The sequence below is a fragment of the Streptomyces sp. HmicA12 genome (assembly GCF_000373565.1).
Taxonomy (GTDB): Bacteria; Actinomycetota; Actinomycetes; order Streptomycetales; family Streptomycetaceae; genus Streptomyces.
The window spans coordinates 113570-170680 of record NZ_KB891807.1 but is presented as its reverse complement, the minus strand read 5'-3'; the positions used below and the strand labels follow the sequence as shown (position 1 = coordinate 170680).

General features: G+C 71.5%; 50 protein-coding genes (1 of these 50 running past the window's edge). 19 read left to right on the top strand and 31 right to left on the bottom strand.

Annotation, left to right across the window (positions count from 1 at the left end):
- Positions 1-132: 132 nt before the first annotated feature.
- The 4 genes from infB to rimP all read right to left on the bottom strand — a co-directional run bounded on the left by infB (position 133) and on the right by rimP (position 5272).
- Complete coding sequence (gene infB / locus B072_RS46530; RefSeq protein WP_078506460.1) at positions 133-3225, bottom strand: translation initiation factor IF-2; 3093 nt, start codon at positions 3223-3225, stop codon at positions 133-135.
- A gap of 146 nt (positions 3226-3371) precedes the next feature.
- Positions 3372-3650, bottom strand: a complete 279-nt coding sequence (locus tag B072_RS46525) for a YlxR family protein (protein WP_078506459.1) — start codon at positions 3648-3650, stop codon at positions 3372-3374.
- Between the two features lie 102 nt (positions 3651-3752).
- On the bottom strand, positions 3753-4751 hold the full coding sequence (gene nusA, locus B072_RS0117060; RefSeq protein ID WP_018531170.1) for a transcription termination factor NusA: 999 nt from the start codon (positions 4749-4751) through the stop codon (positions 3753-3755).
- A gap of 2 nt (positions 4752-4753) precedes the next feature.
- The gene (rimP, locus tag B072_RS0117055; RefSeq protein ID WP_018531169.1) at positions 4754-5272 is read right to left on the bottom strand and encodes a ribosome maturation factor RimP; all 519 of its coding nucleotides are present in this window, start codon (positions 5270-5272) and stop codon (positions 4754-4756) included.
- Positions 5273-5498: 226 nt separating this feature from the next.
- Between rimP and B072_RS0117050 the strand changes: the two genes are divergently transcribed.
- Genes B072_RS0117050 through B072_RS0117040 form a run of 3 tightly spaced genes read left to right on the top strand, consistent with a single transcriptional unit; the run spans position 5499 to position 7397 of the window.
- Positions 5499-5981: a lipoprotein gene (locus B072_RS0117050; protein WP_043244136.1), complete on the top strand. Its 483-nt coding sequence runs from the start codon at positions 5499-5501 to the stop codon at positions 5979-5981.
- A gap of 8 nt (positions 5982-5989) precedes the next feature.
- On the top strand, positions 5990-6466 hold the full coding sequence (locus B072_RS0117045) for a ferritin-like domain-containing protein (RefSeq protein WP_018531167.1): 477 nt from the start codon (positions 5990-5992) through the stop codon (positions 6464-6466).
- Positions 6467-6494: 28 nt separating this feature from the next.
- A complete protein-coding gene (locus B072_RS0117040; protein WP_018531166.1) occupies positions 6495-7397 on the top strand; it encodes an aminoglycoside phosphotransferase family protein in 903 nt (300 codons plus the stop codon).
- Between the two features lie 10 nt (positions 7398-7407).
- Here the strand turns inward: B072_RS0117040 and B072_RS0117035 are convergent, their stop codons facing one another.
- The 9 genes from B072_RS0117035 to B072_RS0116995 form a co-directional block, all read right to left on the bottom strand.
- Positions 7408-7893: a GNAT family N-acetyltransferase gene (locus B072_RS0117035; protein WP_018531165.1), complete on the bottom strand. Its 486-nt coding sequence runs from the start codon at positions 7891-7893 to the stop codon at positions 7408-7410.
- A gap of 198 nt (positions 7894-8091) precedes the next feature.
- Complete coding sequence (locus tag B072_RS0117030; RefSeq protein WP_018531164.1) at positions 8092-9801, bottom strand: proline--tRNA ligase; 1710 nt, start codon at positions 9799-9801, stop codon at positions 8092-8094.
- A gap of 71 nt (positions 9802-9872) precedes the next feature.
- Complete coding sequence (locus B072_RS0117025; RefSeq protein WP_018531163.1) at positions 9873-10439, bottom strand: GNAT family N-acetyltransferase; 567 nt, start codon at positions 10437-10439, stop codon at positions 9873-9875.
- Between the two features lie 43 nt (positions 10440-10482).
- Positions 10483-11331, bottom strand: a complete 849-nt coding sequence (locus B072_RS0117020) for a GNAT family N-acetyltransferase (protein ID WP_018531162.1) — start codon at positions 11329-11331, stop codon at positions 10483-10485.
- A 460-nt stretch (positions 11332-11791) separates the two neighbouring features.
- Positions 11792-12949: a flavodoxin-dependent (E)-4-hydroxy-3-methylbut-2-enyl-diphosphate synthase gene (gene ispG, locus B072_RS0117015; RefSeq protein ID WP_026245938.1), complete on the bottom strand. Its 1158-nt coding sequence runs from the start codon at positions 12947-12949 to the stop codon at positions 11792-11794.
- A 198-nt stretch (positions 12950-13147) separates the two neighbouring features.
- Positions 13148-14449, bottom strand: coding sequence for a M50 family metallopeptidase (locus B072_RS0117010; RefSeq protein WP_018531160.1), 1302 nt, complete (start codon positions 14447-14449; stop codon positions 13148-13150).
- Positions 14446-15714, bottom strand: coding sequence for a 1-deoxy-D-xylulose-5-phosphate reductoisomerase (dxr, locus tag B072_RS0117005; RefSeq protein WP_018531159.1), 1269 nt, complete (start codon positions 15712-15714; stop codon positions 14446-14448). Before dxr ends, B072_RS0117010 begins: the two co-directional genes overlap by 4 nt.
- Positions 15715-15802: 88 nt before the next feature.
- Positions 15803-16198 (bottom strand): hypothetical protein, encoded by a 396-nt coding sequence (locus B072_RS0117000; protein ID WP_018531158.1) that lies wholly within the window; start codon positions 16196-16198, stop codon positions 15803-15805.
- A gap of 150 nt (positions 16199-16348) precedes the next feature.
- Positions 16349-18289, bottom strand: coding sequence for an acyl-CoA dehydrogenase family protein (locus tag B072_RS0116995; RefSeq protein WP_026245937.1), 1941 nt, complete (start codon positions 18287-18289; stop codon positions 16349-16351).
- 287 nt (positions 18290-18576) lie between these two features.
- Between B072_RS0116995 and B072_RS0116990 the strand changes: the two genes are divergently transcribed.
- From B072_RS0116990 to B072_RS0116980, 3 genes are all read left to right on the top strand, one after another.
- The gene (locus B072_RS0116990; RefSeq protein ID WP_018531156.1) at positions 18577-18981 is read left to right on the top strand and encodes a hypothetical protein; all 405 of its coding nucleotides are present in this window, start codon (positions 18577-18579) and stop codon (positions 18979-18981) included.
- Positions 18982-19263: 282 nt separating this feature from the next.
- Entirely contained in the window at positions 19264-19569 is a 306-nt protein-coding gene (locus B072_RS0116985) for a hypothetical protein (RefSeq protein ID WP_018531155.1), read from the top strand.
- Positions 19570-19791: 222 nt separating this feature from the next.
- Positions 19792-20211, top strand: a complete 420-nt coding sequence (locus B072_RS0116980) for an STAS domain-containing protein (protein ID WP_018531154.1) — start codon at positions 19792-19794, stop codon at positions 20209-20211.
- A 147-nt stretch (positions 20212-20358) separates the two neighbouring features.
- On the opposite strand, the gene B072_RS0116975 is transcribed toward B072_RS0116980, so the two are convergent.
- From B072_RS0116975 to B072_RS0116965, 3 genes are all read right to left on the bottom strand, one after another.
- On the bottom strand, positions 20359-21804 hold the full coding sequence (locus tag B072_RS0116975; protein ID WP_018531153.1) for an aldehyde dehydrogenase family protein: 1446 nt from the start codon (positions 21802-21804) through the stop codon (positions 20359-20361).
- A 386-nt stretch (positions 21805-22190) separates the two neighbouring features.
- Positions 22191-23879 carry a PucR family transcriptional regulator gene (locus tag B072_RS0116970; RefSeq protein WP_018531152.1) on the bottom strand — a complete coding sequence of 563 codons (1689 nt, stop codon included), beginning with the start codon at positions 23877-23879 and terminating at the stop codon, positions 22191-22193.
- 176 nt (positions 23880-24055) lie between these two features.
- Positions 24056-26209 (bottom strand): hypothetical protein, encoded by a 2154-nt coding sequence (locus B072_RS0116965; RefSeq protein ID WP_018531151.1) that lies wholly within the window; start codon positions 26207-26209, stop codon positions 24056-24058.
- A 275-nt stretch (positions 26210-26484) separates the two neighbouring features.
- Here B072_RS0116965 and gabT point away from each other — a divergent pair, with 275 nt between their 5' ends.
- A complete protein-coding gene (gene gabT, locus B072_RS0116960) occupies positions 26485-27819 on the top strand; it encodes a 4-aminobutyrate--2-oxoglutarate transaminase (protein WP_018531150.1) in 1335 nt (444 codons plus the stop codon).
- Positions 27820-28242: 423 nt separating this feature from the next.
- Complete coding sequence (locus tag B072_RS0116955; RefSeq protein WP_026245936.1) at positions 28243-28818, top strand: phosphatase PAP2 family protein; 576 nt, start codon at positions 28243-28245, stop codon at positions 28816-28818.
- Here the strand turns inward: B072_RS0116955 and B072_RS0116950 are convergent.
- Both B072_RS0116950 and B072_RS0116945 read right to left on the bottom strand, forming a co-directional pair.
- On the bottom strand, positions 28772-30589 hold the full coding sequence (locus B072_RS0116950; protein WP_026245935.1) for a chitinase: 1818 nt from the start codon (positions 30587-30589) through the stop codon (positions 28772-28774). The genes B072_RS0116955 and B072_RS0116950 overlap by 47 nt on opposite strands.
- A 97-nt stretch (positions 30590-30686) precedes the next feature.
- Positions 30687-31148: a hypothetical protein gene (locus B072_RS0116945; RefSeq protein WP_018531147.1), complete on the bottom strand. Its 462-nt coding sequence runs from the start codon at positions 31146-31148 to the stop codon at positions 30687-30689.
- A 168-nt stretch (positions 31149-31316) separates the two neighbouring features.
- Here B072_RS0116945 and B072_RS0116940 point away from each other — a divergent pair, with 168 nt between their 5' ends.
- Positions 31317-31688 carry a DUF4440 domain-containing protein gene (locus B072_RS0116940; protein WP_018531146.1) on the top strand — a complete coding sequence of 124 codons (372 nt, stop codon included), beginning with the start codon at positions 31317-31319 and terminating at the stop codon, positions 31686-31688.
- A gap of 108 nt (positions 31689-31796) precedes the next feature.
- Here the strand turns inward: B072_RS0116940 and B072_RS0116935 are convergent, their stop codons facing one another.
- The 6 genes from B072_RS0116935 to B072_RS0116910 all read right to left on the bottom strand — a co-directional run bounded on the left by B072_RS0116935 (position 31797) and on the right by B072_RS0116910 (position 39098).
- On the bottom strand, positions 31797-33215 hold the full coding sequence (locus B072_RS0116935) for an NAD(P)/FAD-dependent oxidoreductase (RefSeq protein ID WP_026245934.1): 1419 nt from the start codon (positions 33213-33215) through the stop codon (positions 31797-31799).
- A 40-nt stretch (positions 33216-33255) separates the two neighbouring features.
- The gene (locus B072_RS0116930) at positions 33256-34044 is read right to left on the bottom strand and encodes an ABC transporter permease (RefSeq protein ID WP_018531144.1); all 789 of its coding nucleotides are present in this window, start codon (positions 34042-34044) and stop codon (positions 33256-33258) included.
- The gene (locus tag B072_RS0116925; RefSeq protein ID WP_018531143.1) at positions 34044-34973 is read right to left on the bottom strand and encodes an ABC transporter permease; all 930 of its coding nucleotides are present in this window, start codon (positions 34971-34973) and stop codon (positions 34044-34046) included. The genes B072_RS0116930 and B072_RS0116925 overlap by 1 nt, the downstream gene beginning before the upstream one ends.
- Positions 34970-36142 (bottom strand): ABC transporter ATP-binding protein, encoded by a 1173-nt coding sequence (locus tag B072_RS0116920; RefSeq protein ID WP_018531142.1) that lies wholly within the window; start codon positions 36140-36142, stop codon positions 34970-34972. The genes B072_RS0116925 and B072_RS0116920 overlap by 4 nt, the downstream gene beginning before the upstream one ends.
- Before the next feature lie 53 nt (positions 36143-36195).
- Positions 36196-37449 (bottom strand): polyamine ABC transporter substrate-binding protein, encoded by a 1254-nt coding sequence (locus tag B072_RS0116915; RefSeq protein ID WP_018531141.1) that lies wholly within the window; start codon positions 37447-37449, stop codon positions 36196-36198.
- Positions 37450-37517: 68 nt separating this feature from the next.
- Positions 37518-39098 carry a gamma-aminobutyraldehyde dehydrogenase gene (locus B072_RS0116910; protein WP_018531140.1) on the bottom strand — a complete coding sequence of 527 codons (1581 nt, stop codon included), beginning with the start codon at positions 39096-39098 and terminating at the stop codon, positions 37518-37520.
- Positions 39099-39315: 217 nt separating this feature from the next.
- On the opposite strand from B072_RS0116910, the gene B072_RS0116905 reads away from it, so the two are divergent.
- Entirely contained in the window at positions 39316-39885 is a 570-nt protein-coding gene (locus B072_RS0116905; RefSeq protein WP_018531139.1) for an NADAR family protein, read from the top strand.
- A 426-nt stretch (positions 39886-40311) separates the two neighbouring features.
- Here B072_RS0116905 and B072_RS45975 read toward each other — a convergent pair whose 3' ends face one another.
- Entirely contained in the window at positions 40312-40821 is a 510-nt protein-coding gene (locus tag B072_RS45975) for a DUF4190 domain-containing protein (RefSeq protein ID WP_018531138.1), read from the bottom strand.
- A gap of 98 nt (positions 40822-40919) precedes the next feature.
- Here B072_RS45975 and B072_RS0116895 point away from each other — a divergent pair, with 98 nt between their 5' ends.
- Positions 40920-41960, top strand: coding sequence for an adenosine deaminase (locus B072_RS0116895; protein ID WP_018531137.1), 1041 nt, complete (start codon positions 40920-40922; stop codon positions 41958-41960).
- A gap of 27 nt (positions 41961-41987) precedes the next feature.
- A complete protein-coding gene (locus B072_RS0116890; RefSeq protein WP_086020362.1) occupies positions 41988-42671 on the top strand; it encodes a glycerophosphodiester phosphodiesterase in 684 nt (227 codons plus the stop codon).
- On the opposite strand, the gene B072_RS0116885 is transcribed toward B072_RS0116890, so the two are convergent.
- On the bottom strand, positions 42654-43316 hold the full coding sequence (locus B072_RS0116885) for an NADPH-dependent F420 reductase (protein ID WP_043244133.1): 663 nt from the start codon (positions 43314-43316) through the stop codon (positions 42654-42656). The genes B072_RS0116890 and B072_RS0116885 overlap by 18 nt on opposite strands.
- A gap of 40 nt (positions 43317-43356) precedes the next feature.
- Here B072_RS0116885 and B072_RS0116880 point away from each other — a divergent pair, with 40 nt between their 5' ends.
- Together B072_RS0116880 and B072_RS0116875 are read left to right on the top strand one after the other, a co-directional pair.
- Positions 43357-43713: a winged helix-turn-helix transcriptional regulator gene (locus B072_RS0116880; protein WP_018531134.1), complete on the top strand. Its 357-nt coding sequence runs from the start codon at positions 43357-43359 to the stop codon at positions 43711-43713.
- 135 nt (positions 43714-43848) lie between these two features.
- A complete protein-coding gene (locus tag B072_RS0116875) occupies positions 43849-44973 on the top strand; it encodes a serine hydrolase domain-containing protein (protein WP_018531133.1) in 1125 nt (374 codons plus the stop codon).
- Here the strand turns inward: B072_RS0116875 and B072_RS0116870 are convergent.
- Positions 44948-45523 (bottom strand): HXXEE domain-containing protein, encoded by a 576-nt coding sequence (locus B072_RS0116870; RefSeq protein WP_018531132.1) that lies wholly within the window; start codon positions 45521-45523, stop codon positions 44948-44950. The two genes, B072_RS0116875 and B072_RS0116870, sit on opposite strands and share 26 nt — an antisense overlap.
- Positions 45524-45864: 341 nt before the next feature.
- On the opposite strand from B072_RS0116870, the gene B072_RS0116865 reads away from it, so the two are divergent.
- On the top strand, positions 45865-47151 hold the full coding sequence (locus tag B072_RS0116865) for a phosphatase PAP2 family protein (protein ID WP_018531131.1): 1287 nt from the start codon (positions 45865-45867) through the stop codon (positions 47149-47151).
- A 16-nt stretch (positions 47152-47167) separates the two neighbouring features.
- Here the strand turns inward: B072_RS0116865 and B072_RS0116860 are convergent, their stop codons facing one another.
- The 4 genes from B072_RS0116860 to B072_RS0116845 form a co-directional block, all read right to left on the bottom strand.
- The gene (locus tag B072_RS0116860; protein WP_018531130.1) at positions 47168-48379 is read right to left on the bottom strand and encodes a polyamine ABC transporter substrate-binding protein; all 1212 of its coding nucleotides are present in this window, start codon (positions 48377-48379) and stop codon (positions 47168-47170) included.
- Between the two features lie 128 nt (positions 48380-48507).
- A complete protein-coding gene (locus tag B072_RS0116855) occupies positions 48508-51099 on the bottom strand; it encodes an MXAN_6230/SCO0854 family RING domain-containing protein (protein ID WP_018531129.1) in 2592 nt (863 codons plus the stop codon).
- A 251-nt stretch (positions 51100-51350) separates the two neighbouring features.
- On the bottom strand, positions 51351-51854 hold the full coding sequence (locus B072_RS0116850; protein WP_018531128.1) for a DUF1990 family protein: 504 nt from the start codon (positions 51852-51854) through the stop codon (positions 51351-51353).
- Positions 51851-53293, bottom strand: a complete 1443-nt coding sequence (locus B072_RS0116845) for a gamma-aminobutyraldehyde dehydrogenase (RefSeq protein ID WP_018531127.1) — start codon at positions 53291-53293, stop codon at positions 51851-51853. The genes B072_RS0116850 and B072_RS0116845 overlap by 4 nt, the downstream gene beginning before the upstream one ends.
- A gap of 192 nt (positions 53294-53485) precedes the next feature.
- Here B072_RS0116845 and B072_RS0116840 point away from each other — a divergent pair, with 192 nt between their 5' ends.
- The 4 genes from B072_RS0116840 to B072_RS0116825 form a co-directional block, all read left to right on the top strand.
- Positions 53486-53989 carry an Lrp/AsnC family transcriptional regulator gene (locus B072_RS0116840; RefSeq protein ID WP_018531126.1) on the top strand — a complete coding sequence of 168 codons (504 nt, stop codon included), beginning with the start codon at positions 53486-53488 and terminating at the stop codon, positions 53987-53989.
- Positions 53974-55356 carry an aspartate aminotransferase family protein gene (locus tag B072_RS0116835; protein ID WP_420707544.1) on the top strand — a complete coding sequence of 461 codons (1383 nt, stop codon included), beginning with the start codon at positions 53974-53976 and terminating at the stop codon, positions 55354-55356. Before B072_RS0116840 ends, B072_RS0116835 begins: the two co-directional genes overlap by 16 nt.
- Before the next feature lie 183 nt (positions 55357-55539).
- Positions 55540-56307, top strand: a complete 768-nt coding sequence (locus B072_RS0116830; RefSeq protein ID WP_026245931.1) for an ABC transporter ATP-binding protein — start codon at positions 55540-55542, stop codon at positions 56305-56307.
- Positions 56289-57111: the 5' portion of a hypothetical protein gene (locus tag B072_RS0116825; protein ID WP_018531123.1), read on the top strand. The gene runs 341 nt beyond the window's last position; 823 of the gene's 1164 nt are visible here — the first part of the coding sequence; the start codon lies at positions 56289-56291; the stop codon falls past the right edge of the window. The genes B072_RS0116830 and B072_RS0116825 overlap by 19 nt, the downstream gene beginning before the upstream one ends.

Sequence of the window (57111 nt, the reverse complement as noted above, 5' to 3'; positions counted from 1 at the left end):
GTGTCCGGATGTCCCGCCGGTTCGGGTTCGTAAAGGCGCCGGTCTGGACGCCGATACGGGAACCGTACACGCAACGGCCGGGGCCGATCGACGGAAATAACTCCCACCGATCGGCCCCGGTCGCGTGTCAGGTCAGACGCGCGGCTTCTCGCGCATCTCGTACGTCGCGATGACGTCGTCGACCTTGATGTCGTTGAAGTTGCCGAGGTTGATACCGCCCTCGAACCCTTCGCGGATCTCGGTGACATCGTCCTTGAAGCGACGCAGACCGGAGATGTTGAGGCTCTCCGCGATGACCTTGCCATCGCGCAGCAGGCGCGCCTTGGTGTTGCGCTTGACCTCTCCGGACCGCACGAGCACACCGGCGATGTTGCCCAGCTTGGACGACTTGAAGACCTCGCGGATCTCCGCCGTGCCGAGCTCGACCTCTTCGTACTCCGGCTTGAGCATGCCCTTGAGGGCCGCCTCGATCTCCTCGATGGCCTGGTAGATCACCGAGTAGTACCGGACGTCGACGCCCTCGCGCTCCGCCATCTGCTGCGCACGGCCGGCTGCCCGGACGTTGAAGCCGATGACGATGGCGTCGGAGCCGGTCGCCAGGTTGATGTCGGACTCGGTGACCGCACCCACACCGCGGTGCAGGACACGGATGTCGACCTCTTCACCGACGTCGAGCTGGAGCAGCGAGGACTCGAGAGCCTCCACCGAACCGGACGCGTCGCCCTTGATGATGAGGTTGAGCTCCTGCACCAGACCGGCCTTGAGGGCCTCGTCCAGGTTCTCCAGGGAGAACCGGACGCCGCGGCGCGCGAAGTTGGCGTTGCGCTCGCGAGCGGCACGCTTCTCGGCGATCTGACGGGCCGTACGGTCCTCGTCGACCACCAGGAAGTTGTCGCCGGCACCCGGGACGTTGGTGAGACCGAGCACGAGGACGGGGGTCGAGGGACCCGCTTCCTCGACGTTGTTCCCGTTGTCGTCGAGCATCGCGCGGACACGGCCGTACGCGTCGCCGACCACCATCGTGTCGCCGATGCGCAGCGTGCCGCGCTGGACGAGGACGGTGGAGACGGCACCGCGGCCACGGTCGAGGTGCGACTCGATCGCAATACCCTGCGCGTCCTGCTCCGGGTTGGCCCGCAGGTCGAGCGAGGCGTCCGCGGTCAGGACCACGGCCTCGAGGAGGGACTCGATGTTGAGGCCCTGCTTGGCGGAGATGTCGACGAACATGGTGTCGCCGCCGTACTCCTCGGCCACCAGGCCGTACTCGGTCAGCTGACCGCGCACCTTGGTCGGGTCGGCACCCTCGACGTCGATCTTGTTGACCGCGACGACGATCGGGACCTCGGCGGCCTTGGCGTGGTTCAACGCCTCGACCGTCTGGGGCATGACGCCGTCGTTGGCCGCGACCACGAGGATCGCGATGTCGGTCGACTTCGCACCACGGGCACGCATGGCGGTGAAGGCCTCGTGACCGGGGGTGTCGATGAAGGTGATCTTGCGCTCTTCGTCGTTCACCTCGGTCGTGACCTGGTACGCACCGATGTGCTGCGTGATGCCGCCGGCCTCACCCGCGATGACGTTCGTCTTGCGGATGGTGTCGAGCAGTCGGGTCTTACCGTGGTCGACGTGACCCATGACGGTCACGACCGGCGGACGCGCGACGAGGAGTTCCTCGCCACCCTCGTCCTCGCCGAACTCGATGTCGAAGGACTCGAGCAGCTCGCGGTCCTCCTCCTCGGGGCTGACGATCTCGAGGACGAAGTTCATCTCGTCCGCGAGGAGCTTCAGCGTCTCGTCGGAGACGGACTGCGTGGCAGTGACCATCTCGCCGAGGTTCATCATCACGCCGACGAGCGACGCCGGGTTGGCGTTGATCTTCTCGGCGAAGTCGGTGAGGGAAGCACCGCGCGACAGACGCACCGTGGCGCCGTTGCCGCGAGGCAGCATGACGCCGCCGACCGACGGGGCCTGCATGGCCTCGTACTCCTGGCGCCTCTGACGCTTCGACTTGCGACCACGACGGGCGGGCCCGCCGGGACGGCCGAACGCACCCTGTGTGCCACCACGGCCACCGGGACCACCGGGACGACCGCCACCGGGACGACCGGCGAAACCGCCGCCGCCACCGGGACGACCCGCGAAGCCGCCACCGCCGCCGCCACCGGGACGACCGGCGAAACCGCCGCCACCGCCACCGGGACCGCCCGGACGACCGGCGAAGCCGGGACGACCGCCGCCGCCACCGCCACCGGGACGACCGCCACCGCCGGGACCACGGCCACCGCCGGGGCCACCACCGGGACGCGGGCCCGCGGCGGGACGCTGCGGCATCATGCCCGGGTTCGGACGGTTACCACCGGGGCCGCCGCCGGGACGCGGACCGGCCGCGCCGCCCTGCGGGCGAGGCATGCCGCCCGGGGTCGGACGGGCGCCGCCCTGACCCTGGGGACGGGGACCACCCTGGCCGCCACCCTGCGGGCGCGGACCGCCCGGGGCACCCTGGCCACCGGGACGCGGGGCGCCGCCCGGACGGGGCGCCTGCGGGCGCGCCATGCCGGTGGAGCCACCAGAGGTGAAGGGGTTGTTGCCCGGACGCGGACCCGCGGGACGGGCACCACCGGGACGCGCACCCTGGCCGCCGGGGCGCGGAGCACCCTGACGGTCGCCGCCGCGCTCGCCACGACCCTGGCCGCGGTCACCGCGGTCCTGGCCGGGGGCCGGACGGCCACCGGGCTTCGGGGCGCCGGGACGGGCACCCGCCGGACGCGGCGCGGCCGGAGCCGGGGCCGGGGCCGACGAAGCGGCCGGGGCGGCGGGCGGCGCCGTGAACTCGGGCGCGGCCGGGGCCGGAGTGACCGGCTTGGGAGCCGGCTTCGGACCCGGGGTCGGCCGCGGACCCGGCGCGGCGGGCGCCGAGGCAGCGGGCTTCTCCGCGGCGGGCTTCGGCGCGGCCGGACCCGGTCGCGGGGCGGGCGCGGGCTTCGCGGCCTGCGCGGGGGAAGGGGTCGGACGCGGCGCCGCCGGCTTGGCGGGCGCGGCCTTCTTTGCGGCGGGCTTGCCGCCATTGCCCTGATTCAGGGCATCAGTCAACTTGCGTACAACCGGCGCCTCGATCGTCGAGGACGCCGAACGTACGAATTCACCGAGTTCTTGGAGCTTGGCCATGACGACCTTGCTCTCCACTCCGAACTCCTTGGCGAGTTCGTATACCCGGACCTTAGCCACTTCGCTCCTTTTAGGTCCGGGTTACGCCGGACCGTCGCTACTTCATGGGCGTACTCATCGCGTGCTCATCGAGTGCTCATCGCAATCTCGACCTACTTCCAACTCGCGGGGTACCAGGGCCGCACGGGGGTTCCGCACGGCGCTTCTTACGGTGTTGCCTGCTCGACGCGGTGACTCAGGGCCGCCGTGTCGAACGGTCCAGGGGCTTTGAATGCCCGCTGGAACGCCCGGCGGCGGACCGCCAGGTCGAGACAGGTCTCGGCGGGATGCACGTAAGCACCCCGGCCGGGCAGCGTACCGCGATCATCGGGGACGCAGGCGCCCTCGACTACCACGATCCGCAGCAGATCGCTCTTGGCCGCTCGCTCCCGGCAACCCACGCAGGTTCGCTCAGGGCAGGCGCGGGCTTGCGTCCGGCCAGACACGTTTAAGTCTACCTCCCCGTACCGACCTCACCCCTTTGGGGCAAGAATCGAACGGACGTCTACGTCACATTCTGTCGTGATCCAAGCGTGGAGTGCCCGGAATTATTCCTCGTCCGAGGGACCCGCCTGCTCGGTGTCCGGGCGGATGTCGATCCGCCAGCCGGTCAGCCGGGCGGCGAGGCGGGCGTTCTGGCCCTCCTTGCCGATGGCCAGCGACAGCTGGTAGTCCGGCACCGTCACCCGGGCCGAGCGGGCACCGAGGTCGACGATCTCGACCTTGGAGACCCGCGCCGGGGACAGGGCGTTGGCCACCATCTCCGCCGGGTCGTCGGACCAGTCGACGATGTCGATCTTCTCGCCGTTCAGCTCGCCCATGACGTTGCGCACACGCCCGCCCATGGGACCGATGCACGCGCCCTTGGCGTTGAGTCCGCTCCGGGTGGAGCGGACGGCGATCTTCGTGCGGTGGCCGGCCTCACGCGCGATGGCCGAGATCTCGACGGACCCGTCGGCGATCTCCGGGACCTCGAGCGCGAAGAGCTTCTTCACGAGGTTCGGGTGTGTGCGCGACAGCGTCACGGACGGACCACGCACACCCTTGGCGACGCGGACCACGTACGAGCGCAGGCGCAGGCCGTGCGGGTACTCCTCGCCCGGCACCTGCTCCTGCACCGGCAGGATGGCTTCCAGCTTGCCGATGTCGACCAGCACGTTCTTCGGGTCGCGACCCTGCTGGACCTGGCCCATGACGATGTCGCCCTCGCGGCCCGCGTACTCGCCGAGCGTCGCGTCGTCCTGGGCGTCGCGCAGGCGCTGCAGGATGACCTGCTTCGCCGTCGTCGCGGCGATGCGGCCGAAGTCGGACGGGGTGTCGTCGAACTCCTTGGCCTCCTGGCCCTCTTCGAGGTCCGCCGGATCCTCCGTCGCCCACACGGTCACATGGCCGCTCTCGCGGTCCAGCTTCACGCGCGCCCGGCGGAAGCTGCCTTCGGTGCGGTGGTAGGCGATGAGGAGGGCCGACTCGATCGCCTCGACCAGCAGATCGAAGGAGATCTCCTTCTCCCGGACCAGACCCCGCAGGGCACTCATGTCGATGTCCACGACTACGCCTCCTCTACTTCTTGAGCGTCGTTCTTGTTCTTGCGGTTGAACTCGACCTGGACGCGCGCCTTGGCGATGTCCTTGAAGTCGAGCCGGCGGGCGGTGGCCTTGCGGCCCTTCACGCCCGGTACTTCCAGGTCGAGACCCTCGTCGTCGACCCGCAGAATGCGTGCGACCAGCTCGGCTTCCCCCGCTTCCGGGGTGAGCTGGAACCTGACCAGTCGGTCGGTGGCGCGGACGTAGTGGCGGTGCTCGCTCAGCGGGCGCTCGGCCCCCGGCGTTCCGACCTCCAGCTCGTACTCGCCGTCGCCCATGGCGTCCGTCTCGTCGAGCTTCGCCGAGAGCGCGCGGCTCACATCGGCGATCGCGTCCAGGTCAGCGCCTTCGTCGGAATCGACGACGACACGCAGCACACGCTTGCGTCCTACCGAGGCCACCTCGATCTCCTCGAGGTCGAGCCCCTGTGAGCTCACGAGCGGTTCCAGTAGTTCCCGCAGCCTCTCGTTCTGGGTGGTGCTCATCCGGGTGACTCCTCGGCCGCGTGTGCTGTTGTGGTTGCTGACAATCCTTGCGCGTCAGGTCAAAGGGTATCCGGTCCAGGGGGGTGTTGCCGTCCACCGGACGAGGCCCGACTGTACGGTGATCTTCGGTCACGCACCGCCACGCGTCGCCCTTCGCTCTTCGCTCCACTGCTCCTGCTCGTCCCGCCGAATCCTTCCTGCCCCTAGGACGTCCGCTGTGCCGCTCATGTCTCAGGCCCGCCCCGGGCCACGCCGTAGGAGTCTGCTCGTCTCGCTGGCCGGGGCCGCGCTGCTGACCGGATGCTCGGACGGCGGCGACGACGCGGGGGCCGAGGGCGCCCCCTCGGTCTCGCAGGACAAGCGGCTGCGGACCAGGCAGGCGCGGGAGAGCGCGGACCTGCTCGGCCGGTACGACGAGGCGCTCGCCGCGCAGCCGTCCCTCGAAGCGCGACTCGCGCCGCTGCGGGACGAGGTCGAGCGGCATGTGAAGGCGTTCGGCGGGGCGACCAGGCCGAGGAAGTCCGGCACGACTCCCTCCACGCCTCCGGTCGCCGAGAAGGACGTACTGAAGGCGCTGGCGGCCGCCGAGCGGGAGCTGTCGGACCGCCGGATGAAGGCCCTGGTGGAAGCCCCCGCGGAGCTGGCGCGGCTGCTCGCGTCGGTGGCGGCGGCCGGGGCCGGGCACGCGTTTCTGCTGGGTGAGGGGTGAGGGGTTCGATGACGACCGATCAGGATCTGCTGTCCGCCGCGCAGGCGGCGCTGCGGGCCGAGCACGCGGCGGTGTACGGGTACGGGGTGGTCGGCGGCCGCGTCCGTGAGGGCCGCAGGGACGAGGCGAAGGACGCCTACGACGCGCATCGCGCCCGGCGTGACGAGCTCCGCCGCACCGTGCGCGACCTGGGCGGCACCCCCGAGGAGTCCGCGGGGGCGTACGCGCTGCCCTTCCCGGTGCCGGACTCGGCCGCGGCGGCACGGCTCGCGGCCGACATCGAGGACAAGGTCGCCGGGGTCTACTCGGACCTCGTACGGGCCGCGAGCGGTGAGCGGCGCCGGGCCGCGGCGGACGCGCTGCGGGAGGCGGCGGTCCGTGCCGTCAGGTGGCGCGGCGGCAGCGTAGCCTTCCCTGGGCTCACCGAACGGGCCGCGGCGCCCACGGCATCCGCCTCCGGTTCCACGGTGACACCCAGCACGTAAGCAGTCTTTGGAAGGGAATCACGCGCGCATGGCTTTCGAACCGCCGCAGCGGCTGGTGAACGCGCTCGGCGAGGTGCGCGACGACGGGGCGTCCGCGTGGCTCGGCCGGGTGGGCGCGCTGCTCGACGAGGCAGCGGCCCGGCGCGAGGTCTCGGTCGAGCGGGTGCACGTGCCCGGAGGGCGCAGCAGCGTGGTCGCGCACGTGCGCCGCGCGGACGGTGCGCCCGCGGTCCTGAAGCTGGCGCCGGAGCGGTTCCGCCCCGAGGCGGAGCGGGCGGCGCTGACGCACTGGGACGGGTTCGGCGCGGTGCGGCTCCTCGACCCCGGGGTCAACGACGGGGCGCTGCTCCTGGAGCGCCTGCACCCGGAGGTCTCCGTACGGACCCTGCCGGAGGCGAAGGCGCTGCTCGAGGCGGCGGGGACGCTGCGGCGGCTGTGGGTGGAGCCCCCCGCCGGGCGCAACTGCGAGACGGTGCCCGAGCGGACGGGCCGTCAGGCGACGGCGATGCGCTCGACGGTGGACGCCTTTCCCGAGGTGGCGCCGCTGATCGACGCGGCCCTGGAGGCGCGCGAGGAACTGGTGACCTCGCCGCCCGAAATCCGTTTGCTGCACGGCACGTTCCGGCAGTCCAAGGTGCTGTCCGGGGAGCGGACGCCGTGGCTGGCGGTCGGGCCCGACCCGGTGGTGGGCGAGTGCGCCTTCGATCTGGCGCGGCTCGTGCGCGACCGGGTGGAGGACCTGATCGGCTCGCCCTCGGGGCCCGCGATCACCCGGCGCCGGGTGAAGAAGCTCGCCGAGTCGCTGGACGTGGAGCAGGAGCGGCTGCGCGGCTGGACGCTGTTCCGGGCGGTCGAGTCCGGGGCGCGGGCGCTGCGCGTGGGGCGTGAGCGGGACGCCGAGAACCTGCTCGAATTCGCGGGCTGGCTCTGAGAGTCGGGGTTCAGCCCGTCAGGTCGCGTACGTACGTGATGCCGGGCTTGCCGGAGAGTGTCGTCTCCCCCGTGGGGCGGAAGCCGGTGCGGGTGAGGACCGCCTGGGAGGCGTGGTTCGCGCGGGCCGCCGACGCGGTGACGCGGGTCAGGCCGTAGTCGGTGGCGGCCACGGTCAGCAGCCTGCGCACCGCGGCCGTGGCGAGACCCCGGCCGATGGCCGCGCGGGCGAGCCGGAAGCCGAGGTCGGCGCTGCCGTCCTCGACGTCGACCAGGTTGAAGCGGCCGAGGACCGCCCCGTCCTCGTCGACCAGGACGTGCATGTGGACGCCGCCCTCGTCCTGTTCGGCGAGCAGGGCGGCGTGACGGTCCGCGAAGTGCTCGAAGTACGCGTCGCCGCGGTCGGGGATGCTCGCGGCGAAGAACTCCCGGTTCTCCCGCTCGAAGGCGAGGACCGCCGCCGCGTGCTCCGGGCTCAGGCGCTGCAGTTCGGGCATGGCGCCATGATAGTGGTGGGGCCGGTGCGGCGGCGGGTGCGGGCCCGGTGGGGGCTTCTCGCGCAGTTCCCCGCGCCGCTCAGGGGAAGGCTGCGCGCAGCGCATGCCTTCAGGGGCGCGGGGAACTGCGCGACCAGCCCCCACAGGGCCCGGCAGCCGCGAACGGCGCCCGGCCCGGCAGACGGAGGGGCGGACCCGCTAGACCGCGGACGCGGTGAGGCGGGCCACGGCCTCCTCGACCGTGAGCTCCTCGCGCTCGCCGGTGCGGCGGTCCTTCAGCTCGAGGACACGGTCACCGCTGCGGCGGCCGGCGACCAGGATCTTCGGGACGCCGATCAGCTCGGAGTCGGTGAACTTCACGCCGGGCGAGATGCCCGGGCGGTCGTCGACCAGGACGCGGACGCCGGCCTCGGCCAGCAGGTCGGAGACCTCCAGGGCCAGCTCGGTCTGGAGCGCCTTGCCCGCGGCCACGACGTGGACGTCGGCGGGGGCGATCTCCTCGGGCCAGATCAGGCCCTTGTCGTCGGCGTGCTGCTCGGCGAGGGCGGCGACGGCGCGGGAGACGCCGATGCCGTACGAGCCCATGGTCACGCGGACCGGCTTGCCGTTCTGGCCGAGCACGTCGAGCTGGAAGGCGTCGGCGTACTTGCGGCCGAGCTGGAAGATGTGGCCGATCTCGATGGCGCGGTCCAGCTTGAGGCCGGTGCCGCAGCTCGGGCACGGGTCGCCTTCCTGGACGACGACGACGTCGACGTACTCGGAGACCTCGAAGTCACGGCCCGCGACGACGTGCTTCGCGTGGACGCCGTCCTTGTTGGCGCCGGTGATCCACACGGTGCCGGGGGCGACGCGCGGGTCGGCGATGTACTGGACCTTCTCCAGGCCCTGCGGGCCGACGTAGCCACGGACGAGGTCGTCGCGGCCCTCGAAGTCCTCGGCGGTGACCAGCTCGACGGTGGCCGGGGCGAAGTGCGCCTCGACCTTGTCCAGGTCGACCTCGCGGTCGCCGGGAACGCCGACGGCGACGATCTCGCCGTCGACCTTGACGAGGAGGTTCTTCAGGGTGGCCGACGCCGGGACGTTCAGGTACGCGGCGAGCGTCTCGATCGTCGGGGTGTCGGGGGTGGGGATCTCCTCGACGGCCGGGGTGTCCTCGGCGGGGACCGGCTTCAGCGCGAAGGAGACGGCCTCGGTGTTCGCCGCGTAGTCGCAGTTCGGGCAGTCCGCGAAGGTGTCCTCGCCGGCCGCGGCCGGGGCCAGGAACTCCTCCGACTTCGAGCCGCCCATGGCGCCGGCGGTGGCGGCGCAGATGCGGTAGTCGAGGCCCAGACGCTCGAAGACCTTCTGGTACGCGGCGCGGTGCAGCGCGTAGGACCGGGCGAGGCCCTCGTCCTCCAGGTCGAAGGAGTACGAGTCCTTCATCAGGAACTCGCGGCCGCGCAGGATGCCGGCGCGGGGGCGGGCCTCGTCGCGGTACTTCGTCTGGATCTGGTAGAGGATCACGGGCAGGTCCTTGTAGGACGTGCACTGGTCCTTGACCAGGAGGGTGAAGATCTCCTCGTGGGTCGGGCCGAGGAGGTAGTCGCCGCCACGGCGGTCCTGGAGCCGGAACAGCTCGGCGCCGTACTCGGTCCAGCGGTTCGTCGCCTCGTAGGGCTCCTTGGGCAGCAGGGCGGGGAGGGTGACCTCCTGGCCGCCCATGGCGTCCATCTCCTCGCGGACGACACGCTCCACGTTGGCGAGGACCTTCTTGCCGAGCGGCAGCCAGGACCAGACACCGGCGGCGGTGCGGCGCACGAAACCGGCGCGGACGAGGAGCTTGTGGCTGAGCACCTCGGCGTCCGCCGGGTCGTCGCGCAGGGTTTTCACCATCAACCGGGACATGCGCTGGACCTGGGCCTTGGCCATGATTTCTGACTCCTGCTACGAAAGGGTGATGTCAGGAGGTTAGCCGTGCTGCCCGGGTCGCCGGAAATCCGTCAGGGGTTGTACCTGAGCAGCGGCAGCGGGGCGCCCATCACCGCGTACGGCAGCGGGGCGCTGGGGAACAGCACCTGACGGGCCAGGTCGTCGTAGCCGAGGGAGCGGTAGAGGCCGCGTGCGGGGCTGTCGTGGTCGATCGCGGAGAGGATCGAGCGGGGCTGCTGCGCGGTGTCGGTGATCGTCGTGATCAGGGTGCGGCCGATGCCGCGGTTCTGGTACCCGGGGTGGACGTGCAGCTCCGTGATGACGAACGAGTCGTCGAGCCAGTGGGCGGTGCCGCGGGCGCGCAGGTACGGCTCGACGACCGTGGACCACCAATGGGTGCGGTCGTTCGGCATGCCGTAGACGAAGCCGACGAGGCGGCCGGTGTCGGTGGTGGCGCCGAGCGAGCGGGCCCCCGGAAACGTGATGTGTCGCAGGACGATCTGGCGGCGGACGGCGATCTCGTCGTCGCTCAGGCCGAACGCGTGCGCCTGGACTGCGAGGGCCTCGTCCACGCGGGTGCGCAGGTCGAGGGGGCCGATGGTGACGGGGGTGTCGTCCGTGCGGCTGCGGTGCGGCATGCCCGGAGAGTACCCCGCGCCGAGGTGGCGCCCGGGGCTCGCTCTAGAACAGCACGCTCATGAACGCGCCGACCTCTTCGAAGCCGACTCTGCGGTAGGCCGCGCGCGCCGGGGTGTTGAAGTCGTTGACGTAGAGGCTGACGACCGGGGCGACGTCCGCCAGCGCATAGCGGACGACCGCCGCCATGCCGGGGGCCGCGAGGCCCCTGCCCCGGTACTCGGGGGCGACCCAGACGCCCTGGATCTGGCAGGCCTGGTCGGTGGCGGCGCCGATCTCCGCCTTGAAGACGACCTTGCCGTACTCGTCGAGGCGGGCGAACGAGCGCCCGGAGCCGACGAGTTCGGCCACCCGTGCCTGGTAGAGCAGGCCGCCGTCGCCCGCCATCGGGGAGACGCCGACCTCCTCGGTGAACATCGCCACGCACGCCGGCATGATCGTTTCCATCTCGTCCTTGCGGATGCGGCGGACGTACGGGTCGGGCGCGATGTCGGCGGACAGCCGGTCCGTGACCATCAGGGGCTGGTGGGCGCGGACTTCGCGGGCCGGACCCCAGGAGGGTTCGAGCAGGCGCCACAGCTGGGCCGTGGACTCGGCGGGGCCGACGATGGAGGAACAGCGGCGGCCGGCCCGGCGGGCGCGGTCGGCGAAGCCGCGTACGGCTCGCTCGGTGGCGCAGATCGGGACGAGGTTGGCGCCCGCGTAGCAGAGCGACTCCAGCAGGCCGTCCTCGTACCAGCCCCACATCTCGCCGCCGAGCCGCCACGGGTCCAGGCCCGCGACGCGGACGCGGGCCGTCACGAAGGCGTTCGCGACCGGCTCGCGGTCGAGTACGGCGAGCGCGGCGTCGAGGTCACTCGGTTCGAGGACCCGGGTGGTGGTCTGAGTCAACACGTGCGGGGCCTTTTGGCTGGGCTGCTGATCTCCGCACTGTACCTGGCGGTGCTGAGGGTCGCAGGGGGCCTGCCTGCGGCGGCCCTTCGCCTGCTCGTGTGCGGGGTTCTGTGGCTCTGGCGGCTGCGGCCCGGTGGGGGCTGGTCGCGCGGTTCCCCGCGCCCCTGTTCGCATTCCCGTCTGCACGATTGCCTCGTTGCGCGGCTGCCGGCCGGTGGGGCTTCTCGCGCAGGTGCCCGCGCCCCTGGAAGCGAGCTCCGCTCGCCCAGGGGAGGCGCGGCGGAGCCGCTGCCCCAGGGGCGCGGGGAACTGCGCGAGCAACCGCCCACGGCCTTCAGACGCGCGACGAGGGGGACACGGCAGACGCGATGGCGAACCGTCGCAACGAGACACGCGCCCGCCCACCGGGCGGGAACCCGGTGGACGAGCGCGCGAAAAGGGAAAGCGGCCCGAGCTGTGATCAGCCCGCGACGGCCACCGACGGCTCGCCGGAGGCCACGCCGTCCTTCTCCATCTGCTCGGCGATCTTGAGGGCTTCCTCGATGAGGGTCTCCACGATCTTCGACTCGGGGACGGTCTTGATGACCTCGCCCTTGACGAAGATCTGGCCCTTGCCGTTGCCGGAGGCGACACCGAGGTCGGCCTCACGGGCCTCGCCCGGGCCGTTCACGACGCAGCCCATGACGGCGACGCGCAGCGGGACCTCCATGCCGTCGAGGCCCGCCGTGACCTCCTCTGCCAGCTTGTAGACGTCGACCTGGGCGCGGCCGCAGGACGGGCAGGAGACGATCTCCAGGCGGCGGGGCTTGAGGTTCAGCGACTCCAGGATCGAGTTGCCGACCTTGATCTCCTCGACCGGCGGGGCCGACAGGGAGACGCGGATCGTGTCGCCGATGCCCTCGGAGAGCAGCGCGCCGAAGGCGACGGCCGACTTGATCGTGCCCTGGAAGGCGGGGCCGGCCTCGGTGACGCCGAGGTGCAGCGGGTAGTCGCACTTCTCGGCCAGGAGGCGGTACGCGTTGACCATCACGACCGGGTCGTTGTGCTTGACCGAGATCTTGATGTCGCGGAAGCCGTGCTCCTCGAAGAGGGACGCCTCCCACAGGGCCGATTCGACGAGGGCCTCGGGGGTCGCCTTGCCGTACTTCTGGAGCAGGCGGCGGTCCAGGGAGCCCGCGTTCACACCGATGCGGATCGGGGTGCCGTGGTCGTTCGCCGCCTGGGCGATCTCCTTGACCTTGTCGTCGAACTGCTTGATGTTGCCCGGGTTGACCCGGACCGCGGCGCAGCCGGCCTCGATGGCGGCGAAGACGTACTTCGGCTGGAAGTGGATGTCGGCGATCACCGGGATCTGCGACTTCTTCGCGATGACGGGCAGCGCGTCCGCGTCGTCCTGGGTGGGGCAGGCCACCCGCACGATCTGGCAGCCGGACGCGGTCAGCTCGGCGATCTGCTGCAGGGTGGCACCGATGTCGGACGTCCGCGTCGTCGTCATGGACTGCACCGATACCGGGGCGTCGCCGCCGACCGCGACGGTGCCGACCTGGATCTGACGGCTCTTGCGCCGCACCGCGAGCCTCGCCGGAACATCCGGCATTCCGAGAGAGATACCGGTCATCAGTGATGCAACCCCAAGGTCTGAGACAGGGCCCGCCGGCCAGGTGGCGGGCTCGGCCACCGAGGTTACGTCAATGGGTGGGACCGGAGCACACCGAGGATGCGGTATACGACGAAACCACTCCTTGGAGGTCATGGGGCGCGAAAGGGGCGCCCCGGCCGCGTAGGCCGTGGGCGCCCCTGTCGGACGTGCCGCCCGCTAGGTGATCTTCACGGGGTTGACCACGTCCGCCACCAGGACGAGCAGGGTGAAGCAGACGAAGATCCCGGCCACGACGTACGCGACCGGCATCAGCTTCGCCACGTCGAACGGGCCCGGGTCCGGGCGGCGCAGCACCCGCGCCACGTTCCGCCGCAGCGACTCCCACAGGGCGCCCGCGATGTGGCCGCCGTCGAGCGGCAGCAGCGGGAGCATGTTGAACAGGAAGAGGGAGAGGTTGAAGCCCGCGACCAGCATCAGGGCCATCGCCAGCTGCTGGGTCGCCGGGATGTCCATGGTGAAGATCTCGCCGCCGACGCGGGCCGCGCCGACCACGCCCATCGGGGAGTCCTGCTCCCGCGGTCCGTCGCCGAACGCGGCGTCCCACAGGGCCGGGATCTTCGACGGCAGCGCCACGATCGAGTCGACGGCGTCACCGACCCGGTCGGTCATCCAGGACACCGAGTCGCCGAAGTCCTGCCGGACGACGCCGGTGGCGGCGGTGAAGCCGAGGAAGCCGGCGTTGACGTACCCGTCGGTGATCTGGCCGTTGGAGTCCTTCTTCGCCACCTGGTTGGTGGCGATCTTGGCGGTAAGGGTCCGCTGCTCGCCGCCGCGCTCGACGACGATCGGGACGGTCTTGCCCGCGCTCTCGCGGATCTCGTCGGACAGGGTGTTCCACTTGTCCGTCGTGATCCCGTTGAACGAGACGATCTTGTCCTTGGCCTGCAGACCGGCCGCCTTGGCCGGGGACTCCGGGTCGGAGGACTTGCAGTCGTCGCGGTTCGCGCTGGCCTGGATGACGCAGGCGGAGACCGACGAGACGACGTTGGTCTGCTGGGTGACGCCGAACCCCATGAGGACCGTGAGGAACAGGCCGACGGCCAGGATCAGGTTCATGAACGGCCCGGCGAACATGACGATGACGCGCTTCCACGGCTTGCGCGTGTAGAAGAGGCGGGTCTCGTCGCCGGGCTTCAGCTCCTCGAAGGCCGCGGCGCGCGCGTCCTCCACCATCGAGCGGAACGGTGACGTCGAGCGGGCCTCGATCTTGCCGTCCGCGCCGGGCGGGAACATCCCGATCATGCGGATGTAGCCGCCGAGCGGGATCGCCTTGACGCCGTACTCGGTGTCGCCCTTCTTCCGCGACCAGAGGGTGGGGCCGAAGCCCACCATGTACTGCGGCACCCGGATGCCGAAGAGCTTCGCCGTCGACAGGTGGCCCAGCTCGTGCCAGGCGATGGAGACGAGCAGGCCCACCACGAAGATGACTATGCCGAGGATCATCATCAAGGTCGTCATGCACGAGCCTCCACGGCTGCCTGGTCGGTCTTCGTCAGTTCGCGGGCCCGGGCGCGCGCCCAGGTCTCCGCTTCGAGGACGTCCGCGACGGTGAGCGAAGTTCCCGTTTCCGGTGTGCCGTGTTCCTCGACGACCTTCGTCACCGTGTCCATGATCCCGTTGAACGGCAGGGCGCCCTTCAGGAACGCGTCCACGCACTCCTCATTGGCGGCATTGAACACCGCCGGGGCCGTCCCCGCGAGCTCCCCCACGTGCCGGGCGAGCCCCACCGACGGGAACGCGTCGTTGTCGAGCGGGAAGAACTCCCAGCTCGACGCCTTCGTCCAGTCGAAGGCGGGCGCCGCGTCGGGCACTCGCTCGGGCCAGCCGATGCCGATGGCGATCGGGCCCCGCATGTCCGGCGGGGTGGCCTGGGCGAGGGTGGAGCCGTCGGTGAACTCGACCATGGAGTGCACGTAGGACTGCGGGTGGACGACGACCTCGATGCGGTCGAAGGGGATGTCGTAGAGGAGGTGCGCCTCGATGACCTCCAGGCCCTTGTTGACCAGGGTCGCCGAGTTGATCGTGATGACCGGGCCCATCGCCCAGGTCGGGTGGGCGAGGGCGTCCTCGACGGTCACGTGCGCGAGGTCGGCCTTCGTCCGTCCCCGGAACGGGCCGCCGGACGCCGTCACCACCAGCTTGCGGACGTCGGCGCGGGTGCCGGAGGCCAGCGCCTGGAAGAGCGCCGCGTGCTCGGAGTCGACCGGAATGATCTGGCCCGGCTTGGCGATGCCCTTGACCAGCGGGCCGCCGACGATCAGCGACTCCTTGTTGGCGAGGGCGAGGGTGCGGCCCGCTTCGAGTGCGGCGAGCGTCGGGGCCAGGCCGATGGAGCCGGTGATGCCGTTGAGGACGGTGTGGCAGTCGCCGCGTCCGGCGATCTCGGTGGCCGCGTCCGGTCCCGCGAGGATCTCGGGAAGCGGTTCGCCCGGCCCGTACTGGGCGGCGAGCGCCTCGCGCAGCGCCGGTACGACGTCCTCGCGGGCGACGGCGACCGTGCGCACGCCCAGGCGGCGGGCCTGTTCGGCGAGGAGTGCGACCCTGCCGCCCGCGGCGCTGAGGGCCGTGACGCGGAACCGGTCCGGGTTGCGCAGGACCAGGTCGATGGCCTGCGTGCCGATCGAGCCCGTCGAGCCCAGGACGGCGATGTCCCGGGGGTGATCGGCGGGGGCCGGGTCGAAGACGAGGTGCGGATCCGCGAGGGGGGCTGGACTGTCGCTCATCCCCCCATTCTTGCGTGCGGCCGCTGTGAAACCGACAGGGTGTCCCGGCAGTTCGCTGTCAGCGCGTCCCAGCGGGGCTCAGTGGGGCTCAGCGGGTCATCGAGCGGACGTAGTGGGTGAGGTTGGCGGTCACCAGTCCGCGTACGTAGAGCGCCGCTCCGACGACCGAGAGCGGGAGGGAGAGCGCGAGGACGCCGAGGAGGGTGGGCCAGGGGTCGACCGCGCAGGGGTTGCGGAACTCGCCGGCGCCGTCGACGTAGATCTCCTCGAAGAGCGGCGCGTCGCAGTCCGGGTCGTTGCCGAGGATCTTCCACGGCAGGAGGAGGCGCAGGGCGACGTAGGCCCAGAGCAGGCCGGCGACCCAGAGCAGCGCGAGGCCGCGGCCGCGGTGGCGCTGCGTCTCCTCCAGGAAGCGGCGCTCCAGCTCGGCCCGGTACTTCGTCTCGTCGCGCTCCATGGTCGCCCCCGTGTATGTCGTGGCCATGACGGATCCGCCGGACTCTACCGGCGGATCCGCCGGCCCTCCCCGGCGGCCCTCGGCCGAGGTGGCCGGCTCGCCCGTACGTCCATGGCCGGGGAGCGTTCGGCCCCGGGCGCGTTCTGGCGGATCGTTCCGGGGCCCGGGGAGTGAGCGTCAGCGGACGGGCCGGTGCAGGTTCTCCAGCTTCGACGGGCCGGGCGTCGCGTCGGCGATCCACGGACCCTCGCCGCTCGGGTCCACGACGCCCTGCTCCAGCCAGGTGTACGTGCCGCCGAGCACGCCCTCGACGACCTTGCGGTCCAGCTCGTCGGTGTTGGTCCACAGGCGGTCGAAGAGCTCGTCGACGCGGATGCGGGCCTGGCGGCAGAAGACGTCGGCGAGTTGGTACGCCTCGCGGCCGTAGTCCTCGGTGGTGCGCAGGAGTTCGGCGCGCACGCAGGCCGCGCTCATCGCGAACAGCTCGGCGCCGATGTCGACGATCCGGCCGAGGAAGCCCTGCTTGGTCTCCATGCGGCCCTGCCAGCGGGACATGGCGTAGAAGGTGGAGCGGGCGAGTTTGCGGGCCGAGCGCTCCACGTAGCGCAGGTGGCCGGAGAGGTCGCGGTGGCCCTCCGGGTGGAACTCGGCGTAGGAGCGCGGGAGTTGGCCGGGTCCCGCGACCAGTTTCGGCAGCCAGCGTGCGTAGAAGCCGCCCGCCTTCGCGCCCGCTTTCGCCTTGTCGGACAGGGACTTCTCCGGGTCGATCAGATCCCCGGCGACCGACAGGTGGGCGTCGACGGCCTCGCGCGCGATCAGCAGGTGCATGATCTCGGTCGAGCCCTCGAAGATGCGGTTGATGCGCAGGTCGCGCAGGATCTGCTCGGCGGGGACGGCGCGTTCGCCGCGCGCGGCGAGCGAGTCGGCGGTCTCGAAGCCGCGGCCGCCGCGGATCTGGACGAGTTCGTCGGCCATCAGGCAGGCCATCTCGGAGCCGTACAGCTTGGCGAGGGCCGCCTCGATGCGGATGTCGTTGCGGTCCTCGTCCGCCATCTGCGAGGACAGGTCGAGGACGGCTTCGAGGGCGAACGTCGTCGCCGCGATGAAGCTGATCTTCGCGCCGACGGCCTCGTGGAACGCGACCGGCTTGCCCCACTGCTCGCGCGCCGCCGACCACTCGCGGGCGATCTTCAGGCACCACTTGCCCGCGCCGACGCACATGGCGGGCAGCGAGAGGCGGCCGGTGTTCAGGGTGGTCAGCGCGATCTTCAGGCCCGCGCCCTCCGGGCCGATCCGGTGCGCGGCCGGGACCCGCACCTGGTGGAAGCGGGTGACGCCGTTCTCCAGGCCGCGCAGGCCCATGAAGGCGTTGCGGTTCTCCACGGTGACGCCGGGCGAGTCGGCCTCCACGACGAACGCGGTGATGCCGCCCTTGTGGCCCTCGGACTTCGGGACGCGCGCCATGACGACGAGCAGGTCGGCGACGACCCCGTTCGTCGTCCACAGCTTCACGCCGTCGAGGACGTACGCGTCGCCGTCCGGGACCGCCGTCGTGGCGAGGCGCGCCGGGTCGGAGCCGACGTCGGGCTCGGTCAGCAGGAACGCGCTGATGTCGGTACGGGCACAGCGCGGCAGGAACGTGTCCTTCTGCTCCTGCGTCCCGAACAGCTTCAACGGCTGCGGTACGCCGATGGACTGGTGCGCGGAGAGCAGCGCGCCGATCGCCGGGGACGCCGAACCGACCAGCGCGAGCGACTTGTTGTAGTAGACCTGCGTGAGGCCGAGGCCCCCGTACTTCGTGTCGATCTTCATGCCGAACGCGCCGAGCTCCTTGAGCCCGTTGATCGTCTCGTCCGGGATCCGCGCCTCGCGCTCGATGCGGGCCGAGTCGATCTCCGTCTCGCAGAAGTCGCGCAGTTTGGCGAGAAACTCCTCCCCGCGCCGCGCGTCCTCGTCGGCGGGCAGCGGGTGCGGGTGGATCAGGTCGACCCGGAACCGGCCGAGGAAGAGTTCCTTCGCGAAGCTGGGCTTGCGCCAGTCCTGTTCGCGTGCGGCCTCGGCGACCTGCCGGGCCTCCCGTTCGGAGACCTTCGCCTGATGCTGGGGTGTTGCGGACATGAGGTTCACCTCGCCGCGCGTCGGGTCCACCGGCCCGGTCCGTTACCGGCCGGTGCTACTCGATCGTATGTACCCGATTCCGGGCATCCCGGCCAGCCCCCGCGCACGGGGTCGTGCGGTCGGCATATTCAGCGAATATTTATCGGCCCAGATTTATGTCCCGTTTTCCGTGGCGACTCAATGGACTGAATGCGTGAATACAGGTGACCTGTGCGCCGGGTGCCGTGTTTCAGCGGCAAGAGCACTGCAGAATGCAGAAGTCACCCCCTCTGAAATTTGGAGCAGAAATGATCCGGAAGGTTCTGGCCGGCGCCGCGCTCGCGACCGCCGCCACCGCTGCCACCGTGAGCGCCGCGGGCGTCGCCTCCGCCACGACGGGCTCGGGCCCCGAGGCCGAGAACATGACGACGAGCGCGCACGACATGAACCAGGCCGCGCGCGTCGCCTACGGCGAGACGGTCAGCGGCACGGGCACCGGCGCCACGGAGTTCTCCACCAACAACGGTGATGTCGCCATCGCCGGCGACCCGGGTGGCATCGCCAACACCTACGGCGCCCCGTTCGTCGACGTCGACCTGCGCTGCGCCGTCCCGGCAGCCCAGGGCGTCGGCGGCAACGTGCTCGGCGGTCCGGTCACCACCTGCAACAACGCGCCGGTCGACCAGTTCGACGCCCCCGAGCGCATTCTCTGACCTCTGGTCAGGGACCCTTCCGGGCCGCACGCCCGAGCCGAGCCCTTCCGGCCGCGTCTCCTCCTTGCACGGCCGGAAGGGCTCTCTCTTTTCCCTTTCTCCATTTACGCATTCGCGTGAATATGTGGATTTTCCTGAGAATGAATACGCCATATTGCGGTGCGTAATTGATCTGAATGAATGAAGCCCGGTGACCTTTGCCCGGATTTCCGGTTCTCTCCGGGTGACGGCCGCATATGCGACCGTCCTCCTCACGCTCATTCCCTCTCAATTGGAGCAGAGATGATCCGCAAAGTTCTGACCGGTGTCGCGCTCGCCGCGGCGGCCACCGCCGCGACCCTCGGCGCTTCCGGCGTGGCGGCCGCGGACGGCGGCGCCCAGGAGTTCGCCACCAACAACGGCGACGTGGCCATCGGCGGCGACCCGGGCGGCATCCTCAACAGTTACGGCGCCTCGTTCGTCAACGTCGACCTGCGCTGCGCCGTCCCCGCGCCCCAGGGCGTCGGCGGCAACGTGCTCGGCGGCCCCGTGGCGGCCTGCACCAACGAGCCGGTCGACCAGTTCGACGCGCAGGAGCGCATCGTCTGACGCTCGACCGACACGCCCTCTTCTTCGTACCGGGGTTCTGAACCGAGGCCCTCCCTGCCGATCGCGCCCGAGCGCGATCGCGGGGAGGGCCTTGTCGTGCCGGGCGGGGGTCCCCCGGGCGGGTGGCGGCGTTCGCCCGTGCCGGGCATCGGGCGGTGCCCGGCGGGTGAACCGCGAGCGCGCCCCACATCCTCGCCCCGCCCGATCGGCGTTGATGAGGACGTGACTACCGCGACGACCCACCCGATACTGCCCCTCGCCGCCACGACCGGCGCGCCCCCTCCCCCGCCCGCGGCGGCCCCGTCACCGGCGGCGGAGCCGGGCCCGGACCCCGCGCCCGGCGACATACTCATCCGTTCCGTCGCCACCCCTGACCCGCACACCCTGCGCATCACCCTGGCAGGCGAGGCGGACCACCATTCGTCGGCCCCGCTGCGGGTGATGCTGGCCGCGGCCGCGGACCACGGATTCACCCGCCTGCACCTCGTCACCGCGGCGGTCACCTTCGCCGACTCGGGCCTGCTGCACGCGCTGCGGCCGTGGCCCCGCCAGGGACGCCGACTGCTGATGCACGGCATGTCGCCCGCCGTCGCCCGGCTCCTGCAGACCTTCGCCCTCGCCCGTCTGGGAACGCGGCCGTGACCCGAGGCTCGTAGGACCTGAGAGCCCGAGGAACGCGTCCGCGACGAGCCGGCGGGAAACGAGACGGCCGGAGCCCCCGCACAGTGGGCTCCGGCCGTCGTGTGTCCGGCGCGCGGGACAGGCGCGCGCCGGGTTCTCGCGGGTCGGCTACAGGGCGAGGCCGGTCAGGACCAGGACCCGCTCGTAGGTGTAGTCGTCCATCGCGTAGCGCACGCCCTCACGGCCGACGCCGGACTGCTTGGCGCCGCCGTACGGCATCTGGTCGGCGCGGTAGGACGGCACGTCGCCGACGACGACGCCGCCGACCTCGAGCGCGCGGTGGGCGCGGAAGGCGGTCTGCAGGTCGTGCGTGAAGACGCCCGCCTGGAGGCCGTACTTGGAGTCGTTGACGGCCGCGAACGCCTCGGCCTCGCCGTCCACCTTCTTCACCGTCAGGACCGGGCCGAAGACCTCCTCGCAGGAGATCGTGACGTCGGCCGGTACGTCGGCGAGGACGGTCGGCGCGTACGTGGCACCGTCCCGCTTGCCACCGGCGAGGAGGGAGGCGCCGGCGTAGACGGCCTCGGTCACCCACGCCTCTACGCGCCGGGCGGCGTCCTCGCTGACCAGCGGGCCCACGTCGGTGGCGTCGTCGGCCGGGTCGCCGGTGACCTGCGCCTCGACGGCGGCGACGATCTTCGGGAGCAGCCGGTCGTAGACGGCGGCGTCGGCGATGACGCGCTGCACCGAGATGCAGGACTGGCCGCCCTGGTAGTTGGAGAAGGTCGCGATGCGGGACGCGGCCCAGTCCAGGTCCTTCTCGGAGGCGTAGTCGGCGAGGACGACGGCCGCGCCGTTGCCGCCGAGCTCCAGGGTGCAGTGCTTGCGCGGGACGCTGTCCATGATCGCGTAGCCGACCGGGCCCGAGCCGGTGAACGAGATGACCGGGAGCCGCTCGTCCTGGACCAGGGCGGGCATCTTGTCGTTCGGGACGGTGAGGACCGACCACGAACCCGCGGGGAGGTCCGTCTCGGCGAGCAGCTCGCCCAGGATCAGGGAGGAGATCGGGGTCGCGGGCGCCGGCTTGAGGATGATCGGGGCGCCGACCGCGATGGCCGGAGCGACCTTGTGGGCGCTCAGGTTCAGCGGGAAGTTGAACGGCGCGATGCCGAGGACGACGCCCTTGGGGATGCGGCGGGTCAGGGCGAGGCGGCCCTGGCCGCCGGCGTCGGTGTCGAGGCGCTGGGCGTCACCGCTGTTCCAGCGGCGGGCCTCCTCGGCGGCGAACCGGAACACGGAGACCGCGCGGCCGACCTCGCCTCGGGCCCACTTGATCGGCTTGCCGTTCTCGGCGGAGATCAGCTGGGCGATCTCCTCGGTGCGCTCGGTGAGGCGGTCGGCGACGTGGTTCAGGGCCTTGGCGCGGACGTGCGCCGGGGTCGCGGCGAACTCGTCGACCACGGCGTGGGCGGCGGCGACGGCCTCCTCGACCTGGGCCTCGGTCGGCACGGCGACGGTGCCGACGAGGCGGCCGTCGTAGGAGTTGTGGACGTCGAAGGTGTCGTCCCCGGTGGCCTGGCGGCCGGCGAGCCAGAAGGCGTGGGTGGCGGTCATGTGTCTTCTACCGGCCTCTCCGTGTTCGTGGGCTTGTGCGAGGTCCACGTTAGGTGGGTGCCGGGCGATTTCATTCGGCCGTGCTGGAGTGTTCGGGCCGCCTTGTTGTCCGGTTCGGAGTGGCGTTTGCGAGGTTCCCGATTCGTCGCCGGGTGCGGGTGCGTGGGTGGCTGGTCGCGCAGTTCCCCGCNCCCCTGAGAGCGAGCTCCACTCACTTCAGGGGAAGCTGCGCGCAGCGCACGCTTCAGGGGCGCGGGGAACTGCGCGAGAAGCCCCACCGGCCGTCACCCGGCAACGAGACGCCCCTGAGGCATGCGCTCCGCGCAGCCAGCCGCGACGCAAGCCGCGGACGCCCACCACCGCGCCCCGCAACGGCGCGGCAGCGCCTACGCCCCGGTCGCCTTCAACGCCAGCCACAGCTCCATCCGCACATCCGGATCGTCCAGCGACCGCCCCAGGATCTCCTCGACCCGACGCATCCGGTACCGCAACGTGTGCCGGTGAACCCCGAGATCCGCCGCGGCGGCGTCCCACTGACCGTGCCGCGACAACCACGCCCGCAGCGAGGCGACCAGGTCACCCCGGCCCGTCGCGTCATGGTCGCGCAGCGCCCGCAGCAGCCCGTCCGCGAACGCCCGCACCGCGTCGTCCCCGAGCAGCGGCAGCACCGAACCGGCGACGACGTCCTCGTGCTCGACCAGGATCCGCCCGCGCCGGCGCGCGACCGACAGTGCCTGCTCGGCCTGCTTGAACGCGGTGGCCGCCGCGATCGGCCCGGACGGCGCGGAGAGCCCGACGACCAGCTCCTCCCCGGAGCCGGAGCCGGAGCCGGAACCGGAGCCGGAGCCGGACCCCGACCCGGACCCGCCCGCCCGCGTCGCCTCCAGCGCCTCCGCGTACTGCGCGCACGCCTCCGCGGCCGCACCCCCGTCGACCACGAGCAGCACCACCCGCTCCCCGTCCGGCACGACGAGCACGGCCTCGCCCGAGCGTGCCGCGGCGGACTCGGCGACGTCGACCAGGACCGAGACGGGGTCGCCGGCCGAGCCGCCCGCCCCGGTCACCGCCTCGGCGAGCAGCAACGCGGTCCCGGTCACCGGGCCCCCGGTGGACGCGACCCCGCTCGGCGGCGCCGCCACGGCCTCCGCGAGCACCATCCGGAACGGCGCGTCGAGCAGCGCCCCGTACAGATCACCGGCGACGGCCCGGGCATGGTCCGGCTCCCCCGCGAGGAGCATCCGCAGCACCGCGGCGCCGATCCGCTGCTCGGCCGCGTACAGGGCCCGCGAGCGTTCGGTCGTCAGGGTCAGCAGCGCGATGGCGGAGTGCAGGGCGTAGCGCTCGGCGGTGCCGAGGGCCGCCGCGGTGCCGACCGCGAGCGCCGCCCGCGGTCTGCGTCCCGTACCGATCGAGTGCAGTTCCACCCGGTCGTCGGCGCCGCCCGCGACGACGGCGCTGGCGGGCGCGGGCCGGTCCCGCAGCCGCTCCACGTCGGCGGTGAGGCGGGCCGCCCGGCGCCCGGCCCAATCCGGCGCGGTGGCGACGACTGCGCCCGAGGCGTCGTACAGCGCGGCCCACCCGTCGACCTGCGCGGCGAGCACGGAGAGGAGTCCTTCGGGGCCCTCGCCGAGCGCCTGCTTGGTCAGTTCGCGCTGCGCGGCGAAGCCGGAGGTCACGGCGCGGTACTGGTCGGCGGCGATGGCGGCGGACACCGCCTTGCTGATGGCGATGAAGGGGGTGCGCGGCGGCACCTCCACCAGCGGCAGCCCCTCGTCCTGCGCCGCCTTCACGAGTGCTTCCGGTACGGCGTCGTAGTTGACGCCGACCGCGAAGCCGAGCCCGACGACACCCGCGCCGACGAGCCGCTTCACGTACCGCCGCATGGCGTCGGGGTCCTCGGCGTCCAGCTTCAGGGCGGTGATGAGCAGCAGCTCGCCACCCTCCATGTACGGAACCGGATCGGCGAGTTCGCTCACGTGCGCCCAGCGGACGGGGGTGTCCAGGTGTGCCTCGCCCGCGCGCACGGTGAGTTTGAGCGCCGAGTGGTGGACGAGCGAGGCGAGCGTGGGCGGCATGACGGCCTTCGGTTGATTCTCGGGTACGGCTGAGGCGGTACGAGCGGGGTGGTACGAGTGGGGCACGGTTGTGAAGCTTTTGGACGCTCCGTATGAACGCCCCGTGCCGATTCTGCCTCACCGTACGTACTGCCGGGGCCGCGCCCCACGATCCTCAGCCAACCGTCGGGCCCGTCTCAGCCCCGCAGGTCCACGAGCAGCGGAGGAGCGTGTTCCCCCCGCACCGTCGTGAGGGAGAGCACGGCGTGGCCGGGCGGGACGGCGTGCGCGAGGTCGGAGGCGGACCAGCGTTCGCGCTCGACCTGGCGCACGGTGACGGCGCGGGCGGTCGGCGCCCGGCCGGTGATCACCCGGCGCACCGCGTGCAGCGCCTTGCCCGCCGGGGTCTCGGCGATGATCTGCCGGTCGGTGACGTCCCGGGCCTCGGTCCACTCCTTGCCCCAGACCTCGGCGAAGTCCTGGCCGTCCCAGGGCGTCAGCCCGGACAGTGCCATGCGGCAGCCGACCGAGCCGAGCAGCGGGGAGCGCAGTGGGCGGGGTACGTCGTCGAGGGTGCGCAGGGTCAGCACGGCCCCGGCGTTCGCCGAACGCAGCCGCTGGACGGCGCGGACGGCCTGGGGCGTCACGACTCCGGTGGCGTCGTCGAGGACGAGGCAGGCGAACAGGGACCGGTCCTCGCGCACCGCGACGCTCGCCGTGAACTGGGCGAGGACGAGCCGGGCCAGGATCCGGGAGGCGTCGGCATGCCCGCGCTCCGGCAGGTCGATCCGGACCCGGACGGGGTGGTCGAGCGCTCTCAGCGAGAACGGCCGGGTCCGGCCCGACGTGTCGAAGAACGACGCGAAGGCGGGCCGGTCGAGCAGCGCGATCCGGTCGGCGAGCACCGTGCCCACGTCGCCCGGGTGCCCCAACTGCCGCTCGCGGGCGTCGAGTTCGCGCAGCATCGCGTCGTGCCCGGCCTCGGTGAGCGCCTTGCGCAGCGCGCCGAGGGCGGTGGGTGTCCCGTCGAGCAGCTGCCGCAGCTCGGGGACGGAGGGGAAGCGGGCGTGCACCGCGTGGTACGGGCCCAGGAGCTGGGCCAGGACCGTCGTCGAGCGGCGGCTGTCGCCGCTCGGGTGCGGGTCGGCGAGGTCGCCGACGAGGGCTTCGGCGAGCACGGCCGCGGCCTCGTCCGGGTCCGTGCTGCCGCCGTAGAGGTCGAGGTCGTAGACGGAGTCGGCCTGCCCGACGCCGACCACGACGTCGTACGCGTCCTGCGAGCCGAGCCCGGCACCGGCCGCCCCGACGACGACCACGGCGGCCCGCCCGGCGAGCGCGCCGAGGCACAGCGACTCGGCGAGCGGCCAGACGACGGCGCTGGTCTTGCCGGCGCCGGGCGGCCCGACCGCGAGCAGGGACGTGCCGAGCAGATCGGGGCCGATGCCGAGCCCGACGCCGCGGTACGCGTACGGATTGCGCTCGTCGTCGGCGGCCGCGCCGAGCCTGACCTGCGCGGTGCCCAGGTCGTGGCGGGCCGCGCGGGACGGCAGGTCACGGATGCCGGAGGGGTGCGGGCAGGCGGCGGCGCCGTCCTTGACGACGGCGGCGGAGAACGCGGCGAGCGAGTGCCGACCGCGCTTCACGCCCTGCCAGGCGCGGGCGATGCGGGCGTGGTCGACGTCGCGCATCAGGCCCGCGCGGGCGTCGGCCCCGAGCCGGTCGGCGGCCTCGGCGGCGCCGGCCTCGCGCAGCGTGGGCCACTGCACGGGGTCGGTCTCGGGCGCGACGGGCCGGGCGGCCTGCACCGGGGCCGCGGCCTTGCGCCACGCCGGATAGCCGAAGCGCCGCCAGATCTCGCCCCAGCGGCCGAGCCGCCCGACGCCGACCATGATCCCGACGGCGAACACGCCGTAGTAGAGGTAGACGACGACCACGGACATGAAGGAGTGCGGGGACGCCCAGGAGTCCGGGACCATCGCGTACAGCGGGAGCAGCCACCAGCCGCCCAGGTAGCCGTTCCACAGCAGCGACCACACCAGCCAGCCGACCAGGAACGCGATGACGGCGCCGCTCAGCAGCTGGCGGGTCGGCGTCACCTCCGGCTCCACGTCGGGGCGGGGCCGGTGCCCGAACCGCCACACGCCCGGCGCGGCGGCCGGCCGCGGCGTGCGCAGCCAGGCCAGGAACTCCGAACCCGCCGCGCCTTCGTCGCGCACGCCGGGCGCGTGCGCGGGCCGGGGCGGCGGCGTGACCGGGCGGGCCGGGTGTGGCACGGCGGCGCCGGCGGCGCGCTCCCGCTCCGCCGCGGAGCCGTGCGTGCCGCCCGTGCCCTGCGTGCCGTCGGTGTCCATGACCCTTGCCCCCTGCTCAGCCCGCGCTTTTCTGCGAATCGGCCTCAATGTAGTGCCCGTACCTAGGGAGTTCACCGTTTACGCGCCCCGTTACGCGTACCTTCCGCCGGTACGCGACTCCGTACGTACATGTCCACGGCGGACAACGACTCGCGCGAACCCCACCCCGATGGAGCATGACCACGTCCCCGGACCGCACCTAACCTGCGAGGAAACCCCCCGTACGAACCCGGTGAAACCGCTAGCCGGACCGGAACCAGAACCAGGAGCCCCGCATGAGCGACATCCCGCAGGAGCGCCGCGTCGTCACCGCCATCCCCGGCCCGAAGTCGCAGGAGCTGCAGAAGCGCCGCCTCGCCGCCGTCGCCGCGGGCGTGGGCTCCACGCTGCCGGTCTTCACCGCCCGCGTGGACCGCGGCATCATCGAGGACGTCGACGGCAACCGTCTGATCGACTTCGGCTCCGGCATCGCCGTCACGTCGGTCGGCGCCTCCGCCGAGGCCGTCGTGCGCCGCGCCTCGGCCCAGCTGCAGGAGTTCACGCACACCTGCTTCATGGTCACGCCGTACGAGGGTTACGTGGAGGTCGCCGAGGCGCTCGCCGAGCTGACCCCGGGCGACCACGCCAAGAAGTCGGCCCTCTTCAACTCCGGCGCCGAGGCCGTGGAGAACGCGGTCAAGATCGCCCGTGCGTACACCAAGCGCCAGGCGGTCATCGTCTTCGACCACGGCTACCACGGCCGTACGAACCTGACGATGGCTCTGACAGCCAAGAACATGCCGTACAAGAACGGCTTCGGCCCGTTCGCGCCCGAGGTCTACCGCGTCCCGGTGGCCTACGGCTACCGCTGGCCGACCGGCCCGGAGAACGCCGGCCCGGAGGCCGCCGCCCAGGCGATCGACCAGATCACCAAGCAGGTCGGCGCGGACAACGTCGCCGCGATCATCATCGAGCCGGTGCTCGGCGAGGGCGGCTTCATCGAGCCGGCCAAGGGCTTCCTCCCGGCGGTGCGCCAGTTCGCCGCCGACAACGGCATCGTCTTCGTCGCGGACGAGATCCAGTCCGGCTTCTGCCGCACCGGCCAGTGGTTCGCGTGCGAGGACGAGGGCATCGTCCCGGACCTGATCACGACCGCCAAGGGCATCGCGGGCGGCCTTCCGCTCGCCGCGGTGACCGGCAAGGCGGAGATCATGGACGCCGCGCACGCGGGCGGCCTCGGCGGCACCTACGGCGGCAACCCGGTGGCCTGCGCCGGTGCGCTCGGCGCCATCGAGACGATGAAGGAGCTCGACCTCAACGCCAAGGCGAAGGAGATCGAGCGGACGATGAAGGCGCGCCTGGGCGCCATGCAGGAGAAGTTCCCGGCCATCGGCGAGATCCGTGGCCGCGGCGCGATGATCGCCATCGAGCTGGTCAAGGACCCGGCGACCAAGGAGCCGAACCCGGAGGCCGCCGCGGCGCTCGCCAAGGCCTGCCACGCCGAGGGCCTGCTCGTCCTCACCTGTGGCACCTACGGCAACGTGCTGCGCTTCCTGCCCCCGCTGGTCATCGGCCAGGATCTGCTCAACGAGGGCCTCGACATCATCGAGAACGCTTTCGCGGCTCTCTGACCGCTCTGGGAAACTGGCGTCACAGGGCCCGTCCGGCCACGGTTGAAGCGGTAACCATTCCGCTGACCTGCGGTGACGGTCGGGCCGTGTGAAGAAGGTGTGGGGGCCCGATGGCAGCTTGCCGAACCGGCTGTCGCACCCCCAGCCCCTGACGTACGGTTCCTGCAGATGAGAGAAACACCCCGCCCACAGGGGACTGTGGGCGAACCCGGGTCGGAGCCTCCCCAGCCCCGCCCTGGTCGTGCCCTCGCGCACACACCCGGAGCTTCCGGCTCCGGAACTCCTCACCGATCGGACGGTCGCCCGCCCCAAACCCCCCGGGGCGCGCGGCACCCCGATCAGTTCGGGCGCCTCGGAGCTACCCCCCCTGCTCCGGGGCGCCCGGCCACTTTTTCGGCCCTTCTCGCGGCCCTCCTCTTCGCGGTGCTGACCTGGCAGGTGGCCACGGTCGGCCCCCTCCTCGGCCCCGACGAACGCCTCGGCGACGCGATCCGCACCGGCGGCATCCCCTCCGGCCCGGCCGAGTTCTTCGCGGACCTCGGCAATCTCCAGGTCGCGCTGCCGGTCCTGGCCGCCGTCCTCGCGTACGTCACGTACCGCACCCGGCACTGGCTCCCGGCGACCGTCGCGGTCCTCACCATGGCCCTGGTCCCGGTCCTGGTCGGCCCCCTCCAGTCCCTGCTGGCCCGCCCCGGCCCGCCGCCGATGGCCCCGGAGACGGGCTTCTACCCGTCGGGGCACGCGGCGACGGCGGCGGTCGCGTACGGGCTGTGCGCGCTCCTGCTCCACCGCCGCGAACCGGCCTACGGCTGCGTCGTGTTGAACGCGGCCGTAGGCCTGGGGCTCGTCCGGCAGGGCTATCACTGGCCGGTCGACGTGGTGGGGAGCTGGTGCCTGAGCGCGGTACTCCTGTACGTCGCGGCGTACGCGCTCAGCCGTGGGGCGGGCGGGGTCAGCCGAAGTACGCGTCGAAGTTCTTCTGGAACTCCCAGTTGTTGAACCGGTCCCAGTTCACCGACCACGTCATCAGGCCGCGCAGCGCGGGCCAGGTGCCGTGGGTGGCGTACGAGCCGCAGTCGGTCTTCTTGGTGAGGCAGTTCAGGGCCTTGTTCGTCTCGGCCGGGGACACGTAGCCGTTGCCCGCGTTCGTGGAGGCCGGCATACCGATCGCGACCTGGTCGGGGCGCAGCGGCGGGAAGACGTTGCCCGCGTCACCCGCGACCGGGAAGCCCGTCAGGAGCATGTCGGTCATCGCGATGTGGAAGTCGGCGCCGCCCATGGAGTGGTACTGGTTGTCGAGGCCCACGATCGGGCCCGAGTTGTAGTCCTGGACGTGCAGGAGGCTCAGGTCGTCGCGCATGGCGTAGATCACCGGGAGGTACGCGCCGCAGCGCGGGTCCTGGCCGCCCCACTTGCCGCTTCCGTAGAACTGGTAGCCGTTCTGGACGAAGAAGGTCTCCGGGGCCATCGTCAGGACGAACGTGTCGCCGTACTTGGCCTTGAGGGTCTTCAGCGCCGAGATCAGGTTCACGATTCCCGGCGTGGTCGGGTTCTTGAAGTCCGTGTCGCCCGTGTTCAGGGACAGGGAGTGGCCCTCGAAGTCGATGTCGAGGCCGTCGAGGCCGTAGGTGTCGATGATCTTGGAGACGGACGAGACGAAGGTGTCGCGGGCCGCCGTGGTGGTGAGCTGGACCTGGCCGTTCTGGCCGCCGATCGAGATCAGGACCTTCTTGCCCGCCGCCTGCTTGGCCTTGATCGCCGCCTTGAAGTCGGCGTCCGACTCGACGTTCGGGCACTCGGTGACCGGGCAGCGGTTGAAGCGGATGTCGCCGGAGGTGGTGGAGGTGGGTTCGCCGAAGGCGAGGTCGATGACGTCCCAGCTGTCGGGGACGTCGGCGAGGCGGGTGTAGCCGGAGCCGTTGGCGAAGCTCGCGTGCAGGTAGCCGACCAGGGCGTGGGCGGGGAGGTCGGCGGAGCCGCCGCCTCCTCCGGTGCCCTGGCCCGTCGTCGCCGTCACCGCCGTCGACTTCGCCGACTCACCGGCGTCGTTGAGCGCGGCGACCTGGAGGCTGTACGCCGTGGCGGGCGTGAGGCCGGTGAGGGTGGTCGACGTGCCGGTCACGGTGCGGGACTTGGTGCCGTTGACGTAGACCGCGTAGCTCGTCGCGCCGGGGACCGCCGGCCAGGAGAGGGCGATGCTGGTGGCGGTGACGGTGCCCGCCGTCACGGTCGCGGGGGCCGCCGGGGGGACGGGGGCCTCGGTGCCGGGGCCGAGGAGGGAGAGGTCGTCGGCGGTGTAGGCCGGGGTGCCGTACCAGCCGTGGGTGTAGAGCGTGACCTTGGTGGTGGAGGGGCCGGTCTTGAACGTCGTCGTCAACTTCTGCCAGTCCGGGGCCGACTGGGTCCACGTCGAGACGTCCGTGGTGCCGGTGCCGCTCGCGCCCAGGTAGACGTAGGAACCGCGGACGTAGCCGGAGAGGGTGTACGTGGAGTCCGGCTTGACCGTCACCGTCTGCGCGCACTGGGCGTTGTCGGACGCGGTCGGAGTCGCCTGGAGGGCCGAAGTCCCGCTGTGCGTGGGCGAGTTGACCGTCTTCCCGGTGCCCGCCGAGCATGTCCAGCCGTCCAGGCCCGACTCGAAGCCGCCGTTGCGGGCCAGGTCGGTGTCGGCGGCGTGGGCGGGGGCGGACACCGCCGCGAGGCCGGCGGCGGCCAGCGCCGCCGCCGTCATGGCGGTCAGAAGTCTGCGGGGTGGTCTGGTACGGGCCATGACTGCCTCCGGGCGTGGCGGGGGAAGGGGGCGCGAATCGGTGGAGCGCGCCCAACTTGGTCCAGACCAATTGAGTTGTCAAGGGTTCAGCCTGCTCCTACTCCCCCACGTCCCTGGCCAGTTGGGCCGCCGCCTCGTGCATCGCCAGTTCCAGCAGGGCCGGATCGGTGAGCGTGCCCTGGCCGTCCGGCGGCACCAGCCAGCGCACACCACCGGTGGACCGGCCCGGGTACGGGACCACGATCCAGGTGCCGCGGCCCGCTCCCCGCACACCCGTGCCGAGCCAGCGGGCGGCCGTGCCGGCGGGCACGAAGAAGCCCATGCGGGCGTCGCCGAAGTCCGCGAGCACCGGGCCCGGGCGGTCGATGACGCGGGTGAGCACGTCGAGGGTCGGGTAGCCCAACTCCCCCGGCAGGATCAGTACGTCCCACTGTTTCCCCGCGGGCAGCAGCGCGACCCCGAGCGGATTGCGCTCCCATTCCCAGCGGCACGCGTCCGGATCCGGTGCCACGGACACCAGCCATTCGACCGCCGACTTGGCCGTCCCTGAGCCAGTCATGGCGGGACCTCCCTCTTGCTTCGACTCCATCGGTCACGAGCGAGAGGGGGCTGGGGCCCGAGCATTACGCGACTTCGGGCTACTTGTTGGTAGTGAACCGGGTCACACCGGGCGACCTGGGCGTACGCCGGTTGATCAAGCCGGGCGTGACCGCCTAGCTTCGGCCGCATGACGAAGGATGAGCAGGCTCAGATCCAGGCGGCGATCGAGGGTGAACTACGGCTGCTCGACCCGGTGGTGCGGGCGTCGGACGACGCCGTCCGCGCGCTGCTCGATCCGGAGTTCTTCGAGTTCGGGGCGTCGGGGGCGCGGTGGGACCGGGAGACGATCCTTTCGGTGACGGGCGCGGCGGCCTCCGGTGATCCCGAACCCCCGACGCGGGTCTCCGACATGCGGGGCACGCTGCTGGCGCCCGGGGTCGTGCACCTCACGTTCCGCACGGACGACGGCGGCCGCCGGGCGAACCGGAGCTCCGTGTGGCGCCGCCACCCGGAGGCCGGGTGGCGGATGTACTTTCACCAGGGGACGTTGACGGACTGACGCCAGGCGCCGGTGCGGGCGAGGAGGCTGCGCGGAGCGCATGCCTCAGGGGCGCGGGGAACTGCGCGAGAAGCCCCCACCGGGCGGCCGGCCGCACACGGCGCGGCGTCAGCTGTCGAAGCCCAGGCCCACCGCGTCCATCGCCTTCAGCCAGACATTGCGGCGCCCCCCGTTGTCGTCGGCGCGGGCCAGGGACCACTTGGTGAGGGCGATTCCCGTGTACGCGAACGGTTCCGGCGGGAAGGGCAGGGGCTTGGAGCGGACCATCTCAAGCTCCGTGCGTTCCGTGCGCTCCCCGGACAGCAGGTCGAGCATCACGTCCGCGCCGAAGCGCGTCGCGCCGACACCGAGCCCGGTGTACCCGGCGGCGTAGGCGACCTTGCCCCCGTGCGCCGTGCCGAAGAACGCGGAGAAGCGCGAGCAGGTGTCGATCGCGCCGCCCCACGCGTGCGTGAAGTTGAGGCCCTCCAGCTGCGGGAAGCAGGTGAAGAAGTGGCCGGCGAGCTTCGCGTACGTCTCCGGGCGGTGGTCGTGCTCGGCGCGGACCCGGCCCCCGTACGGGTAGATCGCGTCGTAGCCGCCCCAGAGGACGCGGTTGTCGGCCGACAGACGGAAGTAGTGGAACTGGTTGGCCGAGTCGCCGAGCCCCTGCCGGTTCTTCCAGCCGATCGACTCCAGCTGACCGTCCGTCAGCGGCTCGGTCATCAGCGCATAGTCGTAGACCGGGACCGTGTACGGGCGGACCCGCTTGACCAGCGACGGGAAGACGTTCGTGCCGAGCGCGGCGTGCTGGGCGAAGACGCGGCCGTACGGGGTGCGGACCGCGACGCCGGTGGCGTTCGAGGCGAGCTCGGTGGCCGGGGTGTTCTCGTAGATGCGTACGCCGAGGTCGAGGCAGGCCTGCTTGAGACCCCAGGCGAGCTTCGCCGGGTGGAGCATGGCGACGCCGCGACGGTCGTACAGGGCGCCCTGGAAGGTCGGCGAGTTGACCTGTTCGCGGGTCTGGTCCGCGTCCAGGAGTTCCAGGCCGTCCGCGAGGCCGCCCTCGCCCAACTCCTCGTAGAACTCGCGCAGTTCGGTGACCTGGTGCGGCTGGGTCGCCACGTCCAGCTCGCCGGTGCGCTCGAAGTCGCAGTCGAGGGAGTAGCGGGCGACGGCCGCCTCGATGGCGTCGAGGTTGGCGGCGCCCAGCTCCTCCAGTCGCTTGATCTCCTTCGGCCAGCGGGCGAGCCCGTTGGCCGTGCCGTGCGTGAGGGAGGCGGCGCAGAACCCGCCGTTGCGCCCGGAGGCGGCCCAGCCGATCTCGCGGCCCTCGACGAGGACGACGTCCCGCCCGGGGTCGCGCTCCTTGGCGATGAGCGCGGTCCACAGGCCGCTGTAGCCGCCGCCGACGACGAGCAGGTCGCACCGCTCGTCGCCGGTGAGGGCGGGACGGGCCTCGGGGCGGCCGGGGTCGTCGAGCCAGTACGCGACCGGCTTCGCGTCCGAGAGTGACTTCGTCCAGCGATTCATGGCACCAGTGGCCATGATTCCAACTCCCTCAGGAATATCAGCAGTCCCCTGGAATTCAGGAGACCTTGTTCTTTCGCTTACCGAGCATCATTCCGGCAAGCACACACAGTACGGCGACCAGGAACATGGCCGTACCGATGACATTGATCTGTACGGGCGTACCGCGCTGCGCCGAACCCCAGACGAACATGGGGAAGGTGACCGTCGAGCCCGCGTTGAAATTGGTGATGATGAAATCGTCGAAGGAGAGCGCGAAAGCGAGGAGTGCGCCCGCCGCGATTCCGGGCGCCGCGATCGGCAGGGTCACCCGTACGAACGTCTGGACCGGGCCCGCGTACAGGTCCTGCGCGGCCTGCTCCAGGCGCGGGTCCATCGACATCACGCGCGCCTTCACCGCCGTCACGACGAAGCTCAGGCAGAACATGATGTGGGCGATGAGGATCGTCCAGAAGCCCAGCTGGGCGCCCATGTTGAGGAACAGCGTGAGCAGCGAGGCGGCCATGACGACCTCGGGCATCGCCATCGGCAGGAAGATGAGCGAGTTCACCGCTCCCCGCGCGCGGAAGCGGTACCGCACCAGCGCGAAGGCGATCATCGTGCCGAGCACGGTCGCGCCCAGCGTCGCCCAGAAGGCGATCTGGAGGCTCAGCGAGAGCGAGCCGCACATGTCGGCGACGCCGCACGGATTCTTCCAGGCGTCGAGCGAGAACTGCTGCCACTCGTAATTGAAACGGCCCTTCGGTTTGTTGAAGGAGAAGACCGTGACGATGACGTTCGGGAGGAGGAGATAGGCGAGCGTGATCAGGCCCGCGATCACCACGAGGTTTTTCCGCAGCCAGCGCATCAGACCAGATCCTCCGTTCCGGCACGGCGAATGTAGACGGTGACCATGACGAGAATGGCCGCCATGAGGATGAAGGAGAGCGCGGCCGCCGTCGGGTAGTCGAGGATCCGCAGGAACTGGGTCTGGATGACGTTGCCGACCATGCGGGTGTCGGTGGAGCCGAGCAGGTCCGCGTTCACGTAGTCGCCGGCCGCCGGGATGAAGGTGAGCAGCGTGCCGGAGACGACGCCCGGCATCGAGAGCGGGAAGGTCACCTTGCGGAAGGTGGTCGCCGGGGAGGCGTACAGGTCCCCCGCGGCCTCGTGCAGCCTGCCGTCGATCCGCTCCAGGGACGTGTACAGCGGCAGGATCATGAACGGCAGGAAGTTGTACGTGAGTCCGCACACCACCGCGAGCGGTGTCGCGAGCACACGGTCGCCGTCGGTCATGCCGAGCCAGGTCGTGACGTCGAGGAGATGCAGCTTGTTGAGCGCGCTCACGACGACGCCGTTGTCCGCGAGGATCGTCTTCCAGGCGAGCGTGCGGATCAGGAAGCTGGTGAAGAACGGCGCGATGACGAGGATCAGGACGACGTTGCGCCAGCGGCCCGCGCGGAACGCGATGAGATAGGCCAGCGGATACCCGAGCAGCAGGCACAGGATCGTGGCGAGACCGGCGTACAGGACGGACCGCAGGAACTGCGGCCAGTAGTCGGACAGCGCGTCCCAGTACGTGGCGAAGTGCCAGGTGACCGTGTACCCGTCCTCCAGCGACCCCTGCTGTACGGAGGTGGAGGCCTGGTAGATCATCGGCAGGGCGAAGAAGACGACCAGCCAGAGGATGCCGGGCAGCAGCAGCCAGTACGGGACGAGCCGGCCGCGCCGTCGCGGCTTGCGCGGTGCCGGCTCATCGGACGGCGCCTCGGGCGCCTTGGTGAGTGTCGTGCTCATGCGGCCGCGTCCTCCGAGACCTTCTCCACGCCCGCGTCGGCGTCCTGGGCGGCGTCGAGACCGAAGGAGTGCGCCGGGTTCCAGTGCAGGACGACCTCGGCGCCGGGGCTGAGGCGGGCGTCGCGCTCGATGTTCTGGGCGTAGACCTCGAACGCGTCGCAGAGCGGGCTCTCGATGACGTACTGCGTGGAGACGCCGATGAAGGACGAGTCCGCGATGCGGCCGGTGATGCGGTTGCGGCCGTCGGGGATCGCGGACGCGTCGTCGGCGTGGGTGAGGGAGATCTTCTCGGGGCGCACGCCGAGCAGGACCTTGTCGCCGGTGGTGGTGGAGGCGGCGGAACATCGGGCGCTCGGCAGCACGAGCTTGCCGTCACCGGCCCTGAGCGTGAGGTCGTCGCCCGCGCGGCCCGCGATCTCGGCCTCGATGAAGTTCGAGGTGCCGAGGAAGTTGGCGACGAAGGTGGAGCCCGGGTTCTCGTACAGGTCGGTGGGGGCGCCGAGTTGTTCGACGCGGCCCTGGTTCATCACGGCGACGGTGTCGGCCATGGTCATGGCCTCCTCCTGGTCGTGCGTGACGTGGATGAAGGTGATGCCGACCTCGGTCTGGATGCGCTTGAGCTCCAGCTGCATCTGGCGGCGCAGCTTGAGGTCGAGGGCGCCGAGCGGTTCGTCGAGCAGGAGCACCTTGGGGTGGTTGATGAGGGCGCGGGCGACGGCGACGCGCTGCTGCTGGCCGCCGGAGAGCTGGTGGGGCTTCTTGCGCTTGTGCTCGCCGAGCTGCACCAGGTCGAGCATCTCCTCGACCTGCTTCTTCACGGACTTGATGCCGCGGCGGCGCAGGCCGAAGGCGACGTTCTCGAAGATGTCGAGGTGCGGGAAGAGCGCGTACGACTGGAAGACGGTGTTCACGGGCCGCTTGTAGGGCGGCAGGTTCGTGACGTCCTGGTCGCCGAGCATGACGGTGCCGGTGGTCGGCTCCTCCAGGCCCGCGATCATGCGCAGGGTGGTGGTCTTGCCGCAGCCGGAGGCGCCGAGCAGGGCGAAGAAGGAGCCCTGCGGGACGGTGAGGTCGAGCGGCTGGACGGCCGTGAAGCCGTTGTCGTACGTCTTGCTGATGCCGGTGAGACGGACGTCGCCGCCGTGGTCAGTCTGGGCAAGAGGGGTCATGATGTGTCCAAGGAGTCTGGGAGCAAATAGGGGGAGATGCGCGAGTTTCTGCCTCAGCCGCCGGTGAGCTGGGCGAACTTCTCCTCGAACGACGTCTCTTCCTTGGCCGTGAGGGAACGGAAGCCGTGCCCCTTGGCCGCCATGGTCTTGTCCGGGACGATCAGCGGGTCGTCCGCGATGCTCTTGTCGATCTTGGCGAGCTCGGGCCGGACGACGCTCGTCTCCATCGGTGTCACATAGTTGATCCACGCGGCGAGTTCGGCGCCGACCGCGGGCTCGTAGTAGTAGTCGATGAGCTTCTCGGCGTTGGTCTTGTGCCGCGCCTTGTTCGGGACGAGGAGGTTGTCGGTCGACGAGATGTAACCGGCCTCGGGAATCGCGAACTTGATGTGCGGGTTGTCCGCCTGGAGCTGCACGATGTCGCCCGCCCAGGCCAGGCAGGCCGCGAGGTCGCCCTTGCTGAGATCGGATATGTAGTCGTTGCCCGTGAAGCGGCGGACCTGCTTCTTGTCGACGGCCTTCTGCACGCGCGCGATGGCCGCGTCGAAGTCGTCCGCCGTGAAGTCGCGCGGGTCCTTGCCGAGGTCGAGCAGGGTCATGCCGACGGTGTCGCGCATCTCGGAGAGCAGCCCGACCTTCCCCTTGAGCTTCGGGTCGTCGAGGAGCTGCGAGACGGAGGTGATCTCCTTGCCGCCGGTGGCCTCGGTGTTGTACGCGATGACCGTCGAGATGCCCGTCCAGGGGTAGGAGTACGAGCGGCCCGGGTCCCAGTCGGGGTTGCGGAACTGGGTGGACAGGTTGGTGTACGCGTGCGGCAGGTGGGCCGGGTCGAGCTTCTGCACCCAGCCGTAGCGGATCAGGCGCGCGGCCAGCCAGTCGGTGAGCACCATCAGATCGCGGCCGGTGTCCTGGCCGGCGGCGAGCTGCGGCTTGATCTTGCCGAAGAACTCGACGTTGTCGTTGATGTCCTCGGTGTACTTGACCTTGATCCCGGTGCGCTTGGTGAACGCGTCCAGGGACGGACGGTGCTTCTCGTCGTCGCTCATGTCGATGTACTCGGTCCAGTTGGAGAAGTTGATCGTCTTCTCCTTGGCCGAGTGGTCCTCGGACGTGACACCGCCCTGGGACTTGCTCGCGGCCGGGATGCCGCAGGCGCTCAGCGTCCCGAGCCCGCCGACGGCGAGGGCGCCGCCCGTCGAGGCACGCAGCAGGGAACGGCGGGACATGGCGGCCCGCCCGTTCCTGAAGCTGCGCCTCATGGCGGCCAGTTGAGCCGGGGACAGGTTCTCGGGCTCGTACTGCTCCATGCGCGTGGTGCCCTTTCGGGAGTCCCTTGCGGGAGGTGGAGGCGGCCGCGGGTCAGGCGGCCTGGTGGCTATCGGTCCCCGAAGATCGTGCGGTGCCAGTCCTTGCGGACCACCGCGGTGTTGTCGAACATGACGTGCTTGATCTGCGTGTACTCCTCGAAGGAGTAGGCGGACATGTCCTTGCCGAAGCCGGACGCCTTGTAGCCGCCGTGGGGCATCTCGCTGAGGATCGGGATGTGGTCGTTGACCCAGACGCAGCCGGCCTTGATCTCGCGGGTGGCGCGGTTGGCGCGGAAGACGTTGGTGGACCAGGCGGAGGCGGCGAGCCCGTAGGGGGTGTCGTTGGCGAGCTCGATGCCTTCGTCGTCGGTGTCGAAGGGGAGCACGACGAGGACCGGTCCGAAGATCTCCGACTGCACGATCTCGCTGTCCTGCGCGGCGTCGGCGATGAGGGTCGGCCGGTAGTACGCGCCGTTCGCCAGCGCCCCGCCGGGTGCCTCGCCGCCGGTGACCACGCGCGCGTAGCCGCGGGCCCGGTCGACGAAACCGGCGACGCGGTCGCGCTGGGTGTGCGAGATCAGCGGGCCGAGGTCGGTGTCCTCGGCGAAGGGATCGCCGAGCCGGACGCTCTCCATGAGCGCCGCCGTCTTCTCGACGAACGCCTCGTAGAGCGGACGCTGCACGTACGCGCGCGTGGCGGCGGTGCAGTCCTGGCCGGTGTTGATGAGGGAGCCGGCGACCGCGCCGTGCGCCGCGGCGTCGAGATCGGCGTCGTCGAACACGACGAAGGGCGCCTTGCCGCCGAGCTCCAGGTGGAGCCGCTTGACCGTGGCGGTGGCGACCTCGGCGACGCGCTTGCCGACGCCGGTGGAGCCGGTGAAGGAGGTCATGGCGACGTCGGGGTGGCCGACGAGGTGCTCACCGGCGTCCTTGCCCGCTCCGCTGACGACGTTGACGACACCGTCCGGGATCCCGGCCTCGGTGGCGGCCTGCGCGAAGAGCAGCGAGGTGAAGGGGGTCAGCTCGGCGGGCTTCAGCACGATGGTGTTGCCCGCGGCGATGGCCGGGAGGACCTTCCATGCGGCCATCTGCAGCGGGTAGTTCCAGGGCGCGATGGAGCCGACGACGCCGATGGGCTCACGGCGTACGTACGAGGTGTGGTCACCGCTGTACTCACCGGCCGACTGGCCCTGCAGGTGCCGGGCGGCACCGGCGAAGAACGCGGTGTTGTCGACGGTGCCCGGCACGTCGAACTCGCGGCTCAGCTTGATCGGCTTGCCGCACTGCAGCGACTCGAGCCGGGCGAACTCCTCGGCCCGTTCGTCGAGCACGGCCGCGAACTTGTGCATCGCGTCGGACCGCTCGCCCGGGGTCAGGCCCGCCCAGCCGGGGAAGGCGGCGCGGGCCGCGGCGACGGCGGCGTCCACGTCGGCCGGGCCGGCCAGCTCGTACGTGTACACCGCCTCGCCGGTGGCCGGGTCGACGACCGCGTGGGTGCGGCCAGAGGTGCCCGGGGTCAGGCGGCCCGCGATGAAGTTCGCGCCGGCGGCGAAGCGTTCCTGCGCGAAGGCCTTGACGGACTTGGCCGAGAGGGGGGTGTCCGAGGTGAGGGTGGCCGAGGTCGGGTTGGCCGAGTCGGGGTTGTGCATGAGTGCTCGCTCTCGCTCTCCTCCGCCGGCGTCCCGTCCCGCAGGCGCCGACGTGGCTCCAGCTCGATTTGAGTGCCGATCCTGACAGAGCCCTAGTACTCCAACAAGTGATTCCGTTGTTGCCTTTTGGTTACGCGACGGAATCTGTCGACCAGGTGTCGAGTCGGCCTGGAAAACCCAGGACGGAGTGTCAGTGGTGCGTGCCAGACTCGCGTGTATGGGGATCACGGGGGACGAAATGAAGATCGACAACAGGGAATCGCTGGTGGCGGCCCTGGCGGCGGGGGCCCGGCTGAAGTATCTGCATTTCTGGGGGCACACCCCGCGGGGCGACGGCACGCTCGGGGCGAGCTGCCTCAGTCAGTGGTGGCCGTCGCCGTTCACGGTGGACGGGGTGGAGTACGCGACGGCGGAGCACTGGATGATGGCGGCGAAGGCCCGCCTGTTCGGTGACGCGGAGGCCGAGCGGCGCGCGATCGAGGCCGGTCATCCGTCCCGGGCCAAGACGGCGGGGCGGTTGGTGCGCGGCTTCGACGAGGCGATCTGGGCGCGGGAGCGGTTCGGCGCGGTCGTCGAGGGCAGCGTGCACAAGTTCGCGGCGGACCCGAAGCTGCGGGCGTTTCTCCTCGACACGGGCCGGCGCGTCCTGGTCGAGGCCAGCCCCGTCGACCGGATCTGGGGCATCGGACTCACCGCGGACGATCCGGCGGCGCTGGATCCGCGGAAGTGGCGGGGCCCGAATCTGCTGGGGTTCGCGCTGATGGAGGCGCGGGAGCGGTTGCGCTGAGCCGGCTCCGTCGCGGGCGGACGCGTTGCGGGCGGGGTGCTCGGTCCCGGGTGCCGGGGGCGTTGCGGGCGGGACGCGGTCCCGGGTGCCGGGATGCACTTCGCGGGCGGGTGCGGGTCCGGTGGGGGCTGGTCGCGCAGTTCCCCGCGCCCCTGAAGCATGCGCTGCGCGCGGCTTCCCCTGAAGCGAGCGGAGCTCGCTCTCAGGGGCGCGGGGAACTGCGCGAGAAGCTCCCACCGGCCGTCAGCCGCGCGACAAGGGACCACGGCAGACGCGAAGGCGAAAGGGGCGCGGGGAACTGCGCGAGCAACCACCCACAACCCGCACCCGCGCGACAAGAGAACTCGGCGGACGCGAAGGCATGAGGAGGCGCGGGGAACTGCGCGGCCGTCCCGCACCCAACCCGCGCCCACCCACACCGCACACTCAGCGCAGCACGATCGAGTACCCCGGTTCGTCGGACCCCGGCTCCGGGTCGGACGGGCCGTCGTCGTCCCCGACCCGCCCCACCAGGAACACCACCGCGAGCAGCACCGCCAGGATCAGCCCGCCGAGCCCGCAGATGAACCCGGCGAGGGCCTGCCCACCGTTGGTCGCCGCGGAGCGGTTCGCGCGGCGGCGGCCCAGCACGCCGAAGACCACGGCCAGGACGCCGGTGACGATCGCGAACGGCCAGAGCAGGAAGCCGACCGCGGTGACGATGCCGAGGATCAGGGAGGCGACGCCGAACCCGTTGCGCGGGCCGCTCTTCCCGTACCCGGCCGCCCAGGCGTACGCCGGGTACGGGAAGACGCCGGGGCCCTCGGGGCCGACGGGCGGCGGCGGTACGGGTTCGCCGGGCGGCGCGTACGGATTGGCGTACCCGTAGGAGTCGTGGGTGTGGGCGGCGGGCGCGCCCCACCGGCCCCGCCCGCCGTACGGGTCGTACTCGGTCATCCGCCGATGCTAAGGCTGCCCCGCACCCGAGTTCACCCCCCGCATACGATGACCGGGACCCCGATCAGCCGATCACCCAAGTTCCTGGGGAGGAATCCGTGAGCGAGAGCCCGAGCCTGCAGTCCTTCATCGCCGGACTGCCGAAGGCGGAACTGCACGTCCACCACGTGGGCTCCGCCTCACCCAGGATCGTGTCGGAACTGGCCGCCCGGCACCCCGACTCGAAGGTCCCCGCGGACCTCGAGAAGCTCACGGAGTTCTTCACCTTCAAGGATTTCGCCCACTTCATCCAGGTCTATCTGTCGGTCGTCGACCTGATCCGCACGCCGGAGGACGTCCGCCTCCTCACGTTCGAGGTGGCCCGTGACATGGCCCGGCAGAACGTGCGGTACGCGGAGCTGACCATCACCCCGTTCTCGTCGACGCGGCGCGGCATCGACGAGCGGGCGTTCATGGACGCGATCGAGGACGCCCGCAAGGCGGCCGAGTCGGAGTTCGGCACGGTGCTGCGCTGGTGCTTCGACATCCCCGGCGAGGCGGGCCTGGAGTCGGCCGAGGAGACGGTGCGCCTCGCCACGGACGACGCGCTGCGCCCGGAGGGCCTGGTGTCGTTCGGGCTCGGCGGCCCCGAGATCGGCGTCCCGCGCCCGCAGTTCAAGCCGTACTTCGACCGGGCCGTCGCGGCCGGCCTGCACTCGGTTCCGCACGCGGGCGAGACGACGGGCCCGGAGACGGTCTGGGACGCGCTGCGCGACCTGCGCGCCGAGCGCATCGGCCACGGCACGACGTCCGCGCAGGACCCGAAGCTGCTCGCGCACCTGGCCGAGCACGGGATCCCCCTGGAGGTCTGCCCGACGTCGAACATCGCGACGCGCGCGGTCCGCACCCTCGACGAGCACCCGCTGAAGCAGTTCGTCGACGCGGGCGTGACGGTCACGATCAACTCGGACGACCCGCCGATGTTCGCGACGGACCTCAACACCGAGTACGCGGTCGCGGCCCGTCTGCTGGGCCTCGACGAGCGCGGCGTCGCCGACCTGGCGAAGAACGCGGTGCGTGCCTCCTTCCTCGACGACGCGGGCAAGGACCGGATCGCCACGGAGATCGACGCGTACACGGAGAGCTGGCCGACCACCTGACCGCCGGCTGAGGCCACAATGGGGGCCATGCGCACCGTGACTGCCGTGGCCCACCGAGGCGACCCCTACCGCGTCCGCGAGAACACCCTGCCGTCCCTGCGCTCCGCGCTCGAACGGGGCGCGGACGCGGTGGAGATCGACGTACGTCTGACCCGCGACGGCGTACCGGTCCTCCTCCACGACGCGACGCTCGACCGGCTGTGGGGCGTGGACCGTCCGCTGTCCGCGCTCTCCGCCACGGAGGTGCGCGAGCTGACGGCGGGCGGCGTGCCCACGCTCACCGAGGCCCTGGACTCCGTCGGCGATCACCGCCTGATGATCGATCTGCCCGGCGCGACGGCCCGGTCGGTCCGCGCCGTCGTGGCCGCGGTGCACGACAGCGGCGCCGAGGACCGCGCCTACTACTGCGCGGGCGCGGAGGCGATGCTCAAGGTCCGCGCCGCCGACCCGGCCGCCGAGATCGCCCTGACCTGGACGAGCCTTGCCCCGCCCCGCCCGGCGCTGCTCGCGGCGGTCCGCCCGCGCTGGCTCAACTACCGCTTCTCCCTGCTGACCCGGGACCTCACGGCCCGCGTCCACCGCGACGGCCACCTGGTCTCGGCGTGGACCCCGGACACGAGGAGGTCGATGCGCCGCCTCCTCGACCTCGGCGTCGACTCGATCACGACGAACCGGGTCGACGTCCTGGCCGGGCTACGCGGCGCGGCCTGAAGCGGCCGGTCCCGACGCGGCGAGCGGTGGCAGCATCGCCTGTGCGTCCTCCCCCTCCCCCACCCACAGCTGGATGACGAGGGCCGCCGTCGCCTCCAGCAGGGCGGCCCGGTCGAGGCCACCCGCGGACAGGGGACGGCACCCCGTGTCCCGTACCAACTCGCCTACGAGGTCGAGGGCTTGTTCGTCGTCGCCGCACAGCGGCACGGCGAGCGGCCGGCCGTCGAAGACGGGCGGGTCGAGGCGCCAGGTGTCCTCGTGACAGAGGTTGAACGCCTTGACGACGTGCGCGCCGGGCGCCGCGTCCGCGATGCGCCGCGCGGCGGCCGGGCCGCCGCGCGTGAGCAGCCGGAACCCCTCCCCCACCGGATTGCAGCAGTCAACCAACACCCTTCCCGCGAGAGGCACTTGGAGCTCCGCGACGACACGCTCCCCCACGCCGTACGGCAGCGCGAGCAGGACCGCGTCGCCGGACCCGGCCGCCTCGGCGAGGCTCCCGTGGGCCGCCGCGCCGATCCGTTCCGCGAGACGCGCCGCCTTCTTCCCGTCCCGTCCGCCGACAGTGACCTCGTGGCCCGCCCGCACCCAGTGCGCGCCGAGCGCGCCTGCCATGTTTCCCGTTCCGAGAATCGCGATCCGCGTCATGGACAGGACGGTAGGCGGCTCTTCGGGCACCATTCGGTACGTGACCAGTGACCAGCCTCAGCTCGCCGACTGCCGGGCCCGCCTGGCCTTCGATCTGCTCGCGAACACCTGGAACGCGGTGCTGATCTGGGCCCTGCGCCACGGCCCGTGCCGACCGGGCGAACTGCGCGGGCGGATCGGCGGGATCAGCCCGAAGGTGCTGACCGAGACCCTGCGGCGACTGGAGTTCAACGGGCTCGTGACGCGGCGCGCGTACGTGGAGTCGCCGCCGCGCGTGGAGTACGAACTGACCCCGCTCGGCGCGACGTTGCTCGGCCCCATCGACGCCTTCGGGGCGTGGGCGTTCGAGCACGGCGACGAGGTCATGGCCGCCCAGGAAGAACACGAAGCCCCCTAGGGGACTCCCGCACCCGGCCCCGGGGACGGGCCTCGTCCTCGATCCTGATGTCCGGCCCGGCGCGGCGCGGAAGGGTGGTCGACATCGCGGTCGACACCGCACACCACGTCTGAACACCACGCCCTGGAGCCCCAGTTGAAGCGTCGCGCCTTCCTCGCCCTGTCCACCGCCGCTGCCACCGCTGCCGCCGCCCCGACGCTCGCGGGTCCGGCCGCGGCCACCACCGGCACCGGACTCGACACCGCCGCGCTGCGGCAGGCCGTCTCCGGGTTGCCGGACGGGGACGCCACCGCAGCTCTGGTGAGAGTCGGCGGACGGGCCGGGGCCTGGCACGGGGGCGGTGGGGTGCACGATCTAGCGTCCGGGCGGGCCGCCGACCCCCACGCGCGCTTCCGTGCCGGGTCGACGACGAAGGTGGTCACCGCCGCCGCCGTGCTGCGGCTCGCCGCCGCGCGCCGGGTCGATCCGGACGCCCCGGTGCAGCACTATCTGCCCCGCCTGTTCCGCGGTACGGAGTTCCACCGGCCCGTATCCGTACGGCAGTTGCTGAACCACACGAGCGGCATCCCGGCGGGCATCGGCTGGGGCGACGCGTTCGCCGACCAGTACGCGCACCGCTTCGACGTGCTGCCGCCCCTGAAGGTCGTGACGTCGGCGCTCGCCAAGAGGCCGGAGTTCCTGCCCGGGACGCGGCAGCACTACCTCAACATCAACTACACGATCCTCGGCCTGCTGATCGAGCGGGTGACCGGGCAGTCGTACGCGGACGTGGCCACGCGGCTCGTGCTGCGCCCGGCCGGGATGCGGCACACGTACTTCCCGGGTGCCGACCCGACGATCCGGGGCGCGCACAACCGTGGGTACCAGCTGGTGGACGGCGAGTTCGTGGACGTGACGGAGTGGGTGCAGGCCGACCGGTGGGCGGCGGGCGACATGATCTCCACGACCGCGGACCTGGAGCGGCTGATCGTCTCCCTCTTCCGGGGACGGATCGTGCCCGCGCCGCAGCTGAAGGAGATGTTCACCGTGCCGGCCGGGATCGACGGCGCGACGCGGACCGCGGGGCTGCAGCGGATGGACCTCGGCGACCTCACGTTCTGGGGCAAGACCGGTGCCCGGTACGGCTACAACACGGCGATCGCCGCGGCCCGCGACCTGTCGCGCACGCTCGTCTACTCCGTCAACGCGACCGACGCGAAGGACGAGGAGATGAACCCCGTCGCCCAGCGCATCGTCATGGCCGCCGCCCGGGGCGCCTGATCCGCCGCGCGACTCCGTGCGAGACCACCGTCGCCGCGGCCGCCCACGCGATCCCGGCGACGGCGTCGCGCCCGCGGCCCGGGCGCAGCACCCCGGCCCGCTTCAGGCGCCGCCGGGCCCACACCGTGAACGGCACGACGAGGGTCGGCGACGTGGCGGCGCCGGGGGTGCAGCCGCGGACGGCGACCGCCTGCCCGATGTGCAGGAGCCCGCGCAGGCCGAAGCCGTTCAGCATCGCCTGGTACGTCGCGCCGCGTCCGCCGCTCGCCCAGCCGGCGGCCGCGCCCGCGCCCGCGCCCGCGCCCGCGCCCGCACCGACGATCCCGGCCATCACACCGACCGCCACCGCGAACTCCCGCTCGTCGACGCCCTCCAGGGCCCACCACACCCGCTCGGGCACCCGCGCCCACCGCTCGCGCAGCTCCGGCAGGCGTCCCCGGATCCAGCGGGGCGCGGCGAGCACCTCCTCGGTGTCGTGCAGCGCCCAGAATCCGGTCGACGCCTTCGAGCAGGCGGCCGGGGCCGAGGTCGTCCGCGTGGATCGCGCCACCGAACGGGAGGGCGCGGGCCCCTCGCTCCCTCCTCCCCCCCGCCCCGGCGACGTACAGCAGCCCTTCCCCGCGTACACGTACGGGGCGTCGCCGGGCGCCACCGGAAGGGCTCCTTCCTGACCTGCCCCTATGAGGCTGACCCTCGTGCCGTTAGCATGTTCGAGCCCGTCACGACCACCCCGGTCACCTGTAATTCACCAGAAACTCATGCCGCCCGACGACCACGTGCCCCTGGCCCCACAGCCACTCGCAGCCACTCGATGAGCCGGAATTGACGACCACACCACCTCGAATATCCCCGCCTGACCACCCCGGGCCCCTGTGGCGACGGCCACGCACCGTGCTGTGGACCGTGGCGGGGGTGGCGACCCTCGGTTTCCTGATCGCGCTGGAGTTCGCGGCCCGCCGCTACGGTCAGCCGGGTCCGCTCACCGTCGAGGCGCAGGAGCTGATCTTCGCCCCGCACTCGGGGCCGCTGCTGTACGCCGGTCTGGCGCTGGCGATGGTGGTGCTCAGCTGGCGGCAGCGGTTGATCGCCGCGGCCGCCGCCGTCGGCATCGACATCGTGTTCTGCCTGGTCCGTCTCGTGGTCGGCGCCGACATGAACTTCGGCAACGGCGCGCTGTGGGTGGTGCTCGGCCTCGCGGTCGTCGCCGTCGTCCGCCGCACCGGCACCGAACGGTCGCTGCTGCTCAAGGGCTGCGGCCTCGGCATGCTGCTGGTCTTCGGGCACAAGACGGGCGACACCTGGCTGCTCATCACGGCCAAGGAGCACCCGCAGGTCCTCGACCCGTACGTGGCCCTCGCCGATCACGCGCTCGGCAACCCGTCGTGGGTGGCGGGCCGCGTCCTGGAGGCGATCGGCCCCGTCGGCAGCCACACCCTCAACCTGGTGTACGGCCAACTCCCGCTCGCGGCCGCCCTCGTGGGCCTCTACCAGCTGCGCAACGTGGCAACCGAGCGCCGCTTCCCCGCCCACCACCTGGTGCGTACGTTCCTGGTCATCGGCCTGATCGGGCCCGCCATCTACATGATCTTCCCGGTGGTCGGCCCGGTCTACGCGTACGGCGCCGAGGGCGGGGCCTGGGCCGTGTCCCACGTGTGGCCGGACGTCCTGCCGGCCATCGGCAGCCCGCACCCGGTCCTGTTCGACGAGATCACCCCGCGCAACTGCATGCCCAGCCTGCACACCGCGTGGGCCACCTCCCTCTTCATCCACACCCGCAGGGGCTCGCGGCCGATGCGGTACGCGGGCGCGTTCTGGCTGGTGGCGACGCTCAGCGCGACGCTGGGCTTCGGCTACCACTACGGCGTGGACCTCGTCGCGGGCGTGGTGTTCGCGCTGACGATCGAGGCGGCGATGCGCGCCTTCGCCCGCGGCTGGGACCTGTCGGCGGTCCGCCTGGTCTCGTACGGCACGGTGGTCTTCTCCGTGCTTCTGGTGGCGTACCGCTTCCTCCCGGTGCAGCTTGCCGCGCACCCTTGGCTGTTCGGTCCGCTGCTGCTGCTCGCGATGGCCTCGGTGATCCTCTTCTACGTACGGACCACCCAGGCCTGGGAGCCGAAGCCGGCGCCCCCGCGGCAGCCGGAGTCACACCCGACGGAGCCCCAGCCCGAACTGGCCTGAGCGACCGTACCGGGCGCTACAGCCCCGCGATCGCGTTCCACCGCTTCGCGAACTCGGTGCGCTCCTTCGACGTGATGTCGCGGGCGATGGCGAGCCGTGAGCGCATCGCGTCGTCCGGGAAGATCAGCGGGTCCTCGGCGAGTTCGGCCGTCTCCTTGTCCTTGGAGGAGGCGAGCACGTCCTTGGCGGCGGGCACCGGGCACACGTAGTTGACCCACGCGGCCAGTTCGGCGGCGACCTCCGGCCGGTAGTAGTAGTCGACGAGGCGCTCGGCGTTGGCCTTGTGGTCGGCGAGGTTGGGGATCATCAGCGACTCGGCCCACAGCTCGGCGCCCTCCTCGGGCACCACGAACTCGATGTCCGGGTCGTCGGCCTGCAGCTGGATGATGTCGCCGCTGTACGCCTGGCAGGCGAGGACGTCGCCGCTGGAGAGGTCCTTGATGTAGTCGTTGCCAGTGAAGCGGCGGATGTGCTTGCTCTTGACGAGCTTGTCGACCTGGTCGCAGACCTTGTCGAAGTCGTCGGCGGTCCACTTGGTGATGTCGACGCCGTTGCCCTGCATGAGCAGCGCGAAGGACTCGTCGAGCCCGGACAGGAGGGTGACGCGCCCCTTGAGGTCGTCGGCCCACAGGTCGGAGACGTGCTTGATCTCGCGGCCCAGCCTGCGCTTGTTGTACGCGATGCCGGTGATGCCGGACTGCCACGGCACGGTGGACTTGCGGCCGGGGTCGAAGGCGGGTGAACGCAGCAGCGGGTCGAGGTACTTGGTGACGTTCGGCTGCCGCGCGCGGTCCATCTCCTGCACCCAGCCGAGGCGGACGAAGCGGGCGCACATCCAGTCGGAGATGACGATGAGGTCGCGGCCGGTCTTCTGGTGGTTCATCAGCGACGGGCTGATCTTGCCGAAGAACTCGTCGTTGTCGTTGATCTCTTCGGTGTACTTGACCTGGATGCCGGTCCGCTTCTCGAACGCGTCGAGCGTGGGCCGCTTCGACGGGTTGTCGTCGTCGACGTCGATGTAGAGCGGCCAGTTCGCCCAGGTGAGCCGCTGGTCGGAGGAGGACAGGTCCTGGCCCGCGCGGTCGCCGGGCCCGACGTACGCGGCGGGCACCCCGCAGCCCGTGGCGAGCGCGCCGACCGCCGCGGCCGTGGCGCCACCGCCGAGGGCGCGCAGCAGGGATCGACGGGTGACCTGGGCCTTGGGGGTGGAAAGGTTCGCTCGCACCACCGAAGGATGCCGCCGCGACACCCACGGGGACAATGGACGCTGCGTCGAGCGGGGCGGTCAGCAGCCGACACCCTGTCGATGATGTGCGGCCCGGGCGGGCGCCGGGTGCGGCGGCCGGGCCGCCCGGGTCACTTCGGCCCCGGCTCCAGCCACGCCACCAGTTCGGAGGCGGTCACCCGGGCGAGTCCGGCCGCGTCGGCGGCACCGGGGAACAGCCGGTACAGGGTGCCCGTGTGGGCGTCCGGCAGCTCCGCGTACTCCAGGGCGGCGAAGACGCGCCGCCCCGCCGGGCCGGGCGATCCGCCCGCGCCGTCCGGCTCCCAGCCCTCGCGCACCCGCAGCGCGAACTCGTGACGCGGCTCGTCGGCGGCGCGCCGGTAGACGCGCTCGCCGTTCTGTCCGCGCACCCGGATCTCCCCGTCGGTGCGCGCGGCGGCGGCCCAGCACGCCACGTCCCACAGGGTGGCGCGGTCGCCCGCCTGGAACGCGTCGAGGAGATCGCGCCCGAGCCGGCGCAGCCGCTCCCGGTGCCCCCACACGTTGTGCCGGGTGTCCTCGCCCGTCGGGAGCGTGACATCGGCCCACCAGGCGCGCAGGGTCCGCAGATCGACGACCATCGGCACCATGGCCTTGGCGTCCCCCGCGAGGTCGAAGCGCTGCCGCACGGCCCGGGCGTCGAACGCGGCCCTGGCTCCCCGCTCGACCCCCATGAACCCCGCGAAGGAGTCCGGGAGTTGATCGAAGGGCACGTCGTTGTACGAGAACACGACGGGCACCGCGAACCGCACACCCACCCCGCGCAGCCGCCCGAGGTCCAGGTCGACGTACTCGCTGGCGCCGTGCGGCGGCGGCGCGGACGTCAGGTCGCCGGAGTGCAGCGCGCCTTCGCCACCCCACTCCAGTGAGGTGTAGTCGCACAGCCCGACGAACCGCCACTGGTCGTCGTAGAAGGCGACCGACAGATCGAGGTCGACGCGCTGCCCCTTCTCCTGCGTCCAGTGCAGGAAGAGCCGCAGCGCCCGCCCGACGCCCGGCGCCGGTACGCGCAGCGCGCTGCCGCGCGGCACGGCGACCAGCGACGCGGCCGAGGCCCGCTCGGCGTACGGGACGGGCAGGTCGGCGAGGCGCGCGTCGAGCACGGCGACGTCGTACCGGTCGCCCGGCACGTCCATCCGCCGCACCGCCTCGGCCTCGATCAGCTCGGCGGCGCGCTCGGCGGTCCTGCGCGGCAGCGGCGGCCGGTGGTCGTCGACGGCGTACGCCTTCGTGACGCGCCCGCGCGGGAAGAACACCCGCCGATGCCCCGGTACGGTCCGCACCGCGAGCTTCCCCCAGGCCCCGAGCAGCGGCCCGACACCGGCGCCGGGCAGGGCGTCGGCGAGCGCCGCGGCGACCTGCTCCGGCGCGCCGTCCCCCACGGCCCGGGACAGCAACACGTCGGTGCGGCGCAGGAGTTCACCGGGCCGTCCGCGCAGCAGCCCAGTGGCGCGCTCGACGTCCCACGCGGCGAGGGCGTCCTCGACGCGGCCCGCCCAGGTCGTCACGCGCAGCCGGTCGCCGACGACCCGCACCGCGTCCCCGTGCCGCGCCGCCTCGGCGAGGAGCGCGTCACCGAGCGGCCCGTCGTCGACGCGCTGCCCGCGCAGCACGGCGAAGGCGAGCGCGGCCCGCGGATGACGGCGTAGGTCCTCGAAGGGGTGCAGCACCTCGCCCACCCGCTTGAACGCGCCGGCCCGCCTCGTCATCTCCTCGACGGCACGCGCCAGGTCCAACTTGTCTATGGAATAAAGGAGTTGACGTCGCAGCGCGCGCGGCACGCTGCGCAGCCGCACCGGCTCCAGCAGGTCCGGGTCGCCGCCGGAGCGCACGGCGAGCAGCCGCAGCACATCGGTGGCGCTGTCCAGGTACCGGCCGAGCGCGGCGGGATCGTGCTCGGCCAGCAGCGCGAGCACGAGCGCCTTGGACTCCCGTACGGGAATGTCGGCGGGCAGCTCGGAAAGCCCGTCCGGGTCGAGGGAGTTGAGCAGGAACACGAGGTCGTCGTGGTCCTGCGGGTTCAGCGGCGTACGGCGCCCGAGCAGGGCGCGCAGCTCGGCGGTGGCGTCGTCGTCGAGGGACGCCCCGAGGCGCAGCGTCCGCAGCACCTCCCGGTCACCGCCCGCGTCGGCCGCGTCGGGCACGTCGAGCCAGGGCCGCACGGGCCCATCGGTCTCGTGGCGGGCCTCGCAGACGGGGCACCGGTACCAGGTGCAGCAGTCCTCGCAGCATCCGAAGTCGAGCGCGCTCCGGCAGGCCCCGCACACCAGGTGGGCGCAGGAGGTGAGAGCGACCACGACCCCGCCCGCGCGCCCGCACTCCATGCAGGGCTGGTGCGGTTGCGCGGCGAGGGCGGCGAGGACGTGCTCCGCGAAGAACGCGTGCCCCCGCCGGTACGGCACCTCGCGCGGAAACTCCTTGAACAGCGGGGCGTGCCGCCGGTCTGCGCCGGTGAGGACGGCGACGTCGGCGAGCAGCCGGGTCCCCGCGCGGGCGAGCCCGTCCTCGTCGAGCGCGGCGAGGGCGCGGCGCAGTGGACCGGTCAACAGGTGCCCCAGGGCAGCGAGTTCGGCCTCCAGGACGACGACTCCGGCCCCGACGACGGAAGATGGCGCCCCGCCGCTCTCCTCGACGTACACCCGCTGCTGCCTGCGCACCATCAGCGCGGCAAGGTCTTCGGTCATCCCCGTCTCACCCCCGTACGTACATGACAGAGCGGGGGCGGGAAGTGGGCGCACTACGGTCTTTTTGCAGAAGAAGAAAGAAGGAAGCACGCCACGGAGCCGCCCCCGCGACGTTCACTGTAGGCGGCCTCCGAGCCGAACGCGCGGCAATAACTCAGCGCCGCCAGGGGCGCGGGGCTGGGTCGATCAGCGGCTCCGCCGCGGGGCGCGAGAAGCCCCACGCACCCGCACCCAGCCCGCGACCCGACCCCCTACGGCGAGACCGCGCAAGCCCTGACCACAGCCCGCAGATACCTCCGCGTCACCCACACCTGCACAGCCCGGGCCACCGGCCCACCCACCCGCGTGAACCACCGCCCGGCCCGGGAGAACGCCCGCACCCGGAACCACACAGAGCCGTCCTCGCCGAGTTCGACAAGAAACGCCTCCTCCCCGCGCTCCGGATGCCCCGGCAACGTCCCGTAGGCGAACCCGACCCGCCCCGAAGAACGAACGACCCGCACCACCCGGCAGGGAATCCGCAGCCACAACGCCCGCAGGACGACATCCGCCCCTTCCCGGACGGGATCCCCCGGCACCACGGAGAGCCCGGCCCCACGCTGCGCGCCCCACGCGAGAACCGCCGCGCCCGCCCGCTCGAAGCACTCGTGCCCCGAGCCGAGACGGACGCGGCGGTCCAAGTGGGCGTACCCCGACGGGAGGTGACCCTCCGTCAGGGTCGCGCCCACTTCCGCATAGGTCAGCGGCGGTGTCACGCGTCCAGCGACGTCATCACGTGCTTGATGCGCGTGTAGTCGTCGAAGCCGTACGCCGACAGGTCCTTGCCGTAGCCGGACTTCTTGAAGCCGCCGTGCGGCATCTCGGCGACCAGCGGGATGTGGGTGTTGATCCACACGCAGCCGAAGTCGAGCGCCTTCGACATGCGCATCGCCCGGCCGTGGTCCTTCGTCCAGACCGAGGAGGCGAGCGCGTAGTCGACGCCGTTGGCGTAGGAGACGGCCTGCTCCTCGTCCGTGAAGGACTGGACGGTGATGACCGGGCCGAAGACCTCGTTCTGGATGATCTCGTCGTCCTGCTTGAGGCCCGAGACGACGGTCGCGGCGTAGAAGTAGCCCTTGTCGCCGACGCGGTGGCCGCCGGCCTCGACCTTGGCGTGGGCCGGGAGGCGCTCGATGAACCCGGTGACCTGCGCGAGCTGGTTCGGGTTGTTGAGCGGGCCGTACAGCACGTCCTCGTCGTCCGGCTGACCCGTCTTGGTCTCGGCGGCGATCTTGGCGAGCGCGGTGACGAACTCGTCGTGCACCGACTCGTGGACGAGCACGCGGGTGGCGGCCGTACAGTCCTGGCCCGCGTTGAAGTAACCGGCCTCGGCGATACCTTCGGCGGCCTTGGCGATGTCGGCGTCGCCGAAGACGACGACCGGGGCCTTGCCGCCCAGCTCCAGGTGGACGCGCTTGAGGTCCTTGGCGGCGGACTCGGCGACCTGCATGCCGGCGCGCACGGAACCGGTGATGGATGCCATCGCCGGGGTCTTGTGCTCGACCATCATGCGGCCGGAGTCGCGGTCGCCGCAGACGACGTTGAAGACACCCTTGGGCACGATGGAGCCGATGATCTCGGCCATCAGGACGGTCGACGCCGGGGTGGTGTCCGACGGCTTCAGCACGACCGTGTTGCCGGCGGCGAGCGCGGGCGCGAACTTCCAGACGCCCATCATCATCGGGTAGTTCCACGGCGCGACCTGCGCGCAGACGCCGATCGGCTCGCGGCGGATGATGGAGGTCAGACCCTCCATGTACTCGCCGGCCGAGCGGCCCTCCAGCATCCGGGCCGCACCCGCGAAGAAGCGGATCTGGTCGACCATCGGCGGAATCTCCTCGCTCCGCGTCAGGCCGATCGGCTTGCCCGTGTTCTCGACCTCGGCGGCGATGAGCTCCTCGGCCCGCTCCTCGAACGCGTCCGCGATCTTGAGCAGGTACTTCTGGCGCTCGCCCGGTACGAGGTCGCGCCAGGCCGGGAACGCGGCCTCGGCGGCGGCCATGGCGGCGTCGATGTCGGCCTGCCCGGACAGCGGCGCGGTCGCGTACGCCTCGCCCGTCGCCGGGTTGACCACATCGGTGGTCCGCCCGTCGGCGGCGTCCCGGAACTCGCCATCGATGTAATTACGCAGACGACGCAGCTCACTGGTGGTCACTGACCGGCCTCCTTGCGGATCGAAAAGGCAGATGTCCACTGCTTGAGACACCCACCCTAATCCGTTCACCGACGTTTTCGACACCCCCCGCCACCCCGGACCTACGAAATCCGTGAGTATCGGAAGCGTAAACAACGAATTTCATCGGTCCGGGGTTGCGAAACGGACGACCCCTCGTGCACAGTGAGGTCCGTGGCCAGTCGCAGCGCAGACCCCAAGGGACCCAGTTCGAAGAACGGCGGAGCCAACCCGTCGCTGGACTCCGTCTCCCTCGCCATCATCGAACAGCTCCAGGAGGACGGAAGGCGTCCGTACGCCGCCATCGGCAAGGCCGTGGGCCTGTCCGAGGCAGCCGTGCGCCAGCGCGTCCAGAAGCTGCTCGACCAGGGCGTGATGCAGATCGTCGCCGTCACCGACCCGCTCACCGTGGGATTCAGGCGGCAGGCGATGGTCGGGATCAACGTCGAGGGTGACCTGGATCCCGTGGCGGACGCGCTGACGGCCATGCCGGAGTGCGAGTACGTCGTGATGACGGCGGGCTCCTTCGACCTGATGGTGGAGGTCGTCTGCGAGGACGACGACCACCTTCTGGACGTCATCAACAAACGCATCCGGGCCCTGCCCGGCGTGCGCTCCACCGAGAGCTTCGTCTACCTCAAGCTCAAGAAGCAGACCTATATGTGGGGAACCCGATAGCCGTGAGCACCAAGGACCTCAGCCAGAGCGCGTACGACCACCTGTGGATGCACTTCACCCGCATGTCGTCGTACGAGAACGCGCCCGTTCCCACCATCGTGCGTGGCGAGGGCACCTACATCTACGACGACAAGGGCAAGAAGTACCTCGACGGCCTCGCGGGCCTGTTCGTGGTCCAGGCCGGCCACGGCCGCCAGGAGCTCGCCGAGGTCGCCGCCAAGCAGGCGGCCGAGCTGGCCTTCTTCCCGATCTGGTCGTACGCCCACCCCAAGGCCGTGGAGCTCGCCGAGCGCCTGGCCCACTATGCTCCGGGCGACCTCAACAAGGTCTTCTTCACCACCGGTGGCGGCGAGGCCGTCGAGACCGCGTGGAAGCTGGCGAAGCAGTACCACAAGCTCACCGGCAACCACCAGAAGTACAAGGTCATCTCGCGTGCGGTCGCCTACCACGGCACCCCGCAGGGCGCCCTGTCGATCACGGGCCTGCCGGCCCTGAAGGCTCCCTTCGAGCCGCTGGTCCCCGGTGCCCACAAGGTGCCGAACACCAACATCTACCGCGCCCCGATCCACGGCGACGACCCGGAGGCCTTCGGCCGCTGGGCCGCCGACCAGATCGAGCAGGAGATCCTCTTCGAGGGCCCGGAGACGGTCGCGGCCGTCTTCCTGGAGCCGGTGCAGAACGCCGGTGGCTGCTTCCCGCCGCCGCCCGGGTACTTCCAGCGCGTGCGCGAGATCTGCGACCAGTACGACGTGCTGCTCGTCTCCGACGAGGTCATCTGCGCCTTCGGCCGCCTCGGCACGATGTTCGCCTGTGACAAGTTCGGCTACGTCCCGGACATCATCACCTGCGCCAAGGGCATGACCTCGGGCTACTCCCCGATCGGCGCCGCGATCGTCTCGGACCGCATCGCCGAGCCGTTCTACAAGGGCGACAACACCTTCCTGCACGGCTACACCTTCGGCGGCCACCCGGTCTCCGCGGCCGTCGGCCTCGCCAACCTCGACATCTTCGAGCGCGAGGGCCTCAACCAGCACGTGCTGGACAACGAGGCGAACTTCCTCAGCACGCTGCAGAAGCTCAACGACCTGCCGATAGTCGGCGACGTCCGCGGCAACGGCTTCTTCTACGGCATCGAGCTCGTCAAGGACAAGGCCACCAAGGAGTCCTTCACGGACGAGGAGTCGGAGCGCGTGCTCTACGGCTTCGTCTCCAAGAAGCTCTTCGAGTACGGCCTGTACTGCCGCGCCGACGACCGTGGTGACCCGGTCATCCAGCTCTCGCCGCCGCTGATCTCGGACCAGGCGACCTTCGACGAGATCGAGGGCATCATCCGCCAGGTCCTCACGGAGGCCTGGACGAAGATCTGAGCCCCTGCTCAACTGGCTTGATCCACGGCCCGGTTGCGCCCATCCGAGTGAGATGGGAGCGGCCGGGCCGCGTCTTTTTCCCGAGTCCCCCCTTGAGATACCTAGCGTGCCCAGTGACCGATCGGCCCCGCCTTCGTTCCCCCGTACGGGGGAAGGCAACTGATCTGAACCGAGGTGTACGCGATGGTGGCCCCGCCGGACAACGACGTGCTCTGGGCACGCGCTCTGCACTTCTCCCACGGCGGCTCGCCCGCGCTCACCGGGGTCTCCCTCGGTGTCCGCGAGGGCGAGATCCTCGCCGTCACCGGCCCGCGCGGCGCGGGCAAGACGACGCTCCTGCAGTGCCTCTCGGGCCAGCTGCTGCCCGAGAAGGGCGGGGAGGTCTGGTTCAACAGCACCCCCGTGCACACCATGGGCGCGCTCGTACGGGAACGGCTGCGCCGGGACCGGTTCGGCTGGATCGACCCGGAGCCGGCCCTCGTCCCCGAGCTGAACGTGTGGGAGAACACCGCACTGCCGCTGATGCTGCGGGGCACCGGCCGGCGCCCCGCCAAGACCGCCGCGCACGAGTGGCTGGACCGGCTCGACGTCGGCCACCTCGCCCGCAAGCGCCCGCACACCCTGGTCATGGCGGAACGGCAGCGCGTCGCCATCGCCCGCGCCCTGGTGCACGCCCCGAACGTGGTCTTCGCCGACGAGCCGACCGCGACCCTGCACCGCGCCGACCGCGCCCACGTGCTGCGGACACTGACGGCGGCGGCCCGCTCGCACGCCATCACCGTCGTCCTGGCCACGCACGACAGCGAGGTCAGCGCCCTGGCCGACCGCACGGTGTCGCTGCTCGACGGCCGCCGCGTGAACACGGTGCACCTGCCGGCCGGGAACACGGACCCGAAGCCGGCCGACCCCACCGACACGGAAGGCCGGGCCGCGTGCTCGCTCTCCGTCTAGCCCGCGGCGCCCATCCCCTCGTCCAGCTGCGCAGACTCATGGTGGCCGCCGCCTCGGCGGGCACCGGATTCCTGCTGCTGTGCACGCTCGGCCACGCGATGGGCCACCCCGACGCCTCCGCCAACTCCCTGCTGCGCCTCGCCTGGTGCGTGATCCCGCTGGCCGCCACCGTGTACTTCGCGGTCGCCGTGGCCCGCTCCGACCCCGGCACGAAGCCCCGGTCGGGTCTGTCGGCGGTGGGCCTCGGCCCGGGCCGCCTCACGCTCCTCACGGCGATCTCGACCGCCATCGCCTGCACCCTGGGCTCGATGCTGGCGCTGCTGTTCTTCCTGCACCTGCGGGGCGATCTGTCCGGGCTGCCGTTCGACGGGGCGGCCCGGGAGCTCCTGGCCGCGAACGAGCCGCTGCCGCTGGCCGCCGCGCTGACCCTGCTCACGTTCGTGCCGCTCGCCGCGTCGGGGGCCGCCGCGTTCGTGCTGCGCCCGCAGACCGCCAAGCCCGGCAAGCCGGCCACCGAGCAGGCCGAGGAGCCGACCCCGGCGCCGACCGGCCTGCCGTGGGGCATCGCGCTGCTCGCCGCCGGACTCGCCGTGGAGACCTACGCCTCGCACGCCCCCGGCGACGACGGCTTCCCCATGCCGGGCGGGCTCGGCGGCTCCTCCACCGGGGTCCTGGCCGGCTGGGCGCTGACCGCGCTCGGCCTCGCCCTCGCCGGCCCCGGCCTCACCTACCTCTGCGGGCGCGCCCTGCAGGCGGTGCGGCCCGGCGCGGTACGGCTGCTCGCCGGGCGCGTGCTCCAGGAGG

Excerpts from the sequence above, each read along its gene's own strand:
- rimP (WP_018531169.1), bottom strand. The coding sequence starts at position 5,272 with ATGAGCACCACCCAGAACGAGAGGCTGCGGGAACTACTGGAACCGCTC.
- B072_RS0117050 (WP_043244136.1), top strand. The coding sequence starts at position 5,499 with ATGTCTCAGGCCCGCCCCGGGCCACGCCGTAGGAGTCTGCTCGTCTCG.
- B072_RS0117045 (WP_018531167.1), top strand. The coding sequence starts at position 5,990 with ATGACGACCGATCAGGATCTGCTGTCCGCCGCGCAGGCGGCGCTGCGG.
- B072_RS0117040 (WP_018531166.1), top strand. The coding sequence starts at position 6,495 with ATGGCTTTCGAACCGCCGCAGCGGCTGGTGAACGCGCTCGGCGAGGTG.
- B072_RS0117035 (WP_018531165.1), bottom strand. The coding sequence starts at position 7,893 with ATGCCCGAACTGCAGCGCCTGAGCCCGGAGCACGCGGCGGCGGTCCTC.
- B072_RS0117030 (WP_018531164.1), bottom strand. The coding sequence starts at position 9,801 with ATGGCCAAGGCCCAGGTCCAGCGCATGTCCCGGTTGATGGTGAAAACC.
- B072_RS0117025 (WP_018531163.1), bottom strand. The coding sequence starts at position 10,439 with ATGCCGCACCGCAGCCGCACGGACGACACCCCCGTCACCATCGGCCCC.
- ispG (WP_026245938.1), bottom strand. The coding sequence starts at position 12,949 with ATGACCGGTATCTCTCTCGGAATGCCGGATGTTCCGGCGAGGCTCGCG.
- B072_RS0117010 (WP_018531160.1), bottom strand. The coding sequence starts at position 14,449 with ATGACGACCTTGATGATGATCCTCGGCATAGTCATCTTCGTGGTGGGC.
- dxr (WP_018531159.1), bottom strand. The coding sequence starts at position 15,714 with ATGAGCGACAGTCCAGCCCCCCTCGCGGATCCGCACCTCGTCTTCGAC.
- B072_RS0117000 (WP_018531158.1), bottom strand. The coding sequence starts at position 16,198 with ATGGCCACGACATACACGGGGGCGACCATGGAGCGCGACGAGACGAAG.
- B072_RS0116995 (WP_026245937.1), bottom strand. The coding sequence starts at position 18,289 with ATGTCCGCAACACCCCAGCATCAGGCGAAGGTCTCCGAACGGGAGGCC.
- B072_RS0116990 (WP_018531156.1), top strand. The coding sequence starts at position 18,577 with ATGATCCGGAAGGTTCTGGCCGGCGCCGCGCTCGCGACCGCCGCCACC.
- B072_RS0116985 (WP_018531155.1), top strand. The coding sequence starts at position 19,264 with ATGATCCGCAAAGTTCTGACCGGTGTCGCGCTCGCCGCGGCGGCCACC.
- B072_RS0116975 (WP_018531153.1), bottom strand. The coding sequence starts at position 21,804 with ATGACCGCCACCCACGCCTTCTGGCTCGCCGGCCGCCAGGCCACCGGG.
- B072_RS0116970 (WP_018531152.1), bottom strand. The coding sequence starts at position 23,879 with ATGCCGCCCACGCTCGCCTCGCTCGTCCACCACTCGGCGCTCAAACTC.
- B072_RS0116965 (WP_018531151.1), bottom strand. The coding sequence starts at position 26,209 with ATGGACACCGACGGCACGCAGGGCACGGGCGGCACGCACGGCTCCGCG.
- gabT (WP_018531150.1), top strand. The coding sequence starts at position 26,485 with ATGAGCGACATCCCGCAGGAGCGCCGCGTCGTCACCGCCATCCCCGGC.
- B072_RS0116950 (WP_026245935.1), bottom strand. The coding sequence starts at position 30,589 with ATGGCCCGTACCAGACCACCCCGCAGACTTCTGACCGCCATGACGGCG.
- B072_RS0116945 (WP_018531147.1), bottom strand. The coding sequence starts at position 31,148 with ATGACTGGCTCAGGGACGGCCAAGTCGGCGGTCGAATGGCTGGTGTCC.
- B072_RS0116940 (WP_018531146.1), top strand. The coding sequence starts at position 31,317 with ATGACGAAGGATGAGCAGGCTCAGATCCAGGCGGCGATCGAGGGTGAA.
- B072_RS0116935 (WP_026245934.1), bottom strand. The coding sequence starts at position 33,215 with ATGGCCACTGGTGCCATGAATCGCTGGACGAAGTCACTCTCGGACGCG.
- B072_RS0116930 (WP_018531144.1), bottom strand. The coding sequence starts at position 34,044 with ATGCGCTGGCTGCGGAAAAACCTCGTGGTGATCGCGGGCCTGATCACG.
- B072_RS0116925 (WP_018531143.1), bottom strand. The coding sequence starts at position 34,973 with ATGAGCACGACACTCACCAAGGCGCCCGAGGCGCCGTCCGATGAGCCG.
- B072_RS0116920 (WP_018531142.1), bottom strand. The coding sequence starts at position 36,142 with ATGACCCCTCTTGCCCAGACTGACCACGGCGGCGACGTCCGTCTCACC.
- B072_RS0116915 (WP_018531141.1), bottom strand. The coding sequence starts at position 37,449 with ATGGAGCAGTACGAGCCCGAGAACCTGTCCCCGGCTCAACTGGCCGCC.
- B072_RS0116910 (WP_018531140.1), bottom strand. The coding sequence starts at position 39,098 with ATGCACAACCCCGACTCGGCCAACCCGACCTCGGCCACCCTCACCTCG.
- B072_RS0116905 (WP_018531139.1), top strand. The coding sequence starts at position 39,316 with ATGGGGATCACGGGGGACGAAATGAAGATCGACAACAGGGAATCGCTG.
- B072_RS45975 (WP_018531138.1), bottom strand. The coding sequence starts at position 40,821 with ATGACCGAGTACGACCCGTACGGCGGGCGGGGCCGGTGGGGCGCGCCC.
- B072_RS0116890 (WP_086020362.1), top strand. The coding sequence starts at position 41,988 with ATGCGCACCGTGACTGCCGTGGCCCACCGAGGCGACCCCTACCGCGTC.
- B072_RS0116885 (WP_043244133.1), bottom strand. The coding sequence starts at position 43,316 with ATGACGCGGATCGCGATTCTCGGAACGGGAAACATGGCAGGCGCGCTC.
- B072_RS0116855 (WP_018531129.1), bottom strand. The coding sequence starts at position 51,099 with ATGACCGAAGACCTTGCCGCGCTGATGGTGCGCAGGCAGCAGCGGGTG.
- B072_RS0116830 (WP_026245931.1), top strand. The coding sequence starts at position 55,540 with ATGGTGGCCCCGCCGGACAACGACGTGCTCTGGGCACGCGCTCTGCAC.